The organism is Serratia sp. CoH_122_TC_1 (assembly GCF_058191755.1).
In genome coordinates this window covers 114,506-167,665 of the sequence record NZ_JBXWLA010000014.1, presented here as the reverse complement: position 1 = coordinate 167,665, position 53,160 = coordinate 114,506, and the positions used below count along the sequence as shown (strand labels likewise).

The 53,160-nt window shown below is 53.9% G+C and carries 45 protein-coding genes and 1 tRNA gene (1 of these 46 running past the window's edge); 16 read left to right on the top strand and 30 right to left on the bottom strand.

Annotated features, from left to right (window positions below):
• On the top strand, nt 1-442 hold a 442-nt coding region (locus AC2FC2_RS18520), incomplete at its 5' end, for a hypothetical protein (protein ID WP_490659699.1).
• Between the two features lie 24 nt (nt 443-466).
• On the opposite strand, the gene AC2FC2_RS18515 is transcribed toward AC2FC2_RS18520, so the two are convergent.
• The 5 genes from AC2FC2_RS18515 to AC2FC2_RS18495 form a co-directional block, all read right to left on the bottom strand.
• Nucleotides 467-706, bottom strand: a complete 240-nt coding sequence (locus AC2FC2_RS18515; protein WP_490659698.1) for a hypothetical protein — start codon at nt 704-706, stop codon at nt 467-469.
• Nucleotides 706-948: a DinI family protein gene (locus AC2FC2_RS18510; RefSeq protein ID WP_414074151.1), complete on the bottom strand. Its 243-nt coding sequence runs from the start codon at nt 946-948 to the stop codon at nt 706-708. Before AC2FC2_RS18510 ends, AC2FC2_RS18515 begins: the two co-directional genes overlap by 1 nt.
• A gap of 344 nt (nt 949-1,292) precedes the next feature.
• Nucleotides 1,293-1,369, bottom strand: a tRNA-Pro gene (locus AC2FC2_RS18505).
• 78 nt (nt 1,370-1,447) lie between these two features.
• Entirely contained in the window at nt 1,448-3,229 is a 1,782-nt protein-coding gene (yejM, locus tag AC2FC2_RS18500) for an LPS biosynthesis-modulating metalloenzyme YejM (protein WP_490659697.1), read from the bottom strand.
• A gap of 9 nt (nt 3,230-3,238) precedes the next feature.
• Entirely contained in the window at nt 3,239-3,466 is a 228-nt protein-coding gene (locus tag AC2FC2_RS18495; protein WP_006317912.1) for a YejL family protein, read from the bottom strand.
• 357 nt (nt 3,467-3,823) lie between these two features.
• Here AC2FC2_RS18495 and yejK point away from each other — a divergent pair, with 357 nt between their 5' ends.
• Nucleotides 3,824-4,834, top strand: a complete 1,011-nt coding sequence (gene yejK, locus AC2FC2_RS18490; protein ID WP_209636102.1) for a nucleoid-associated protein YejK — start codon at nt 3,824-3,826, stop codon at nt 4,832-4,834.
• An 84-nt stretch (nt 4,835-4,918) separates the two neighbouring features.
• On the opposite strand, the gene rplY is transcribed toward yejK, so the two are convergent.
• Both rplY and radD read right to left on the bottom strand, forming a co-directional pair.
• Nucleotides 4,919-5,203 carry a 50S ribosomal protein L25 gene (rplY, locus tag AC2FC2_RS18485; protein WP_020827785.1) on the bottom strand — a complete coding sequence of 95 codons (285 nt, stop codon included), beginning with the start codon at nt 5,201-5,203 and terminating at the stop codon, nt 4,919-4,921.
• Between the two features lie 206 nt (nt 5,204-5,409).
• Nucleotides 5,410-7,167, bottom strand: a complete 1,758-nt coding sequence (gene radD, locus AC2FC2_RS18480; protein ID WP_209636100.1) for a DNA repair helicase RadD — start codon at nt 7,165-7,167, stop codon at nt 5,410-5,412.
• A 308-nt stretch (nt 7,168-7,475) separates the two neighbouring features.
• Here radD and rsuA point away from each other — a divergent pair, with 308 nt between their 5' ends.
• The 3 genes from rsuA (at nt 7,476) to AC2FC2_RS18465 (ending at nt 10,387) form a co-directional block, all read left to right on the top strand.
• Complete coding sequence (rsuA, locus tag AC2FC2_RS18475; protein WP_209636098.1) at nt 7,476-8,189, top strand: 16S rRNA pseudouridine(516) synthase RsuA; 714 nt, start codon at nt 7,476-7,478, stop codon at nt 8,187-8,189.
• A gap of 39 nt (nt 8,190-8,228) precedes the next feature.
• A complete protein-coding gene (locus AC2FC2_RS18470) occupies nt 8,229-9,437 on the top strand; it encodes a Bcr/CflA family multidrug efflux MFS transporter (protein ID WP_037420858.1) in 1,209 nt (402 codons plus the stop codon).
• A 605-nt stretch (nt 9,438-10,042) separates the two neighbouring features.
• On the top strand, nt 10,043-10,387 hold the full coding sequence (locus tag AC2FC2_RS18465) for a YejG family protein (RefSeq protein ID WP_209636096.1): 345 nt from the start codon (nt 10,043-10,045) through the stop codon (nt 10,385-10,387).
• A gap of 8 nt (nt 10,388-10,395) precedes the next feature.
• Here AC2FC2_RS18465 and yejF read toward each other — a convergent pair whose 3' ends face one another.
• The 8 genes from yejF to AC2FC2_RS18425 form a co-directional block, all read right to left on the bottom strand.
• The gene (yejF, locus tag AC2FC2_RS18460; protein WP_265556574.1) at nt 10,396-11,988 is read right to left on the bottom strand and encodes a microcin C ABC transporter ATP-binding protein YejF; all 1,593 of its coding nucleotides are present in this window, start codon (nt 11,986-11,988) and stop codon (nt 10,396-10,398) included.
• Between the two features lies 1 nt (nt 11,989).
• Nucleotides 11,990-13,015, bottom strand: coding sequence for an ABC transporter permease (locus AC2FC2_RS18455; RefSeq protein ID WP_490659696.1), 1,026 nt, complete (start codon nt 13,013-13,015; stop codon nt 11,990-11,992).
• Entirely contained in the window at nt 13,012-14,106 is a 1,095-nt protein-coding gene (locus tag AC2FC2_RS18450; protein ID WP_209636090.1) for a microcin C ABC transporter permease YejB, read from the bottom strand. The genes AC2FC2_RS18455 and AC2FC2_RS18450 overlap by 4 nt, the downstream gene beginning before the upstream one ends.
• 10 nt (nt 14,107-14,116) lie before the next feature.
• Complete coding sequence (locus AC2FC2_RS18445) at nt 14,117-15,925, bottom strand: extracellular solute-binding protein (protein WP_490659695.1); 1,809 nt, start codon at nt 15,923-15,925, stop codon at nt 14,117-14,119.
• Between the two features lie 90 nt (nt 15,926-16,015).
• On the bottom strand, nt 16,016-17,602 hold the full coding sequence (locus AC2FC2_RS18440) for a cyclic di-GMP phosphodiesterase (protein ID WP_265556571.1): 1,587 nt from the start codon (nt 17,600-17,602) through the stop codon (nt 16,016-16,018).
• Nucleotides 17,603-17,968: 366 nt separating this feature from the next.
• The gene (gene mepS, locus AC2FC2_RS18435) at nt 17,969-18,544 is read right to left on the bottom strand and encodes a bifunctional murein DD-endopeptidase/murein LD-carboxypeptidase (RefSeq protein WP_037426774.1); all 576 of its coding nucleotides are present in this window, start codon (nt 18,542-18,544) and stop codon (nt 17,969-17,971) included.
• A gap of 409 nt (nt 18,545-18,953) precedes the next feature.
• Nucleotides 18,954-19,664 carry a phosphatase PAP2 family protein gene (locus tag AC2FC2_RS18430; RefSeq protein WP_209636087.1) on the bottom strand — a complete coding sequence of 237 codons (711 nt, stop codon included), beginning with the start codon at nt 19,662-19,664 and terminating at the stop codon, nt 18,954-18,956.
• 52 nt (nt 19,665-19,716) lie between these two features.
• Nucleotides 19,717-20,691 carry a CobW family GTP-binding protein gene (locus AC2FC2_RS18425; RefSeq protein ID WP_490659694.1) on the bottom strand — a complete coding sequence of 325 codons (975 nt, stop codon included), beginning with the start codon at nt 20,689-20,691 and terminating at the stop codon, nt 19,717-19,719.
• 318 nt (nt 20,692-21,009) lie between these two features.
• Between AC2FC2_RS18425 and AC2FC2_RS18420 the strand changes: the two genes are divergently transcribed.
• Nucleotides 21,010-21,318 carry a type 1 fimbrial protein gene (locus AC2FC2_RS18420; RefSeq protein WP_209636085.1) on the top strand — a complete coding sequence of 103 codons (309 nt, stop codon included), beginning with the start codon at nt 21,010-21,012 and terminating at the stop codon, nt 21,316-21,318.
• Nucleotides 21,319-21,425: 107 nt separating this feature from the next.
• On the opposite strand, the gene AC2FC2_RS18415 is transcribed toward AC2FC2_RS18420, so the two are convergent.
• Entirely contained in the window at nt 21,426-22,907 is a 1,482-nt protein-coding gene (locus AC2FC2_RS18415) for a mannitol dehydrogenase family protein (protein WP_490659693.1), read from the bottom strand.
• A gap of 338 nt (nt 22,908-23,245) precedes the next feature.
• On the opposite strand from AC2FC2_RS18415, the gene uxuA reads away from it, so the two are divergent.
• On the top strand, nt 23,246-24,436 hold the full coding sequence (gene uxuA / locus AC2FC2_RS18410; RefSeq protein WP_265556567.1) for a mannonate dehydratase: 1,191 nt from the start codon (nt 23,246-23,248) through the stop codon (nt 24,434-24,436).
• Nucleotides 24,437-24,530: 94 nt separating this feature from the next.
• On the opposite strand, the gene yeiP is transcribed toward uxuA, so the two are convergent.
• Both yeiP and mtr read right to left on the bottom strand, forming a co-directional pair.
• The gene (gene yeiP, locus AC2FC2_RS18405) at nt 24,531-25,103 is read right to left on the bottom strand and encodes an elongation factor P-like protein YeiP (RefSeq protein ID WP_209636080.1); all 573 of its coding nucleotides are present in this window, start codon (nt 25,101-25,103) and stop codon (nt 24,531-24,533) included.
• Between the two features lie 128 nt (nt 25,104-25,231).
• Complete coding sequence (mtr, locus tag AC2FC2_RS18400; protein ID WP_265556566.1) at nt 25,232-26,476, bottom strand: tryptophan permease; 1,245 nt, start codon at nt 26,474-26,476, stop codon at nt 25,232-25,234.
• A 288-nt stretch (nt 26,477-26,764) separates the two neighbouring features.
• Between mtr and AC2FC2_RS18395 the strand changes: the two genes are divergently transcribed.
• The gene (locus AC2FC2_RS18395) at nt 26,765-27,019 is read left to right on the top strand and encodes a YkgJ family cysteine cluster protein (protein ID WP_012145951.1); all 255 of its coding nucleotides are present in this window, start codon (nt 26,765-26,767) and stop codon (nt 27,017-27,019) included.
• A 7-nt stretch (nt 27,020-27,026) separates the two neighbouring features.
• Here the strand turns inward: AC2FC2_RS18395 and AC2FC2_RS18390 are convergent, their stop codons facing one another.
• The 4 genes from AC2FC2_RS18390 to AC2FC2_RS18375 all read right to left on the bottom strand — a co-directional run bounded on the left by AC2FC2_RS18390 (nt 27,027) and on the right by AC2FC2_RS18375 (nt 32,702).
• Nucleotides 27,027-28,205 carry a sugar efflux transporter gene (locus tag AC2FC2_RS18390; protein ID WP_490659692.1) on the bottom strand — a complete coding sequence of 393 codons (1,179 nt, stop codon included), beginning with the start codon at nt 28,203-28,205 and terminating at the stop codon, nt 27,027-27,029.
• A gap of 163 nt (nt 28,206-28,368) precedes the next feature.
• Nucleotides 28,369-30,849, bottom strand: a complete 2,481-nt coding sequence (gene torA, locus AC2FC2_RS18385) for a trimethylamine-N-oxide reductase TorA (protein WP_490659691.1) — start codon at nt 30,847-30,849, stop codon at nt 28,369-28,371.
• A gap of 12 nt (nt 30,850-30,861) precedes the next feature.
• On the bottom strand, nt 30,862-32,022 hold the full coding sequence (locus tag AC2FC2_RS18380) for a NapC/NirT family cytochrome c (RefSeq protein ID WP_209636071.1): 1,161 nt from the start codon (nt 32,020-32,022) through the stop codon (nt 30,862-30,864).
• Nucleotides 32,023-32,279: 257 nt separating this feature from the next.
• A complete protein-coding gene (locus AC2FC2_RS18375) occupies nt 32,280-32,702 on the bottom strand; it encodes a nucleotide triphosphate diphosphatase NUDT15 (RefSeq protein ID WP_490659690.1) in 423 nt (140 codons plus the stop codon).
• A 247-nt stretch (nt 32,703-32,949) separates the two neighbouring features.
• On the opposite strand from AC2FC2_RS18375, the gene fruB reads away from it, so the two are divergent.
• From fruB to fruA, 3 genes are read left to right on the top strand one after another with little or no spacing between them, the layout of a single operon-like run.
• A complete protein-coding gene (gene fruB, locus AC2FC2_RS18370) occupies nt 32,950-34,083 on the top strand; it encodes a fused PTS fructose transporter subunit IIA/HPr protein (protein ID WP_490308424.1) in 1,134 nt (377 codons plus the stop codon).
• Entirely contained in the window at nt 34,080-35,021 is a 942-nt protein-coding gene (gene fruK, locus AC2FC2_RS18365; RefSeq protein WP_099063729.1) for a 1-phosphofructokinase, read from the top strand. Before fruB ends, fruK begins: the two co-directional genes overlap by 4 nt.
• A gap of 11 nt (nt 35,022-35,032) precedes the next feature.
• The gene (gene fruA / locus AC2FC2_RS18360) at nt 35,033-36,724 is read left to right on the top strand and encodes a PTS fructose transporter subunit IIBC (RefSeq protein ID WP_490659689.1); all 1,692 of its coding nucleotides are present in this window, start codon (nt 35,033-35,035) and stop codon (nt 36,722-36,724) included.
• Nucleotides 36,725-36,780: 56 nt separating this feature from the next.
• Here fruA and nfo read toward each other — a convergent pair whose 3' ends face one another.
• Both nfo and AC2FC2_RS18350 read right to left on the bottom strand, forming a co-directional pair.
• Nucleotides 36,781-37,620 (bottom strand): deoxyribonuclease IV, encoded by an 840-nt coding sequence (gene nfo / locus AC2FC2_RS18355; RefSeq protein WP_209636062.1) that lies wholly within the window; start codon nt 37,618-37,620, stop codon nt 36,781-36,783.
• A gap of 102 nt (nt 37,621-37,722) precedes the next feature.
• Nucleotides 37,723-38,811 (bottom strand): YeiH family putative sulfate export transporter, encoded by a 1,089-nt coding sequence (locus AC2FC2_RS18350; protein ID WP_490659688.1) that lies wholly within the window; start codon nt 38,809-38,811, stop codon nt 37,723-37,725.
• Between the two features lie 249 nt (nt 38,812-39,060).
• Here AC2FC2_RS18350 and yieE point away from each other — a divergent pair, with 249 nt between their 5' ends.
• Nucleotides 39,061-39,933, top strand: a complete 873-nt coding sequence (gene yieE / locus AC2FC2_RS18345; protein WP_209636058.1) for a DNA-binding transcriptional regulator YeiE — start codon at nt 39,061-39,063, stop codon at nt 39,931-39,933.
• A gap of 200 nt (nt 39,934-40,133) precedes the next feature.
• Nucleotides 40,134-41,612, top strand: a complete 1,479-nt coding sequence (locus AC2FC2_RS18340) for an amino acid permease (RefSeq protein WP_037425538.1) — start codon at nt 40,134-40,136, stop codon at nt 41,610-41,612.
• 95 nt (nt 41,613-41,707) lie between these two features.
• Here AC2FC2_RS18340 and AC2FC2_RS18335 read toward each other — a convergent pair whose 3' ends face one another.
• A complete protein-coding gene (locus tag AC2FC2_RS18335; protein WP_490659687.1) occupies nt 41,708-42,805 on the bottom strand; it encodes a GGDEF domain-containing protein in 1,098 nt (365 codons plus the stop codon).
• A gap of 356 nt (nt 42,806-43,161) precedes the next feature.
• Between AC2FC2_RS18335 and AC2FC2_RS18330 the strand changes: the two genes are divergently transcribed.
• A complete protein-coding gene (locus tag AC2FC2_RS18330) occupies nt 43,162-44,244 on the top strand; it encodes a FecCD family ABC transporter permease (RefSeq protein ID WP_209636052.1) in 1,083 nt (360 codons plus the stop codon).
• Nucleotides 44,241-45,029 (top strand): ABC transporter ATP-binding protein, encoded by a 789-nt coding sequence (locus AC2FC2_RS18325; protein ID WP_209636050.1) that lies wholly within the window; start codon nt 44,241-44,243, stop codon nt 45,027-45,029. The genes AC2FC2_RS18330 and AC2FC2_RS18325 overlap by 4 nt, the downstream gene beginning before the upstream one ends.
• Before the next feature lie 803 nt (nt 45,030-45,832).
• Here AC2FC2_RS18325 and AC2FC2_RS18320 read toward each other — a convergent pair.
• The 5 genes from AC2FC2_RS18320 to puuR all read right to left on the bottom strand — a co-directional run bounded on the left by AC2FC2_RS18320 (nt 45,833) and on the right by puuR (nt 52,355).
• Complete coding sequence (locus AC2FC2_RS18320) at nt 45,833-46,780, bottom strand: siderophore ABC transporter substrate-binding protein (RefSeq protein ID WP_209636048.1); 948 nt, start codon at nt 46,778-46,780, stop codon at nt 45,833-45,835.
• A gap of 64 nt (nt 46,781-46,844) precedes the next feature.
• Nucleotides 46,845-48,833, bottom strand: a complete 1,989-nt coding sequence (locus AC2FC2_RS18315; RefSeq protein WP_490659686.1) for a ligand-gated channel protein — start codon at nt 48,831-48,833, stop codon at nt 46,845-46,847.
• A gap of 254 nt (nt 48,834-49,087) precedes the next feature.
• Nucleotides 49,088-50,083 carry an ABC transporter permease gene (locus AC2FC2_RS18310; protein ID WP_209636044.1) on the bottom strand — a complete coding sequence of 332 codons (996 nt, stop codon included), beginning with the start codon at nt 50,081-50,083 and terminating at the stop codon, nt 49,088-49,090.
• Entirely contained in the window at nt 50,080-51,591 is a 1,512-nt protein-coding gene (locus tag AC2FC2_RS18305; RefSeq protein ID WP_490659685.1) for a sugar ABC transporter ATP-binding protein, read from the bottom strand. The genes AC2FC2_RS18310 and AC2FC2_RS18305 overlap by 4 nt, the downstream gene beginning before the upstream one ends.
• A 206-nt stretch (nt 51,592-51,797) precedes the next feature.
• Nucleotides 51,798-52,355 carry an HTH-type transcriptional regulator PuuR gene (gene puuR, locus AC2FC2_RS18300; protein ID WP_265556560.1) on the bottom strand — a complete coding sequence of 186 codons (558 nt, stop codon included), beginning with the start codon at nt 52,353-52,355 and terminating at the stop codon, nt 51,798-51,800.
• Nucleotides 52,356-52,748: 393 nt separating this feature from the next.
• Between puuR and AC2FC2_RS18295 the strand changes: the two genes are divergently transcribed.
• A protein-coding gene (locus tag AC2FC2_RS18295) for a glutamine synthetase family protein (RefSeq protein WP_490659684.1) crosses the window boundary here: on the top strand, nt 52,749-53,160 show its 5' portion. The gene runs 1,007 nt beyond the window's last position; 412 of the gene's 1,419 nt are visible here — the first part of the coding sequence; the start codon lies at nt 52,749-52,751; its stop codon lies off the right edge, out of view.

Sequence of the window (53,160 nt, the reverse complement as noted above, 5' to 3'; positions counted from 1 at the left end):
TGCGACTGATTTGTGGCTACCGTACCAGTCATGGATTGGTTATTTCCTGGCATTCGCTTACAAGCTGGTCGGTCGCAGTGACCATCCGATTGATAACGTGAATCTGTTGCTAAGGGCGACATCCGGCTCAGGTGCGCTGCGTGAGTTGGACTATTGCTGGTCTGAGTCCCGACGCGGCCAGCCGCCTACCATAGCATGGGTAATGGCGATACTGCTGATAGATAACCGACAATCAACGGTGAATGCTGCCGTTTCACTGTCAGAGACGTTCAAGGCTGAGTTTGGGCCGCGCCCTGGCTATCCTGGGCGGTTCTATGGTTACAGCAATAACACCTCTGAAGATTCAGAAGGCAAGGGTCGTCCAGGCACAAACATTCCATATCTGGCATCTAACCTGAGTGATCTGTGGCTGTATTACTATTTCTACCAAGGCTCGCTATAACTTTACTGCCGGGATGGACCCCGGCTATTTAAACAGCTTGTAATAGTCGTAATACATCGCAGCCTCAACAGCACTACCTTGGGTTTCGAATGGAGTTTCTGATATGAGTGGCCAGCGCCCTTTATGCAGAAAGTAGACCCAGAACTTACCTTCTTCATCTTCACGCAAAGCGAACATGGGAGGGCTGTTGATCGTTGGTGATGGGTAGCGATCGTTTTCAGTCAGAAGGAAAATCTGCCTACCATTTATTTTAAGACTGCCCATCAGACATCAGTGACCAGCCACTGATCGGCTTCTTCAAACATTTCTTCCAGCATGCGGTTCAGCTTTTCTTTGTCGCTTTTACTTGCGTCGGTGTTCAGGCTGTTGGCCTGCATCGGCTTCACACGAACGTCAGCGGCAGGAAAAATACCGTGAACCCGTTTGGTCAGTTCTGCCTTGATCATTTCAGCAGCACCAGGAAGCTCTGCCACATTGCGTTTATCAAATACGAGCTCTACGAACATTTATGCGCCCCTAAATTTAACTGTGATTTTATACAGTATATTCGGATGAGTGTTTTTTTCAATACTCAGCGATCCAATGGGGCATAAATGGGGCATGGATAGTGCAATAATGGGTGTTTCTGAGCGGGAGTGGGTTTTTCATGAAAGATAAAAAACTCATTAAAAACATAGCATAAGCAGTATTGGGCAGGTGTGACAAAAAGAGGCTCATTACGGTATAGACGTATTGAGATCGATCCCTAGTTTCGTCGGTAGTTTTACCATCGTTTTACCATTGTTTTACCATCGGCAAACTTCAGAAATAAAAAAACCAACCGCAACGGGTTGGTTTCTCTAAGGATTTTTGGTCGGCATGAGAGGATTCGAACCTCCGACCCCCGACACCCCATGACGGTGCGCTACCAAGCTGCGCTACATGCCGATACTATGGAAAATTATACTACCTGTTCCAAACGCCAAAGCAAGAGTACATACGCCTGACTGCTTGTATTTTAAGCAGTTAGTTGGCGATGAAACGTTTCACGTCGGTCAGCACCTGTAGCAGCAGGGCAAGTTGCGGCTTCTCGTCTTTTATCTCGTTGTCATTCTTGTCGTATGCGCGGTAGGTGCCATTGTTGTCCAACACCAGGGTTTGCGTTGGCGTGGTGATAACTAACAGATTGTTATCACCCGTGGCAATCCAGTTGTTCCTGCGCTGCGCGGTAAACAGGTCTTCCCCTTGAGAATAGTCATTAGGGGCGGTTTTCACGTGCAGCAGGCGTTGCATCAGGGTGCGCATGACGTCGTTATGACCGGTCAGTTTATTAATGGTCTGCGCCGGGGTGCCTGGCCAGTGGATGATCAACGGCACTTGTAACTGTTGCCGGTTGAAACTGCTGCCAGCCCCCCAATTGCCTTTGCCGGTATCATTAAACTCAACGCCGTGTTCTGCCGTAATCACCACAACGGTTTTATCCAGCATGCCGCGTTCTTTCAGCGTGCTGATGACCTGTGCAATTTGTGCGTCCACATCTTGCGCGCCTGCGCGGTAACGCTGAATAAAATCGGCGGGGGCAGGGGTTTTCTCATCGGCCGCAGGTTCAGCGCCGCGGAAATTGATATAAGAGAACCACGGACCATTGCCGCTCTGGTCAGTCAGCCAGTTTTGCCACTGCTGCGTGGTGACCGCATCGTTTTGCTTGATCGGTGTAGGCAGTGAGAAGTCTGTCAGCAGCGCCTGTCGGTAAAGGCTGGCATTGAAGCCATCAGATGAGAACAAACCAAACTGATACCCTTGGGCGCTGAGCGCACTGACCAGCGCTGAGGGTTTGCGTGACGCAAGGATGCTGTCCAGATAGGTCGGTGAAATGCCGTAGAACAGACCAAACAGACCGGTGTCCGCATGATTACCTGAGCTGTAGTGATCGCTGAAACGGACATTTTCCTGTGCGAAACGGGTAAGGGCAGGCATATCCTGCTTCATGTCCTGCTCCCGTACGCCATCCACCACGATCATCAGCAGGTTATAACCACTGCCTTTGTCGCTATAGCTAAGGTCGCTAAGCGGGTATTCAACCGCAACGGCCTCTGGATTCCCTTGCTGTACCAGGCGGCGTTCATATTCTTGCGAATCGAGCAGCCCGTGTTTCTCAAGGAATTTTCGCGCGGTCATTGGGTATGACAGCGGCAGATTGGCACGCTGCATGGTGATCGGGCGATAAAAATTGGCGTCAGCCCAAATATAAATCAGGTGCGATGCAAAAAAGGCACTGATGAACAGCACGGCCAGTGGCTTGCCGAAACGTTGACGGTTCAGGCTGCGCAGCTTTTGCCAGCTCCAGGTACCAAACAACATTTCCACCAGGAAGATAACGGGCACGCAGATAAACATCAGCTGCCAGTCACGCGCGAGCTCACTCTGGTCGGGGTTGATCACCAGTTCCCATACGACAGGATTAAGGTGAAGGTGGAAGTGCGTAAACACTTCGCTGTCTACCAGCAGTAACGTGAGCCCGGTCGTGGCCAGCGCGGCGGAAATAAACCGCAGCAACCGCTGCGACATCACCACAAAGGTGAGCGGGAATATCACCAACAGGTAGCCAGCGAAAACGATAAAGCTGAAATGCCCCAGTAAGCTGACCAGGGCATAAACCCGACCCAGCAGGGAAGAGGGCCAGTCGGTGACAAACAGGTAGCGGCTGCCTAGCCCGAGGGCAAGCAGAATATTGAATAAGGCGAACCAGTGCCCCCAGCTAATCATCTGGGAGACTTTTTCACGATAACGCTGACGGTTTGTCACCATAATTATTTATTAATGCGCTTTATCTTCACGAATAGAAGCTTGCAGAGCTTCTGCAAACGATCTTGCCAATGTTTTCCGCTGGGCGGGAGCAACACTGGTGTTGATCAGATTAGTTACCATGTTGCCCAGCACCATCAGAGAGAGATCGGTGGGAGTATGGTGTTTTTCCAGAACATTAACCAGCTCAGAGAGCAGCTGTTCAACGTGTTCGTCACTGTAACGGGATGATTGTGGCATAAAATTGCGCTTCGTAGCCTGACAAAGTCCCATATCTTACCGTATAGGGCAGTGATTTTCCGCTCTTTTATCGATCCCCTTCATACTTGGTGCATCAGCAGTGCCGGCTATTTTGGATTCCTCGTATCGTCTGAGGGATCTCCCCCTGCACGCAGCGTTCAAATCTGCACCTATCAGGCTTAGCCCAACAACAACGAACTGGCCTTCGTTCATCAGGACTCCCACCTTTTCCGTCTTGTGGCAGCGCCAATACCCTGGGAAATTGCCCTTTCAATTTCACCTTTTTACCGGTCTTAAAAGTTGCAGGGCGGGGACTTCAGTGTTTGAATACGCGGCTAAAGAACAGGAGGAATTACCATGAGTCTGGATATCGACCAGATCGCTCTGCACCAGTTGGTCAAACGCGACGAACAAACGCTGGACGTAGTGCTGCGCGACTCTCTGCTTCCCACCAATGCGGCGGTGGAAGAGATGATGGAAGAGCTGCACCGTGTCTACAGTGCCAAGAGCAAGGCCTATGGCCTGTTCAATGAAGGCAGTGAGCTGGCGGATGCGCTGCGCACCTGCCGGAAGGAAGATAAGGACTTTCTGGCTTTCAGCCGTGCGGCGACGGGCCGTCTGCGCGATGAACTGGCCAAGTATCCGTTTGCTGAAGGTGGCGTAGTGCTGTTCGGCCAGTACCGTTACCTGGCAGTGGAGTACTTGCTGATCGCGGTGCTGAACAGCCGTAACAGTTCGCGTGTAAATGAAGAGCTGGATATCAACACCACCCATTATCTGGATATCAATCATGCCGATATCGTGGCGCGTATCGATCTGACCGAGTGGGAAACCAATCCAGAATCGACCCGCTATCTGACGTTCCTGAAAGGGCGCGTAGGCCGTAAGGTCTCCGATTTCTTCATGGACTTCCTGGCGGCGTCTGAAGGGTTGGACACCAAGGCCCAAAACCGGGGTTTACTGCAGGCCGTTGATGACTATTGCGCCGACGCGCAGTTGGATAAAAACGAGCGTCAGTCGGTGCGTCAGCAGGTTTACAGCTATTGCAATGAACAGTTGCAGGCGGGTGAAGAGATTGAACTGCAAGAACTGTCGAAAGAGATCGCACCGGTAGGCGAAAAAGACTTTATGCAGTTCTCCAGCGAGCAGGGTTATCAGTTGGAAGACAGCTTCCCTGCCGATCGCGGTACGCTGCGCCAGTTGACTAAATTTGCCGGCAGCGGCGGCGGTATCAGCATGAACTTTGACGCCATGTTGTTGGGTGAGCGCGTTTTCTGGGATGCGGCCACTGACACATTGACGATCAAAGGCACACCGCCGAACCTGCGCGATCAGTTACAACGTCGGTTGAACAGCGGCAACAAATGATGTTGCCGGATCGCAGACAATAAAAAACGCCGCAATTGCGGCGTTTTTTACTTCGGCGTCCCGAAAAGCTCGAATACGTTGCGATTACGCGCGAACGAAGTCGATGTGGGTCAGCTTCGGCTTGAACGGGTGACGCTGTACAGCCTGAACTTTAACTTTGGTTTCTTTACCGTCGATAACCAGAGTTACAGCTTCGCTGTAGAATTCTGCTTTGGCTTCCATGTTCTTAACAGAATCATGGTCCAGCTCGATGGAAACTGGAGCTTCTTCGCCACCGTAAACGATAGCTGGGAATTTATTTGCTGCACGCAGGCGGCGGCTCGCACCCTTACCCTGGTCTTTACGTACTTCTACATTGATAGTGAACATTGTTTTTTCTCTTAAAAGAAAATGTACCCTGCTACAGGCGACCCAGTAGCAAGTTCGATTTACCCGTTGCCGTCCAGACGCTAGCCTGTAATGCGTAAGGTATAACCTGCTTTAGCGCCGGGCGAACCCAGGCAAAGCGGGCGGCATTTTAACGGAAAGCCGGCCACAGGGCAATGGAAACCTACCCGATGTACCTGCAACCAACATCAATACAGTTCATTGGCACGGCGGAAGCGGCCTTGATAATCGAACACTTTTTCCCGCACCTGCCAGAATTGCCCGCGCTTGCGTGCCACCACGAAATCCGGATGGCGTAGCAATGTTTGTTGAGCCAGCACGTCGGCAGCCGTTTGCCAACTGAACGGCACCCCCGGTGCGCGCTGGTGGGGGCGTAAGAACAGCATCTCGAAGGCTTTACGCTGCGCCGGTGTCTGTAACCGGAAACGTTCACCGGTGCTGGTGCCCTCTTCGTCGTAATAGGTGGCCTTCAACCATTCGCCTTTTTCATCACGACCGCTTTGCAATTCCATGCCGCCACAGCGTAGCACCAGAGCATCTTTTAATTTCAGCGCTGCCTTTAGCATATCATCGGGATCGACTAACACCTCTTGGCACTGGTGGCAGCGGCGGGCCGCAATGTCGTTTTCAGCGCCACAATGTGGGCAAATTTTGAAGCGGAAACGGTAGTCGCATTGCTCGCGATGGCCTTCATCGTCCTCCAGCCAGCCTTGGCAGCGGCGCCCGTAGTGTTCGATGATATCGCCATTCTCGGTGCATTTGCCCCAAAACAGGTTGGCGAAACCGCAGCCGGGACAGAACACCTGTACCGGTTGGCTATCACTGTGTGGCTTACTGACGCCCACTTCCGGCGTGAACAGATCGTGTGGATTACCGGCATAATCGAGGATCAGACAATCCTCTTTACCGGGTGATAACCGCAGCCCACGCCCGACAATTTGTTGATACAGGCTGACGGATTCCGTCGGGCGCAAGATGGCGATCAGATCGACGTGCGGCGCATCAAAACCGGTGGTTAACACCGCCACATTGACCAAATAGCGCAACTGTTGCTGTTTGAACGCCTCAATCAGTGCATCACGCTCGGCGGCAGGGGTTTCGGCGCTGACCAGTGCGGCTTCGCCCGCTGGCAGCAAGCCGTGAATTTCACGTGCGTGTTCAACGGTGGAGGCAAAAATCATCACTCCCTTGCGGGTTTCAGCGTATTCAACGATCTGGCTGATGATGTGTGGCGTGATGCGATTTTGTTGTTTTAGCTCACGGTTCAGGTCAACTTCACTGAACAATCCGTTGCTTCTGGCCTCCAGGCGGCTGAAATCATACTGTACGATGGGCATATCCAGCCGTTCCGGCGGGACCAAATAGCCATTCTTGATCATATAACGCAGCGGCAACTCATAAATGCAGTCGCGAAACAGGCTGCTGGCATCGCCGCGAGTAATACCATGATAGTGGTACTGATAAATCCAGCCTTTGCCCAGCCGGTAAGGGGTTGCAGTCAGGCCCAGCAGGCGTAACTGCGGATTGGTTTTTTGCAGATGCTGGATAATCTGTTGGTATTGGCTGTCGTCATCGTCGCTGATGCGGTGACATTCGTCGATAATCAGCAGGGAAAACGCGCCGTCGAACAGCGGCAAGTTACGCGCCACAGACTGGACGCTGCCGAACACCACCTTACCGGCACTGTCCTTTTGCTGTAGCCCGGCAGCAAAGATATCTGCATCCAGCCCATAGGCGCAGTATTTAGCGTGGTTTTGTGCCACGAGTTCCTTTACGTGGGCCAGCACCAAGACGCGGCCGCGAGCGCGTTTCGCCAGTTCGGCAATCACCAGGCTTTTGCCCGCGCCGGTTGGCAGCACGATCAGCGCCGGTTGCGGATGCTGGCGGAAATGTTTGATGGTGGCTTCGACGGCTTCCAACTGATAGGGGCGTAGAGTAAAGGCCATAAATTAACGCCTTGAATTGATTGGGGCTGTCAGGAACAGGTTTTGTAACATCTGAACCCAAAAAAACAGTGACATTTTACTCCCCTGACGGCCAAATAATTTCTATATTATGCCTTCTGAGCGCTCGCGGTGCGAGACATGTGGAAATTACCTCTGTCAGGGGGCCGTTTCCGCCGCTATACTCGTGTGACAGTAATCGCTGTTTCCCCCCCTTCGATCCTGCCCTGTTGCATTTGGTGCAACTGCGGGTGTCATATTTTAGCAATACGATCAATGCGATCATAACAACGACAGGCAAAGCAGATTCAATGCGACTGGACAAGTTTTTATCTCAACAGTTAGGTGTTAGCCGCGCGCTGGTAGCGCGTGAACTTCGGGCAAAACGCGTCACCGTGGACGGTGAAGTGGTGAAGAGCGGCGCACTTAAGCTGACGCCGGAGCAGGAAGTGGCGTTTGACGGTAATCCTCTGCAGCGTCAGAACGGCCCACGTTACTTTATGCTGAACAAACCACAGGGTTACGTCTGTTCTACAGACGATCCCGATCACCCGACGGTGCTGTATTTTCTCGATGAGCCGGTTGCCTATAAGCTTCATGCTGCTGGCCGCCTGGACATTGATACCACCGGTTTGGTGCTGATGACCGATGACGGTCAATGGTCACACCGTATTACCTCGCCAAAGCACCATTGTGAAAAAACCTATTTGGTGACGCTGGAACATCCACTGGCGGACGATACTGCGCAGCAATTTGCTGAAGGTGTGCAGCTGCATAACGAAAAAGATCTGACACGGCCTGCGCAACTGGAAAAAATTGAAGACAAACTGGTGCGTTTGACCATCAGCGAAGGGCGTTATCACCAGGTTAAACGTATGTTTGCGGCGGTCGGTAACCGCGTTCTCGAGCTGCATCGTGAACGTATCGGTGCCATCGTGATGGATGACGATTTGGCTGAGGGCGAATACCGTCCATTGACCGAAGAAGAAATTGCCAGCGTGGGTGCACCGCATCTGCAGGATTAATTCATTATTACACTACGGCTGATGAAGGAGTCGTCGAACGTGCTACAGAACCGGTCATCTCACCTCGGTTTGATTTTTATTCTGGGCCTGCTGTCCATGTTGATGCCGTTGGCTATCGACATGTACCTGCCCAGCATGCCGGTGATTGCTAAACAGTTCGGCGTAGAGTCGGGTAGCGTGCAGATGACGCTCAGCGCCTATATGCTCGGTTTTGCTTTGGGGCAGCTGTTCTACGGACCGATGTCGGACAGCATTGGCCGCAAACCGGTGATCCTGTGGGGAACGCTGATCTTCGCCATTGCCGGCGGAGCCTGTGCGATGGCGCAGTCGATCGATCAACTGATCAACCTGCGCTTCCTGCACGGGCTGTCGGCTGCGGCGGCCAGCGTGGTGATTAATGCCCTGATGCGCGATATGTTCACCAAGGATGAGTTCTCGCGCATGATGTCGTTTGTCATTCTGGTGATGACCATAGCTCCACTGCTTGCCCCGATGATCGGCGGTGCGTTGCTGTTGTGGTTCAGCTGGCATGCGATTTTCTGGACGATGGGCGCGGCAGCCCTGATCGGCTCGCTGTTGGTTGCGTTCTTCATCAAGGAGACGCTGCCCAAAGAGCGGCGGCAGAAATTCCATCTGCGTACCACGTTAGGCAACTTCGGTTCATTGTTCCGCCACAAGCGAGTGTTGAGCTATATGCTTGCCAGCGCCTTCTCCTTTGCCGGTATGTTCTCGTTTCTCAGCGCCGGGCCGTTTGTGTATATCGAACTGAATAACGTTTCACCACAACACTTTGGCTACTATTTTGCGTTGAACATTGTGTTTTTGTTCCTGACAACGTTGGTCAACAGCCGCAATGTCAGGCGACTGGGGGCGGTCAAGATGTTCCGCCTGGGGCTGTTTGTTCAGTTGGCGATGGGGTTATGGTTGTTGGCGGTGAGTGCCGTGGGCTTGGGTTTCTGGGCGCTGGTCATTGGCGTTGCGGTGTATCTGGGCTGTATCGCGATGATCTCATCAAACGCCATGGCGGTGATCCTGGATGATTTTCCGCATATGGCGGGCACGGCCTCTTCACTGGCCGGGACGCTGCGTTTCAGTATCGGTGCGCTAGTGGGGGCAGTGTTGGCTATGGCACCGGGCAAGAGCGCATGGCCAATGGTTTCCTCCATGGCGTTGTGCAGTATCGTTGCCGTGCTGTTCTATTTGTATGCCAGCCGACCACGGCATAAAGCCTCGCCTGCTACCCCGTAATGTGATTATACCCCCACTCAAGGTCTCAACAAATGTGGGCTTGAGTGGGGTAAACTTTCCGTCCTCTCCCTTCTCAAATATCCAATGGCAAAAAAACTGGCTGCTAAGCATCAGCGTGCTAATTAAATGTGCGCTGAGAGGGCTGTGTTTTTTTTGTTAAAAATAAGGCTCGTTCTATGCCGGAGAACCGCAGGGTGTAACGCGGTATGTTTTGTCTGGAAATTACGCTTAATTTGATTTAACGATAATGATAATCAATGAGTTATCTCATTGTGACCTTCTGATGTTCGAGGTTAAATGTTTCTGCAATGTAAAATTATAAAGAGCAAAAAGTAGCCGTATTGCAAGAAAAAAGAGTTGTGATCGGGACGGGAAAGGGTTACATATAACGCAAAAATGCGAGCTGAGTCGCAAAATGCCGTGAAACGACACCGCACGGCGCATGAAAACACCATGACATCAGCACGCGCAGGCCTAAGTTAATTAGTCGTGACAAATTTACATTTAAATAACATTTGTACGCGGCAGAGTCGGTAGTCAGCGGCTATAACTTAGTAAGCCTGTCAGGAAAAAAGTGTTTCATCTTTTCAAACTAGGGATTTCATGTGGAAAGTATCCAACTTTCGGTAGTGCATCGCTTGCCGCAAAGTTATCGTTGGCTATCAGGTTTTACCGGCATCAAGGTTGAACCCATTCCGCTCAGCGGAATAGACGAAGATAACAATCTGATTGGCCTGAAATTACTCAGCCATGAAGGGGCTGATGCGTGGCAGGTTATGCAACAGCTTAATCTGTCTTTGCAAGAGATTCAGGTGGATTGCGCCGTTGTGGAGTGGGAAGGGCAACCTTGCCTGTTCGTGCAACGCTGTGACGAAAGCGCAACCATGTGCCGCTTAAAAAATGTAGGCGCTGCGATTGCTGAACCTATGAGCGCCCAATACCCATTCTGATCCCGTCGCTAGTCCGCCAACTGTAACAGTTGCTGCGTGTAAGCGGCGGCGGGCGAAGTAAAGATCGTCTGGCAGTCACCTTGTTCGACCACCTCTCCCTGCCGCAGCACAATCACTTGATGGCACAGTGAACGCACCACCTGTAAATCATGACTGATAAACAGATAGGCCAGCCGGTGGCGTTGCTGCAGCGATTTCAACAGCGTCAGGATTTGTGCCTGTACCGATTTGTCCAACGACGAGGTCGGCTCATCCAGGATCAGTAACTGCGGCTGTAAAATAAGCGCGCGTGCGATGGCGATGCGTTGACGCTGCCCGCCGGAAAATTCGGTCGGGTAACGGTGGCGCAGGGCAGGATCCAGCCCGACCTCCTGCAATACAGCTATCACCCGTTGCTCTCGTTGCTCGGCGTTTAACGTCTGATGAACCTCTAACCCTTCGGCTATGATTTGCAGCACATTCAGCCGCGGATTGAGTGCAGAGTAAGGATCCTGAAACACAATCTGCATTTGGCTACGGTACGGCAGCATTTGTTTCATGTTGAACTGGTGTAACGGCTGACCGTTAAACCACACCGCACCGCCAGCGTTCAGCAGGCGCAGTAACGCCAGCCCGGTGGTGCTTTTCCCTGAGCCAGATTCGCCCACCAGGCCGATGCTTTCACCCGCCCTTAATTCAAAACTCAGCCCTTTCAGCGCGTAATTGTGATCAATCGTACGGCGTAACAGCCCGCGTTTGATCGGGAAACTGACTTGCAGATTTTCCACCTTCAGCAGTGGCGCGGCATCAGCCGGTAGCGGTAATGGCACACCGACATCTTCTGCCGCCAACAACTGCTGGGTATACGCGTGTTGTGGCCTGCTGAACAGATTGGAGCGGCTGTTTTGTTCGACGCAATGGCCATGGCGCATCACGGCCACATTGTCCGCCAGGCGGCGCACAATATTCAGGTTGTGGGTGATAAACAGCAGCCCCATGCCCATCTCTTGCTTTAGCTCTTTCAATAACGACAGGATCTGTGCCTGAATGGTCACATCGAGCGCGGTAGTGGGCTCATCGGCAATCAGCAGTTTGGGCTGGGTTAACACCGCCATGGCAATCATCACCCGCTGACGTTCGCCGCCGGAAAGTTGATGCGGGTAGTCTTTTAATCGGCCTTTAGCGTTGCGGATACCAACGCGATCCAGACACTGGATAACCTCACCACGCGCAACGTCGCGTCGCATACCGCGATGCAGCGCCAGCACTTCCGTCAGCTGTTTCTCAATCGTGTGCAATGGATTGAGCGACACCATCGGCTCCTGGAAAATCATCGAAATCTGGTTACCGCGGACCTTGCGGAGTTCGGCCTCTGGCGCATGCAGTAACGAATGGCCATTAAACTGGATATCACCGCCGGTATAGATCACGGGAGGCGACGGCAGCAGGCGCAGTATCGATAAAGCCGTGACGCTTTTGCCCGAGCCGGATTCACCCACCAGTGCCAGCGTTTCTGCTTTTTCTATCTGCAATGAAATGCCATTGACCACCGGATTCAGTTGGCCTCCCTGGCGGAAAGCGACGCTGAGATCCTGAATTGAAAGCAAAGGAGAGCTAGCCATATCAATGCGCCTTGCTGGGGTCAAAGGCGTCGCGAACTGCTTCGCCGATAAAAATGAGAAGAGACAGCAGTACTGCCAGCACCAGGAATGCGGTGATGCCGAGCCAGGGTGCCTGAAGATTGTTCTTTCCTTGCAGCAACAGCTCACCCAATGAAGGTGAGCCGATTGGCAGACCGAAACCAAGAAAATCGAGAGAGGTCAGGGTGGTGATTGAACCGCACAGGATAAAGGGTAAAAAGGTCAACATGGCCACCATCGCATTGGGCAGCATATGGCGATACATAATGACCCTGTCTTTTACCCCCATGCCACGCGCGGCGCGGATATAATCGTAGTTGCGGGTGCGCAGGAATTCGGCGCGTACCACACCCACCAGGCTCATCCAGCCAAATAAAATGGTAATACCGAGCAACCACCAGAAATTGGGCTGTACGATGCTCGACAGCAGGATGATCAAAAACAGCGTCGGCATGCCTGACCACACCTCAATAAAGCGTTGGCCCCACAGATCAACGCGGCCGCCGTAATAGCCTTGCATCGCGCCCACACAGACACCAATCACGCTGGAGAATAGCGTTAGCGCGAGCCCAAACAGCATTGATATACGAAAGCCATACAGTACGCGGGCCAGCACGTCACTGCCGTTACTGTCGGTGCCCAACAGGTTATGGCGTGAAGGGGCCGAGGGGAAGGGCACGTCAGTAGCGAAGTTGATGGTGTCGTAACTGAAGCGAATTGGCGGCCAAACGGCCCATCCGTGGTGGTCTATCTGTTGCTTTACGAACGGATCCTGGTAATCGGTAGTGGTATGCAGTTCTCCGCCGAAGGTGGTCTCGCTGTAGTCAAAGATGAACGGCAAATACACATGGCCTTCGTAACGGACGAGCAAGGGTCTGTCGTTGGCAAGCAGGTTGGCACCTAAGCTGAGAGTAAACAGCACCAAAAAAATCCACAGTGACCAATAGCCACGACGATTACTGCGAAAACGCGCCCAGCGGGCCTGATTTATCGGGCTTAGACGGTTCATTGGCGTGCCTCGAAATCAATGCGCGGATCGACCAGGGTATAGGTGATGTCGCTGAGGATATTCAAGAGCAGGCCAATCAGGGTGAAGATATACAACGTGCCGAACATGACGGGATAATCCCGTTGCAGGGTGGCGTCGTAACCCAGTAACCCCAGCCCATTGAGCGAGAACATCACCTCGATCAACAATGAACCGGTGAAGAACATGCTGACAAAGGTCGCCGGGAAGCCTGCGATAACCAGCAGCATCGCGTTTCGGAACACGTGTCGGTAAAGGATTTTCTTCTCGTCGAGCCCTTTGGCGCGTGCAGTCACCACGTACTGTTTGCGGATTTCATCGAGAAACGAATTCTTGGTGAGCATCGTGAGCGTGGCGAAACCGCCAATCACCGTCGCCAGCACCGGCAGTGTGATATGCCACAGGTAGTCGGTTATTTTGCCGTACCACGGCAGGGTATCGAAGTTGCTGGAAACCAGACCGCGAAGTGGGAACCAATCGAGGTAGCTGCCGCCGGCGAACAGCACGATCATCAGAATGGCGAACAGGAAAGCAGGAATAGCATAACCGATGATAATCAGGGTGCTACTCCAGGTATCAAAGGCGCTGCCGTTATTGACGGCTTTGCGGATACCCAGCGGTATCGACACCAAATAGATAATCAGCGTGCTCCACAACCCCAGCGTAATAGAGACAGGCAGGCTATGGCCAATCAGCTGCATTACTGACGCACCGCGAAACAGGCTGTCACCAAAGTCAAAGCGCATGTAGTTCCACAGCATGGTGAAATAGCGCTCGTGCAAGGGTTTGTCGAAGCCATAACGTTTGGTGATCTCGGCGATAACCTCCGGATCCAGGCCGCGCGAGCCGCGGTACTGGCTATCCGTCGCGCTGCCGACACCGATGCGTGCATGGCCCAGTTTTTCACCGGCGCCACCGCCGCCGAAACCGCTGCTTTGGCCCATTTCAATGGCAGCAATGGCCTGATCGACCGGCCCGCCAGGGGCGATTTGCACGATGAAAAAGTTAATGGTGATGATCGCCCACAGCGTGGGGATAATCAGCAACAATCTGCGAATCAGATAAGCCGCCATCGCAGACTCCTTATTGCTGTTGGGCCGGTAAACGGGCCGCCTTGTTAACGTCAAACCACCAGTTGTCGAAACCGATCACGTAGGCAGGGCGAATTGGCGGCGTAGAGAATTTGTCCCAATAAGCATAACGGTCGTGATTGGAATACCACATCGGCAACATATATCTATTCCAGGTCAGTACCCGATCCAGCGCCCGGCCAAGTGGCAGCAGGGCTTTTTCATCGCCCTGATGTGCGGCGATCTGCCTGACCAGGCTGTCGACCGCCGGATCGGTGACACCCGAAGTGTTCCAACTGGAATCAATATATTTGGAGTCCCAAAGTGTCAGGAGGCTGGTACTGGGGAACGGCATTGCCATATAGACCGTTGGCATCATATCGAAATCGCCGTCGCGCATGCGTTTGGTGAATTGAGATATGTCGATCTCACGGATCTGCATATCAATGCCCAACCGTTTCAGGTTGTGCTGAAGCGGTAATACGTACTGGAAGTTGCTACCGCTCAGCAGCATCAACTCAAAGGTGAACGGTTTGCCGGTTTTGCTGTTCACCAATTGTTGGTTTTTCACTTCCCAACCGGCCAGCTTTAACAACTGAGTGGCCTTAAGCAGGTTTTGGCGATCGTTGCCGCTGCCGTCAGAGGTCGGCGGCTGGTAAATACTGGTGAACACTTCAGCCGGTACTTTGCCCTTCAGCGGGGCCAACAGCGCCAGTTCAGCCGCGTCTGGGTAACCACTGGCCGCGTATGGTGTGTTTTGGAAATAGCTGTTAGTCCGTTGATAGGCGTTGTAATACAGCGCCTTATTCATCCAATCAAAGTCGAAAGCCAACGTGAGTGCTTCCCGCACCCGAGGATCGGCGAACAGCGGGCGTCTCATATTGAAGGCCAGCCAGCGCGTATTTTGCGCCGCCTGGTTGGTTTCATCTTGTTTGATGATGTAGTTACGGGCGAAATTGCCGCCCTGATACTGCGTGGCCCAGCTTTTTGGCGAACCTTCAATACGGAAGTCATAGGCACCGGCCTTGAAGGCTTCCAGCGCGACTTTGTCGTCGAGGTAGTAGTCGTAACGAATGCTGTCGAAATTAAAGCGGCCGCGGTTGACCGGCAGATTGGCGGCCCAGTAATCGCGCACGCGTTGGTAGGTAATGTATTGGCCAAGCCGATAGCTGGCGATCTTATAGGGGCCGCTGCTGAGTGGCGGCGTGTTCAGCGGTTCATTCAGCTTATGATCTTTCCAAAAGCTTTGCGGCAAAATGGGGAGGCTGAACAGCCCGAGCAGTTTGTCTTTATCCGGCTGAGGGAATTCTATACGCACTGTCAGACGTGAGATCGCCTTGACCGTAATGCCTTTATACAGCACGCGAAATTGCGGTACGCCTTCGGTCATAAACTTATTAAACGTGAAAGCCACGTCGGCGGCGGTAATGGGGCTGCCGTCGTGGAAACGGGCGCGGGCATTAATATCCAGCTCTACCCAGCGCATATCCGCAGGGAAGCGAGCAGATTCGGCAATCAGCGGATAGTAACTGCCGATTTCATCGTCTGAGGTGGTGAACAGCGTGTCATACAGCGCGTCGGTCCGTTCGCCGGGAACGCCGCGTGGGGCATAGCGGTTAAAATTATCGTAGGTCCCGATGGCTGCCAGCCGCACATCGCCCCCTTTCGGTGCCGCCGGGTTGACGTAGTCATAATGGCTGAAGTCAGTGGCGTATTTCGGCTCACCGAGCTGGGCGAAAGCATAGCTTTCATTGAGGGTTTCAGCCTGCAGGCCAAGGCTCAGTGCCGAGAGCACCAGGGCAGCAAAAACGCGTATGGACATCTTAACGGTAAGCTCCTGCTGTAAAGTCAGTTAAACCTGCGGCCGGCAGGCCATTTTTTGCCACGCAGCAGGGTAAATACATGAGAGAACTCACGCCTTGAGTGCCTGATAGTCAAATACGGGATGGGCATTGCAATACGCCATGAAGTTATCGATGCTCAAGGGTTTGCTGTAATAATACCCCTGCATAAAGTTGACGTCGTGCTCCTGCAGGAAGTGCACTTGTTCGGCTGTTTCAACCCCTTCCGCCACGGTTTGCATCTTCAATTTTTTGGCCAGTGAAATGACCGCGTCCAGAACGGGTGCCGTGACGGTATCCCGACCGATCGAGTTAACGAAGCCGCGGTCGATTTTCAGGTAATCCATGCTAAATCGCTCCAGATAAATCAGTGCACTGTGGCCGGTACCAAAATCATCAATAGCGATTTCAATCCCCTGCTGGTGCAGCCAATCGAACTCTGTCAACGCACTGTCTTCTTCCACCATACCGCGCTCGGTAATTTCAAAGACCAGCGTAAAATAGTTGCACGGTAATTGGGCCAGCAGTTCATACACATCGTGATGGAAAGAGGGTGCACTGAGATGTGAAGGGGAGATGTTCAACCCGAGTTTTGCCCCCTGCGGCAAAGCCGTTGCCAGTTTAGGGGCGTCTTCGGCAATCAGGCGGAACAGGTGGCGTGTCAGTGGCACTATCAGCCCTTCGCTTTCGGCATAGGGGATAAATAAATCTGGCGGTATACGCCCTTCGATGGGGTGTTGCCAGCGGATCAACGCTTCCAGGCCACCAATGGCGCCGGTTTTGGTATGAAAGACCGGTTGATACTCGATAAAGAACTCGTTGTACTTGATGCCACGCATCAGGGCGCGTTCCGGGCTTTGGCGCAACAACAGCATGTAGTAGCACAGCACACCGATCATCACCGACAGGATCAGGCTACCCAGAAGGGTTAGCCGGATATCGTTGGGCGTCAGCTTTTGGTTATAAAACAGAATGGTCATCGGCGTGCCGGCGATGGATATACGGTCGGCCTGCTCGTTGGGCAGTTGGTTAACCGGCATCAGGTTTGGGCTAAAACTGGTGAGGGCGCGATCGCCGAGAATAATGGCAATGCCTGTCGCCCGATCGGCGGTGGGGCTGAACATTTGTTGGGGCATTAGCCCAATATCCAGCGTAGCCAGTATACCGGTATCTTCCTTGCCCGGTTGGCGTAACCACACGGCGACGGCGGGTTTTCCCGGCACCAATGGCGTACCCTGCTGTAGTTTGAGGTCCAGCGGCTGTTGTTGGTTTATTTCCGGATAGATGCTTTTCAGCGCCAGCGTCATGTTGCCGGTAGCGGAAGAACAGTAGGCAATGCCGTTTTTTACCAGCATAAAAGTACGTACGCCGGAATGGAAAGCTGCTTGGTAGGTAATATCCGGTTGGCTGGTTGCACAGGATTGTTCGGTTAACGGCAACAATTGCTGCATGATTTCCGTTAACTCATTAAAGATTTTGAGAGTGAATTCTTGCGTGCGTTGTTCCACCACACGTTGATATTGCGTACGCTGGTGGCTAATCAAAGAAAGCGTAATAGCCATAAACAGGATAAAAAACACCAGAGCTACAATGCCGCTTTTAGCCAGGCTACGTCTTCTGTGCGAGACATGGCGTGCAAATGCCCTTTTCAAGCCCATAAACCTGCCCCCTGAGCACGGCGTATCAAACTGTTTTTGTTATAAAGTGACTGCGTAATATATCCCAATGCTGGTCTTGCAGTCATTATTCATCGCACATCTCGCGAATGACAATCGGCCGATATGGTCCACTAACGCATTATTGGCGTTATCTCCATTTGACGATAATAGGTGAGTTTTTCATCTGAGGTGCAGTTTCCCGAAAATAATATCGCGAAATAAATAAGGGGAGGGCAGCAGAAAGCCAATCGAATCGATCGCTGATAGCGCAATGATGTCTCGAGGTTAGGCGGGGCAAAAAAAAACGCTGCCCGAGGGCAGCGTTCTATCGCTCGTTTGGTATTCAGGACAATCAGGTTGGTACCGTCAACTGCGGGTAAGCACTCGGCGGCCTTCACGATAACGTTTATCCCAGTAGTTATCGCTCAGTTTTGAAATCATCACGCCGTTACTGGTCGAGGCATGAACAAATTGATCGTTACCTAAATAGATGCCGACATGGCGTCCGGTAGAGCCGGCGCGGAACAGCACCAGATCGCCAGGACGCAGTTTGGTACGCAAGATCTTCTTGCCAACGTCTTCCTGTTCATAGGTTGAACGCGGTAAATCCATACCAAACTGTTCACGGAAGGTGCGTTGTACAAACGCTGAGCAATCGATGCCGCGCTTGGTTTCACCACCTAAACGGTAGCGAACGCCTTTCCAGTCTGCATACTGGTCCATAATTTTTGACTTAACGTCAACGTTACGGACCATTGCTTCGAATTCATCCTGAGAGGCTTGCAGTAAAAGACCATCTTTGTCATTAACTGCACGCATCTCAGTTTGTGCGTTATTCAAGTTCGAAGTGTGAGTCGTGCTACACGCGGAGAGCATTACCGCTGCGGCAATTGCAGGTACTACCCGCAAAAAATATCTCAGAAACGGTTGAGATTTGACCATTGTTGTTGTTTTCCCTTGAAGTCCTTAACGACGAAAGTCGCTACCTGAAAAATGCCAAACGGAACGAGACTAGTCTGCTGCTGTTTACTCGACAATCGCTTACCGTTCAAAACGTGCTGGAACGCACATTTTTAATCGATTTGACGCTGAGTTGAGTTAAACCAGGCACAAACGCATCCGAGATTACCGTAACGAATTGGGGATTGCGAGCCTTTTTCCGCCCTTTTTTATATGAATTTGTGATGTAACATAATGTAAATCTTCATATAAAAAACGCTAATCGTTCGTTGTGCTGGTTTTGCGTCAATTCAGGCGGCGAAAGCGTTAACGCGATGATGTGCAAATAAGCAGAAAACGGTGAGGGAATCATCAGGAGGCCGGTCGGCCTCCTGCGGGGTATCACGATTTGTTATGGCTGCGATGGGCGGTGCTTGCCAGGCAGCATATCGTTCAGGCGCTGAATCAATACATCACTGAACGGAGTCATCAGACACCAGCTGGCACCAACCAACACGACAGACAGTGAACCAACGGCGATATCCGTAAACCAGTGGGCGCCAATCATCACGCGTGGTAATGAAAATACCAGGGTGATCAACAGCGCGACGATAAATGCCCGGCAATTAAAGTAGCGCAGCATGAAGCATGAAAAAATCATCAGCATCATACCGTGATCGCCAGGGAAACTGTCACTGGAAGCGTCTTTGGTAGGAATGCCGGTCAGTTCACTGACGCGGTTGATATTCTCAAAGCTCAGCGACGGGCTAGGGTGCTTGACCGGCAGCAAATGCCCAAGCTGGTTCAACACCACGGCAGTCAACAGCATAACAACGCCGGTGATCAATAAACGGCGACGGCCTGCGGCATTTTGCTGCAGGTAAAAAAACAGATACAGCAACCCCATTGCGAGCAGTGACATTACGTCAAATGCACGGTTATTGGTAATGGCCACCAAATGCAAAAAGTTGGAGTCAGTGGCTAAATGACGATTGAAAAAGAAGAAAATGGAAGAGTCCACAGTAAACCAAACACCGTGGTTAGCCGGCAGGAACCAGGACAGAAACAGCGCAATGCCCAGTAAATTGAAAAAGATGATGAAGGGTAAATTGCGGCGAGTCATGGCATAACCTGTTGTAAGTCTATAAATAAAAAGGGTGCTAACGGTAAAGATCTCAACTTAAACGAATAGTAAACAGCTTGGCTTGTAATGTGTTCCAGTCGGCGTTCTCGTTGTGAATGAGTTCAATTCGGCTGTCCAGTGGTGCCACTGGGCGTGTTTCGATACTGAGATCTTGTCCCTGACGGTTGATCAATAATGTGCCTTCAGCAATGCGTACCACACCTTTGGCGCGTTCAACGGGGGCCAGGCGTATCCACTCCATAATGCCAACGGTATCGAATACGGTGTCGGCATCAAAGATCCAGCCGCAGCTGGTAAATCCCTGCCCCTGATTGAGTGCTCTGCGCCAGCGTGACGTTTCCGGCAACCGCAGTGCGGCCAGGCCTTGCGTTTTGGCATGGCTATGATGATGTTGTGCATCCGGTAATTCTGTGCGATTTGTGCGAGGCTGTTCGAGCCAGGCAACATCTGCTTGTCCCTGTGCGATCGGATAAAGCGGGCGTTGCCGGGGATCCTGCGCCGCCCATTGTTGCAAGGCCAGCAGATCCTCGGGGTGATAAGTATCGCTTTTGCTCGCCAGAATAATGTCTGCGGCTGCCAGTTGATCGCGGAAGTTTTCATTTTCGCGGTAGCGCGGTTCACTGAGCTGACGTGCGTCCAGCAGACAGAGGGTGGCTTGCAGTTCAATCCAGCCGGCATAACTGTCTTGTGTCAGCAATGACAGAATCTGTTTTGGATGACCGAGGCCGGTCGGTTCGATCAGTAACCGGTCAGGTTTGCTTTGTTGCAGGAGCATGTTGAGTCCAACCTGCATTGGCAGCCCGTTAACGCAACACATGCACCCCCCCGGGATCTCCTTCAACACTGCGCCGCTGTCTGCCAGCAATGCGCCGTCGATACCGATTTCACCGAATTCATTTACCAGCACGGCCCAGCGTTCGTGTTCCGGTTTGTTTGCCAATAAATGACGTATGGTGGTGGTTTTACCACTGCCGAGGAAACCGGTGATCAGGTTAGTTTTGGTCATGTATTATTCCTGATGTTAATAATTTCGACTGATCAATAAATAAGCCACCTGTTTGGCTTGAGTACAAGAGGCTGCCCAGCTTGCTTCAGGTCACAAATTTAGCAGGTTAGAATGCGATATTTAACTGGCCAAATCGACGATAATTTGTCGGAAAATTCTTAGCAAAAACCATGTATTAGCCATGGATACTGATTGTTAGTAGCTTGTTTTTTCTTTGTTAATTGCCCGATTACCCGCCAAATAATTACCCTGACCTTGCGATTATTCTTAAGAAGATCCTCTATGTTTAAATTGGCTTAACAAAAAAATGAGGTTGCCATGAATGTCTTTCGGTTATTTTTGATCGTAGGAATATTGTTTTCATGGACGGCAGCAAGTCATGCAGGAACCACTGGCGGGGTTATTCGTTTTGTCGGTTCTATTGTGGAAAGCCCCTGCGCGGTGAATGTCACCGATTCAACGGCCAATACGCAATGTTACCGCAATGGGCAGTACTATCAAGGTCAACAGGCCCTGTCAAAATTTGATGATACACGCAAAGAGCTTCCACTGAATTTAGGCACAACCGAAATGCGGTGGGTGGATCAACAGAAAAAACTTGCAGTAATGACGGTAGTTTATCGTTAAGTCGTTCGGCCATGCCGGATGAACCGTCCGGCATGGCCATTTTCTCTGTACGTTAAAAAAACGATTCCCAACCTTTATTGCAATTGCACCATTGCCGGCCAGCGATATTACGCCAGCTGCGTCGACACCCAGTTTTTTACCGTTTCCCGTGCGCCACGATCGCGCAGTGACAGATAAGCGCGAGTCACCGCCGCGACAAAATCCTCATTACCTGGCAATTGTTCACCAAAAATACTTTTTAGCCCCAACAAGGCGATCACGCGTTGTTCATCGTCCGGCGTTGCGGCGACGACCTGCTGGAGCGTTGCCGACAGCGGATCGCGGATATCTATCGGTTGGCCGGCATCATCGACACCACCGACATAGCGCATCCAGGCTGCCACGCCTAACGCCAGACCTGCGTAGCTGCTGCCATGCTGCAGATGCCAGCGCACAGAGTCCAACATACGTTGCGGCAGTTTTTGCGTACCGTCCATGGCGATTTGCCAGGTACGATGCTGCAAGGCGGGTTTGCTGTAACGTTCAATTAACTGTGTCGCGTAGGCTGCCAGATCGATACCGCTGACGCTGAGGGTTGGCGCCTGTTCTGCCAGCATCAGGTGATGTGCGGCATGGCGATAAGCCTCATCGCCCATGCAGTCGTTTATATATTGATAGCCTCCCAGATAACCGAGATAGGCCAAAAAGGAGTGGCTGCCATTGAGCATGCGCAGCTTCATTTGTTCGAACGGCAATACGTCGTTCACCAACTGTGCGCCAGCCAGTTCCCACGCGGGGCGTCCCGCGACAAAATTGTCTTCCACCACCCATTGAATAAAAGGTTCACAGGCGATGGCACATTCATCGCGTACTCCGCCGAGTGCATCAGCCACTTCATTCAGCGTCTCTGGCGTAGCGGCTGGAACAATGCGGTCGACCATGGTGCTGGGGAAGCTGGCGTGTTGGGTAATCCAGTCGGCCAGAGCGCCGTCGCGCACTTGTGCTAATCCGACTATTGCATTGCGTAGTACATGGCCGTTTTCTGGAATATTGTCGCAAGAAAGCAGGGTAAAGGCGGGCAGACCACGTTCACGACGCAGGCGTAGCGCCTCTACCAAAATGCCAGGAACCGTTGTGGGCTGCTCGGGATGGGCGAGATCGGCGAGGATCGCTTGATGCTGAAGATCCAACTGCCCAGTGCCTGGTTCAATGCAGTAGCCTTTCTCGGTAATCGTCATCGAGACAATCGCCACCTGAGGCTCCGCCAGTTTTTCCAGGACGGCGCCTATGCCTTCCAGCTTGCGGTGAACGCTTTCATGCACAGCGCCGATGACGATAGCCTGATCGCCAGCCGCACCTTTCTCCAGCACGCTATACAGATGATCTTGCTGACGCAGCGTCTGGAATAACGCATCGCCGCCAAACAGACTGATCTCGCAGATCCCCCAATCGCCCCCCTGACGATTCAATACCCGATCGGTCAGCAGTGCCTGATGGGCGCGGTGAAAGGCACCAAACCCAATATGCACCATGCGGCTTTGTAATGCGCTGCGTGCGTAGTGCGGTTGCTGGACGGCATCGGGAAGCGGTGAGTTGGCGATCGTCTTCATGCAAAACTCCAAAGCTGAGTAAAAGATGCTGGCAGGTAACTTCTTAAAAGTTATCAGACCAGTTTTTTTGCGCTAAGGGGCGTTTTTTTCACCCTTCCGCACGCGGGTTATCTGACGCAGTGTAAGGCTGCCAGCGTATCAATAACATGTCTCAGTCGAGAATAAGCCAGATTCGTGAAGTGGATCAACCAATCGTCGTTTCGCTTTTGACAGACAGATGTGAAAGAGTAAGGTGAAAGATAACCGATATCTATTTGAATTTGGTATAACAAGATTGTCGACACTGTGCGATCTTTATCCCTTCTGCAAGATTGGGCGATTTTTTATAAGGATAAATAATGGAACAAACATGGCGTTGGTATGGGCCGAACGATCCTGTCTCTCTTGATGATGTCCGTCAGGCTGGCGCTACTGGCGTCGTCACTGCATTGCACCATATTCCGAATGGCGAGGTGTGGCCGATCGAGGAGATCAAGGCACGTCAGGCACTGCTGGCGGAAAAGGGGTTGGTGTGGTCTGTGGTGGAAAGCATTCCGGTGCATGAAGAGATCAAAACCCACAGCGGCAATTACCCGCAACATATCGCCCATTATCAGCAATCGCTGCGTAACCTGGCGGCCTGCGGCATCGATACCGTTTGCTACAACTTTATGCCGATCCTCGACTGGACACGCACAGATCTGGAATATGTGTTGCCTGACGGCTCGAAAGCGCTGCGTTTCGATCAAATCGCCTTCGCGGCTTTTGAACTGCACATCCTGCAACGCTCAGGCGCAGAGCAGGATTATACGGCGGAAGAGCAGGCGCAGGCCGCCGAGCGCTTTGCCGCCATGAGCGCTGCGGAGATTGCCACATTGACCGGCAATATCATCGCCGGGCTGCCGGGGGCAGAAGAGGGCTATACGCTCGATCAGTTCCGCGCTCGTCTGGCGGAGTACGATGGGATCGACAAAGCGCAACTGCGCGAAAATATGGCGGTGTTTCTGCGTGCAATCGTTCCGGTGGCGGAAGAGGTCGGGGTCCGGCTGGCGGTGCATCCAGACGATCCGCCGCGGCCAATCCTTGGTCTACCGCGCATTGTCTCGACCATTGACGATATGCAGTGGTTCAAGCAGACCGTCGACAGCCTTTATAACGGCTTTACTATGTGTACTGGTTCCTATGGTGTGCGTGCGGACAATGATTTGGTGCGGATGATTAAGACCTTCGGCGATCGTATCCACTTCACTCACCTGCGCGCCACTTGTCGTGAGGAAAACCCGAAAAGCTTCCATGAAGGTGCGCATCTGCAAGGCGATGTCGACATGGTGGCGGTGATTGAGGCGATTCTGAGCGAAGAACAGCGGCGTCATAAGGCAGGCGATCGGCGACCAATCCCGATGCGTCCCGATCATGGGCATCAGATGCTGGATGATTTAAAGAAAAAAACCAATCCGGGTTACTCGGCGATTGGCCGTTTGAAGGGGCTTGCGGAACTGCGCGGTGTCGAACTGGCGCTCAAACGCCGCTTCTTCCCTGAGTTGCCGTAACGGGGAAAAGCTGCGCCGAAACCCGGAATAAGCGTTATCGGCGCGGCCAATTTTCGCCCGAGCACTGCCCGGACGGAAAGTGGCAAGCAATAGCTTATTCAGCCCGGCTCATGTAGCGACGTTCAGCAATATGAATGCGGATTTTGTCACCGGCGCTGAGGTACTCTGGCACCTGAATGGTCAGACCGGTCGCCATGGTGGCCGGTTTGTTTCGGGCACTGGCGGATGCGCCTTTGATGCCTGGAGCTGTCTCCACAATTTCCATATCCACGGTTTGTGGCAGTTCCAACGCTAACACTTGACCGTCCAACGTCAGTACCTGCATGCCTGGCAGACCGGCTTCAGGAATAAACAGCAGCTCGTCTTCGATCTGGTCTTTCTTGAAGATATACGGGGTGTAATCCTCGTCATCCATGAAGACGTACTCTTCGCCATCGATATAAGAGAAGTTCACCTTACGGCGGGACAGGCTAATGGTATCCAGGATATCGTCGCCCTTGAAACGTTCTTCAACCTTCAACCCGGTACGGACATCCGAGAAGCGCATTTTGTATAAAGTGCTGGCACCTCGTGCACTTGGGCTTTGGACATCAATGTCTCTCACCAGCAGCAGTTTGCCGTTGTAATTGATCGCCATGCCGCGCTTAATTTCGTTAGCCTTTGCCATATAAAATAACCTGCAATGAAGAGTATTTGGGAAGTTGCGACACGTTACTCGCGCTGTTGATTTCAGGCAAGTAGATCGAGCAAAAACAGTGAGAGAAAGGGGGATGGCGGGCGCCATCCCCTGTGGAGTTACTTGAATACCGGCAGCAGACCCAGCAATGCCAATATGTGCGCGACAGCGTTGATCAGCCCGAACAAAATGATGAACAGGATCATGCCATGACCGCCGGGTGCGCGATATTGCGCATCAGCAAAGCGGCGGCGGCTGGCGCGCGCCATCATTGCTGGCACGATGACCGCCCAAACGGTGGCAGCCAGCCCGGCGAAACCGATGGCGTACAGGAAGCCATTCGGGAACAACAGCGCGGCAATGGTCGGCGGCGCAAAGGTGACGAGCGCGGTTTTAGTGCGTCCTGCAGTATCGTCGCTGAATTTGAAAAAGTCCGCCAGATAGTCAAACAGGCCCAGTGACACCCCGAGGAACGAACTGGCCAGCGCCATATAAGAGAAGGCACTCAGTAGCTGGCCGACGGTCTGGCTGCTGGACACGTTGCCCATTTGTTTGAGCAGGCTGCCGATGTTGCCGCCTTCGGCAATCACCTGTCGGAAGGCGTCACGAGCGATATTGCCCTGAATCACATACTGCCACAGGATATAGATCGCCAGTGCCAACAGCGTGCCGTACACCAAGCTGCGCACCACGGCACCGCTGTCTTTATGATAATACTTCACCAATCCCGGCACATTGCCGTGATAGCCGAACGAGGTCAGCAGATAAGGCAGCGCCGCCAGGGCATATGGCAAATAGCTGGCCTGGTCATCTCCACGGTTGAACAGCACCGCCGGTTGTACATGAGTGAACATATCGCCGACCGACATCACAAAGGTGATCACCATACCGCCGATCAAAATGGTGCTCAGGCGATCTACCGCACGCGTGGAAAGCCAAACAATAAAGGCCACTATGATGGCAAACACCAGTCCTGCCGTGGTTTGCCCGACGCCAATGATACCTTCCAGCGTGTGAGCGATGATTGAACCGCCGGCAGAAATATAGGCGTAGGTCAGGATATACAGGACAAAGGCAATGGAAAGGCCGTTAATGGCGTTCCAGCTTTTGCCCAGCAGGTCTTTAACAATGGTATTGAAGCTGGCGCCGCTTGGGTAATGCAGGGCGGCCTCAAGGATCATCAGGCCGGAAATCAGCATACAGGCCCAGGTATAAATCAGCAGCGCGACAGAGCCGCTAAACCACACGCCAGAAGTCACAATAGGGATGGAGAACATGCCGGCGCCGACGGCGGTGCCTGCAATGATCATCGCGCCGCCAAGGACTGAAGGGCGGGAAAGCTTCTGGATGGTGTCCGCGGACATTATTGATTGCTCCTGAATGGCTGAGTTGGCCGTGAGTTCTTTTGTACTAGCTTAATGGTACATGTGTGGCTGACGCATGTAAAGCCGTGAATGTGCTTGTTTCATGCATTAATTTGCCTTAATGGGGCTGTTTAGGGCGTATTTGGGGCCTGGATGAGGGCGGTCAATTAACGGCTAAAAGAGGGGGGATGTAAAGATTGATGGGCAAACCCGGATTATGCTGGCGGGCAATGCGCGCTACTGATATTGTCGCGCTTCAATTCCGCCAGCCCACCGGGAGACTCGCTGATGGACTGCCGTGCCGACTGTGGCGCCTGTTGTATTGCGCCTTCAATATCCAGCCCGATCCCCGGCATGCCCAACGGCAAGCCCGCGAATACCCGCTGCATTCATCTGAGTGAGCAGCTACGTTGTGGTTTGTTTCACTCGCCATTGCGGCCAAAAGTCTGTGGCAGCCTGCAGGCAAGCCGTGAAATGTGTCATGACCACCGCGATCAGGCGCTCATCTATTTGGCTAAGCTGGAAGCGGATACGGCACCTTGAATCCGCGTTATGCGTCTTTGAGCTTCCACAAACACAGTACTGCACCGATCACCATCGCCAGCGCGGAGTAAAATACCGCGTGGTAACTCCAGATTTCTGCCACTACACCGGCAATTGAACCGGCAAAGATCCAGCCCACTCGGGTCGTGTTGGTAAATAAGGTGGTGGCCGCACCGGCCTGTCCGGGCATCAGATCCTGAAAATAGAGCATGCCAATCCCTGCCAGCACGCCGATAAAGGCAGCATTAAGCAGTTGCAGGGCGATCAGCTGCCAGGTGCCGGTGATAAACAACAGGCCAAGGTAAAACAGCAGGCCTGCCACCACAGCACAACGCATCAGGAAGCGCTTGCCGAAGCGTTTCGCCACCATACCGGCGACCAGCATGGTGGGTATCTCCAGCCCGGCTGCGGTGCCCATTAATATCCCCGCCAATCTTTCCGGCAGTTGCAGTTCATGCACCATATACAGCGGCATATTGATCAGATACATGCTGTTGGCGGTCCACATAAAGGTGCAGGCCATAAACAACAGCAGCGTATCACGACGGTTCTGGCGCGGAGCTTCCAGCGTGGTGCTGGCGGGCACCGGCGTTTTGCGCATCGATGGCAGCATTGTCCACACCAGCGCGCCACACAGAATAAATGCAGCCGCGGCAGCCAGATACATCAGCTTAAAACCGAATCCCAATGCCAATGCAAAGGCGATAGGGGGACCGATGACCCAGGCCAGGGAAACCTGTGCACGCAGGATCGAGCTGAACATCACGGCTTCGCGACCGGTACGGTCGGCATGCTCGCGTGCCAGGGCAAACATCTGGGGGTTTGCGGTGGAACCGAAGCTGGTCAGCATCACGCCGACGGCCAGCAAAAGAGAGTAATTACGACTCCAGGCGAACAGCACACAGCCCAGTGCACCCAACATGCAGCACAGAAAAATCAGTGTTTTGCGATCGCCTTTTTGATCCGAGCGTCGGGCAAGAAATTGACTGACCAGAATGCCGATGACGGCGCTGCCGGTAAAGAATAACCCGACCATGGAAGGGCGCACTTTCACTTCTGTCGCCAGAAATAGGCTCAGCGTCGGGGTCTGCAGCGCACCGGCAATCCCAGTGAGGAAGGCCACCACTAAAAATGCCAGTGAAGTGAGGTCGGGGGAGCGTCGTGTTACCGCAGTTGAACCAGGCATAGAGGTCAGCAAATAGCCATAATTGAGGGAGTCGCGCGCATAATACGCCCGTTTAAATTAATCAGAAACCGGTTTCATTCTGCTTAATGGTAAAAAATTCTTACCCGCATAAGTCGAGAAAAAGGGCGATGTCACCATCGCCCGGGTATTCGGATATACCGCGTTATGCGCCGATTGGCACGTCGTGCGCGGTGTTTTTCAGCACCTCACCCTGGTACTTCTCTATCTGCAACTGAGCCATCTGCCCGCAGTTACCCTGGGCCAGGCTGGAGGAGCCAATGTCAAAGGTCAGGCAGTTGACGTTGCCGTTCTTACACAGCGACCCCGGTTGTGACGGATCCGCCGGATCGAACCAGGCCCCTTCGCTGATACGCACCACGCCAGGGCGTACGTCCTCACTGACCACGGCACCAACCAGGATCTGGCCACGATCGTTAAAGGCACGTACCAAGTCACCGTTAGCGATACCGCGTGATTGGGCATCCTGTGGATGGATCACAATCGCTTCACGATCTGCGACCGCATACTTTTTACGCAGCGGCGTATTGTCGAGCTGTGAGTGCAGGCGGTTGATCGGGTGTGCGGTGTTCAGTGACAGCGGATATTTAACCGCTTCCGGTCCGCGATACCACTCATGCGGTGGCATCCAGGTTGGGATGCCGGGGCAATCCTGGTATTTCATTTTGGCAATGGCGTCGGAGTAAATCTCGATTTTACCGGACGGCGTACCCAATGGATTGAGCAACGGGTTTTCGCGATAGTCGGCGAAACGCACCCATTGCGTGTTGGCTTCAGGCACCGGGAAGCGCACATAGTTATTGGATGCCCAGAACATGTCGAACGGTGGCAGGGCCACCCGGGCGGCGCGCGCCTGCGTTTTCATGTCATCGTACATGCCTTTCAACCACTGGGTTTCATCTTTGCCTTCGGTAAAGGCATCTTGCACTCCCAGTTTGGCCGCCATGGCTGCGAAGATATCAAAGTCGCTGCGCGACTCATGCTGTGCTTGTACACACTGATGCATTGGGAATACATACAGCTGCGAGTAATCCCCCCCCATTTCCAGATCGTTGCGTTCATAGCTGGTGGTGGCTGGCAGTACGATATCGGCGTGTTTGGCCGTGGCGGTCCAATAGGGTTCGTTCACCACGATGGTGTCCGGCCGTTGCCACGCCTTGACCAGATTATTGGTGTCCTGATGCTGGTGGAAGGTATTCCCCCCGGCCACATACACCATTTTCACCTCAGGGTAGGTGACCTGCGCGCCGTTGAAGTTAATGGTCTTGCCTGGATTGCTCAGGCATTCGGCGATGCGTGCCACCGGGATCGGGGCCGGCGAGTTCTTCGGCGCGTTACCGGCAGAAATACCGGAAATGATGCCGCCTTTCGCCGTCGGGCTCCCGCCGGAAGAGTAATGATAACTGAAGCCAAAACCGCCGCCCGGCAAGCCGATTTGGCCGAGCATCGCCGCGACGGTGACCAAGAGCCAGTGCTGTTGTTCGCCATGATGCTGGCGTTGAATACCCCAACCGCCCATGATCATGGTGCGATTTTTTGCCATGTCGCGGGCCAGTTGGCGTAACACGTCGGCATCGACACCGCACACATCGGCAGCCCATTCGGCGGTTTTTGGCGTGCCATCGGTTTCGCCCAGCAGATAGGCCTGGAACTTGTCGAAGCCGGCAGTATAGGTTTTCAGGAAGTCAGGGTTATGCAGGTTTTCGGTCAACAGCGTGTGAGCGATGCCGATCAGCATAGCGCCGTCCGTATAAGGGCGCGGGGCGATCCACTGCGCATCGACGAATTTGGCGCTGTCGTTGTGCACCGGATCGATACTGATCACCCGGGTGCCTTTCTTCTTCAGTGCCTCAAAGCCCGTCTGCCCGTAGTGGTCCGGCACGTTCCAACTGTTTTTCAACGTGATCATTGGGTTACAGCCCCATAGAACCACCAGTTGGCTGTTTTCGATCACGTTAGGCCAGGCGGTCTGCTGTTCGTAAACCTCCATAGAGCCCACCACGTGTGACATGATCACCTGGGCTGCACCGGTGGAGTAGTCGCCGGCATAACCGAGGAAACCGCCGGTCAGGTTCATCAGGCGTTGCAGCAGTGTGCGGCTGTTATGCAGCATGCCGACGCTCTTCCAGCCATAAGACCCGGCATAGATTGATTGTGGGCCGTGGTCTTTCTGTAGACGGGTAATCTCACCGCACACCAGTTCAATGGCTTTGTCCCAACTGACGCGCACCCATTCGTCGCGACCGCGTAACTCGGTATGGCTACCGGGGCCCCCTTCCAGCCAGCTTTTACGCACCATCGGGTATTTGATGCGGTTTTCAGCATGGACTTGATAAGGTGCCATGGTGATCAGTTCGTTCGGATAAGGATCGTCTTTAACCGGCTGCACGCCGACCATTTTGCCGTCCTGTACTATGGCTTCAAAAGCGCCCCAGTGTGCGCCCGTCAGAATGCCTTTTTGTGCCTGGCGCAGTACCACAAACTGTGGCAGCGCCTGGCTAATAGCCTGCGCCAATGCGGATTTGGGCCACAAGCCTGCCAGCAAAGGTGCTGCGGCCAGCGCAGTGGCACCGGTCAGGAAGCGGCGGCGGCTCATTTTTAACGCTTGTTGTTGATATTTGCTCATTTCGCTTCTCCCTTAAAGCTTGGCTGGTGCGGCGGGTTGCATGTCACTGGCATGTTTCTGCACGTATTGTGTCAGAACGCGCAGTTGTTCCTGCGTCAGCGAGGTGCGTGGAGCCATACCTTTAATTACGCCGATCCACTGGTTGGCGTTGAAGCGATCGAGTGCGGTCAGGCCGTGGCAACCGGTACAGTTGGCAGACATCATATCCGCCGTGTAGCGCCAGATTTTTTGCTGATCGTCGATCAGTTGTTTACGCGGCAACCATACCTGGAGAGAAACTTGATGCCACACTAGGCCCGTTTCACTGTCGGTCATGGTGCTCCCGGTTTTCAGCAGTTTGCGTGCGTCTTCACCCAGCAGCACGCTGAGAATACGCTTGCCCTGTGCCGCGTAGAACACTTCGCTGACACCGTCTTGCTGCCAGCCGGTGACGTTGGCCAGCACTTTGTCACCTTCCTGTTTCATCACCTGAACCTCGGTGGATGGCATCAAGTTACCGGCGTTGTGGCTGTCGTCAGGCTTCAGGAAGAAGGGCTCAGTGGCAATGGTGTACAGCGTGGTCGCGGTGGGTGAGGTTTCAGCGGCCGCTTTTGCCAGTTCGGCTGCACCAGCCTGAGCTGCGCCACTCATATCCGGCAGGATATGTGCCACACCTTTGTGACAATCGATACAGGTTTCGCCCTGCTTGATGGCCACTGGATGCTGAATGCGTGCTTCAGGTCGCTGAGCAGTGATGTCCATAGCATCAAAGCTGTGGCACGAGCGGCAAGTGGCGGAGTCGTTTTCTTTCAGCGTTTTCCATACCGACTGAGCCATGGCCAGCTTATGTGCCTCATATTTTTCTGGTGTATTAATGGTACCCACCATCTCGCCATAAATATCTTTTACCGCGCGGATTTTGGTCCACAGGTAATCGAGCGGCTCATGCGGAACGTGGCAGTCGGCACATTCGGCACGGATGCCTTTGGTATTCTGGAAGTGGACGCTGCCCTGATATTCAGCCAGCGGCTGTTGCATGGTGTGACAGGAAACGCAGAAGGCCGTGTCGCTGGTTTTGTGGAATACCGTCGCGGTGCCCGCTAATAATGCTGCCCCGAGGATAATTCCAAGGAGCAAAATCCACAGCCATCCCCAGCGGTGCTTTTTTATCAAGCCAGTGAGTTTATTGGTCATATTGAACCCGCTTATAATTATGAAATACCAAGGAAAACCTTGCCAAAAAAGTGTCGACCGAACGCCGACATGCTTGGGGAAGTATAGGTATTATTAGCAAAGACATCTAATACTATAGGGTTATTTTTAGAGGAAAAACGGCCATTCGAGGGATTTTACAGCGTTATATTCTGAGTTATATAACGCATTTTTTATGTGGTTTTATCATGCCATGAGAAAGATCACGGACAGAGAGGAAAAACTCTGAATGAAAACGGCTATTCTGTTGGCAGATAAGCCTGGCCGGCCAGCCACAGGTGAATGGCATTGCGGCTGGCTTCAAAATGCGGCTCCGGCAAGGCATTCGGAGAACACCAGCGCCATTCGGCACATTTATCCGGTTCTTTGCGTTCGGGTGTGCCGCCGGGATGCTGTGTCTGCAAGCACACGGATACCGTATGTTTTCCTTCGGCGCGCCAGGTTTGCAGATTATTGCTGATACCGATAAAACGAGGTGGGGCGATCATCAACCCGGTTTCTTCGGCGATTTCACGCTGTGCGCACTGTTCAAAGGTTTCACCCTCATCCAGGTGCCCACCGGGAATAGACCAGAAAGGTGCGTGCTGACCGCAGCGTTTTCCCAGTAGTACTTCCCCTTGCGCGTTTACGATGATCACACCGACTCCTGCAACTACAGACATGTATAGCTCCGTCAGCAAAATTTCAGCACAGTATGTCATTTTAGCGCCGCGACAGGTAACCCTTCGGGAAAAGTGTGCGTAAGGTCAAAAATCTATGACATCAAAATGGAGAAAACTTGCTTTCATCCAAGGCTGATTACACACTCCTTGAAACGTTTCAGCGTTATTGTCACGATGATTCGGTGCCGATAACGCTCCTTTTTCCCAATGAAGCTGAAACGATTCAATTCAGCAGGAGAGGAGCATCATGTTCCAGTTGTCACAGCAAGATATTCACCTGGGCGCAACCGCCGGTAGCAAGCAGGAAGCCATCCAGCAAGTGGCTTCAGCACTGACTGAGGCAGGCTGCGTCAGCGCCGCCTATGTGGACGGCATGTTGCAGCGCGAGCTGCAAACCTCCACTTACCTGGGTAATGGCATTGCCATCCCGCACGGTACCACCGATACCCGCGATCTGGTGTTGAACACCGGTGTACAGGTATTCCAGTTTCCGCAGGGCATCGAATGGGGAGAGGGCCAAACCGCATTTGTGGTGATCGGCATTGCTGCCCGTTCTGATGAGCACCTGGCGCTCCTGCGCCAACTGACCCATGTCCTTAGCGATGACAGCGTAGCCGAACAACTGGCGAAAACCACGTCAACGGAAGAGCTGCGCAGTTTGTTGATGGGTGAAAAGCTGACGGCGGAGTTCAAGTTTGACGCGTCTCTGATTGCGCTCGATGTGGCCGCCGACAGCCTGATGACGCTGCAGGCGTTGAATGCAGGCCGCCTGCAGAAGATCGGCGCGGTTAACGCGCAGTTTGTTAGCGACGTCATCACCCGCAAGCCGCTGAATCTGGGGCAGGGCATTTGGTTAAGCGACAGCACCGAAGGCAATTTGGCCAGTGCAGCGACCCTCAGCCGTCCGGCGCAAGCCTTTGACGAAGACGGCGAGAAGGTGGCGCTGTTGCTGACGCTGTCCGTGGCCGATCAGCAGCCGCTGGCCGTGTTGAATTATTTGAGCGATTTGCTCTTGGCAAACAAAGCTGAACGCTTGCTGAACGCTGATGCCGTCACCGTGTTGGCCTTGTTGACCAGTGAGGTAGAAGAAGAAAGCACCACGCTGAGCGCTGAGTACGTGATCCGTAACGAACACGGTTTACATGCACGCCCGGGTACAGCGCTGGTCAACGTGATCAAGCAGTTCAGCAGTGAAATTACCGTCACTAATCTTGATGGCAGTGGCAAACCGGCCAATGGTCGCAGCCTGATGAAGGTTGTGGCGTTGGGCGTGAAGAAAGGACATCACCTGCGCTTTACCGCCAAAGGTGAAGATGCTGAAGCGGCGCTGAAGGCGATCGGAGAAGCGATTAACGAAGGACTGGGCGAGGGCGCAGCATGAGCAGAAGAGTAGCAACAATTACCCTAAATCCGGCTTACGATCTGGTGGGTTTCTGCCCAGAGATTGAGCGCGGTGAAGTTAACCTGGTCAAAACCGCAGGTCTTCACGCCGCCGGGAAGGGGATCAATGTTGCCAAGGTGCTGAAGGACCTGGGTATTGATGTCACTGTGGGCGGTTTCCTGGGGAAAGATAACCAGGACGGTTTCCAATTACTGTTCAGCGATTTGGGCATTGCCAATCGTTTCCAGGTGGTTCCGGGGCGCACTCGCATTAACGTCAAACTGACGGAAAAAGACGGTGAAGTGACGGATTTCAACTTCTCTGGTTTTGAAGTGACGGGGCAGGATTGGGAACGTTTCGTGACCGACTCCCTGAGCTGGCTGGGCCAGTTTGACATGGTGGCGGTGAGTGGCAGCTTACCGGCCGGGGTTGATCCCGATGCCTTTACCGACTGGATGGTCCGCCTGCGTGCACAGTGCCCGTGCATTATCTTCGATAGCAGCCGTGAAGCACTGGTGGCTGGATTGAAAGCGGCACCCTGGTTGGTGAAGCCAAACCGTCGTGAACTGGAAATCTGGGCCGGTCGGCCCTTGCCGCAATTGGCCGATGTGGTTGAGGCCGCACATGCATTGCGCGATCAAGGCATTGCCCACGTAGTGATTTCTCTCGGTGCCGAAGGTGCGCTGTGGGTTAACGCTTCCGGCGCCTGGATTGCCAAGCCACCCGCTTGCGAAGTCGTCAGCACCGTGGGGGCAGGTGATTCTATGGTTGGCGGCCTGATTTATGGCCTGCTGATGCGTGAGTCCAGTGAGCATACTTTGCGCTTGGCCACCGCTGTGGCTGCGCTGGCAGTCAGCCAGAGCAACGTCGGCGTGACCGATCGTCCACAGTTGGCCGCAATGATGGCGCGTGTCGATCTGAAACCTTTTAATCAATAGCTGGAGGCAGAATGAAAACACTGCTGATGATAGACAGTTCGCTGGGACAGGCACGTGGTCACCTGGCGAAACGTATGCTCGGTGCTGCGGCGGCGAAAGCCGGTCTGACACGGGTTGAATCGCTGGCCGAGGCTGAGCTGGTGGTGGTGGCAGGGCAAACTGCACCTGCTGATGCCGCACTGAACGGCAAACGGGTTTATGTGGGTGATGTTGAACACGCCGTCCGTGAGCCGGACGCCTTTCTGGCGCAGGCCATCGCCGACGCGAAAGCCTACCAGGCACCTGCCGCCGCGCCGCTTGAGCCTGTAAAAGGGGCGGGGCCAAAACGTATCGTGGCAATTACCGCGTGTCCAACGGGGGTCGCCCACACCTTTATGGCTGCTGAAGCCATTGAGAGTGAAGCTAAAAAACGCGGTTGGTGGGTAAAGGTAGAAACCCGCGGATCCGTGGGTGCCGGTAATACCATTACGCCAGAAGAAGTCGCTGCGGCCGATCTGGTCATTGTCGCGGCAGACATCGAGGTGGATCTGGACAAGTTTGCCGGTAAGCCGATGTACCGCACGTCTACCGGTCTGGCACTGAAGAAAACGGCGCAAGAGCTGGATAAGGCCGTCGCCGACGCGGAGATTTTCCAACCGCAGAAAAGCGGGGCGCCAGCCGCTGCGGGCAAGAAGAAAGAGAGTGCCGGGCCGTATCGACACCTGTTGACGGGCGTGTCCTACATGCTGCCAATGGTGGTAGCCGGTGGTCTGTGTATTGCGCTGTCGTTTGTGTTCGGTATCAAGGCGTTTGAAGTCAAAGGTACGTTGGCCGCAGCGTTGATGCAGATTGGCGGCGGTTCAGCCTTTGCGTTGATGGTGCCGGTACTGGCCGGTTTCATTGCTTTCTCTATTGCTGACCGTCCGGGTCTGACGCCGGGTCTTATTGGCGGTATGCTGGCGGTAAGCACGGGTGCCGGTTTCCTCGGCGGTATTATTGCCGGTTTCATGGCGGGCTATGTTGCCAAATTTATCAGCACCAAATTGCGTCTACCGCAGAGTATGGAGGCGCTGAAGCCGATATTGATCATTCCGTTGGTTGCCAGCCTGATCGTCGGTTTGATCATGATTTTCGTCGTCGGTACGCCGGTCGCGAAAATCATGGAAGGTCTGACTCACTGGTTACAGTCATTGGGTACCGCTAACGCGGTGCTGCTGGGCGCGATCCTCGGCGCGATGATGTGTACCGACATGGGCGGTCCGGTCAACAAAGCGGCCTACGCGTTTGGCGTGGCACTGCTGAGCTCCTCAGTGTATGCCCCAATGGCAGCCATTATGGCGGCGGGCATGGTCCCCCCGCTGGCGATGGGCCTGGCGACACTGTTGGCGCGTCGCAAGTTCGAGAAGTCTGAGCAGGAAGGCGGTAAAGCGGCGCTGGTACTGGGCCTGTGCTTTATCTCCGAAGGCGCAATTCCGTTTGCGGCCCGTGATCCAATGCGTGTGTTGCCATGCTGCATCGCCGGTGGCGCACTGACCGGGGCCTTGTCCATGGCGTTCGGCGCCAAGTTGATGGCACCGCACGGCGGGCTGTTTGTCCTGCTGATCCCAGGTGCTATCACACCGGTACTGTTGTATCTGGTGGCGATTATCGCCGGTACGCTGTTGGCGGGGGTATCGTACGCGGTGTTGAAACGGGCTGACGTTCCGGCGGCGACGGTCGCTTAACGTTGATGCAGGCAATAAAAAACCGGAGCCCAGGCTCCGGTTTTTTTATGTGGTCATCACTGCTGCGCTTTCAGCCAGGCGATCTCTTCCGCCCAGATATCCGGGTTCACCGTTTCCAGAATCAACGGGATATTGTCGAAGCGTGGGTCACGCATGATGTAGCTGAACACCGTTTTACCGATGTTGCCTTCACCCAGACTGTGGTGGCGGTCAACACGGCTGCCGAACTCGCTCTTGGCGTCGTTCAGGTGCATGCCGCGCAGATACTGGTACCCGACGATGTCGCCGAGCGCTTTAAACGTCTGTTCGCAGGTCTCTTCGGTACGCAGATCGTACCCAGCAGCAAAGGCATGGCAGGTATCAATACAGACACCGACGCGGCTTTTGTCTTCCACGCCGTCGATGATCGCCGCTAAATGTTCAAACTTGAAACCCAGATTACTGCCCTGACCGGCGGTATTTTCGATTACCGCCGTCACGCCGGTTGTTTTATCCAACACCAGGTTGATGGATTCGGCGATACGCGCCAGACATTTGTCTTCATCAATCTGTAGTAGGTGGCTACCTGGGTGGAAGTTCAACAGCGTCAGCCCCAGTTGCTCACAGCGCTGCATTTCATCAAGGAAGGCCTCGCGGGATTTTTCCAAGGCTTCGGTTACCGGGTGGCCGAGGTTAATCAGATAACTGTCGTGCGGCAGGATTTGTCCTGGACCGTAACCGTATTGCGCGCAGGCACTTTTAAACTTATCGATCACGTCTGCAGGCAGTGGAGCGGCTTTCCATTGACGTTGGTTTTTCGTGAACAGGGCGAATGCGGTCGCCTCTAATTCGTGCGCGCGGATAACCGCCTGATCCACGCCGCCTGACGCGCTGACATGTGCACCGACAAACTTCATTTTCATTCTCCTGTGTAATCGGCGTCATTATGGCATTGATAGCGGTAGGATTGAATGGCGGGAAAAGCGATGGCCCGCAATTGCGGGCCATTGAGAAGAGAATCAGAGGAAATGTTGCACCAGCAGGTTTATTGCGCCGCCGCCGACCATCAGCCAGATGAACAGCAGGGTAGCCAGCAGGATCGGTTTGACCCCAGCCTGGCGCACCGCACTGATGTGGGTGGTCAGGCCCAGTGCCGCCATCGCCATCGCCAGCATCCAGGTGTCGGCGGTAATCAGGTGTTTAACCAGCGTCGCTGGGATCAGGTTGAACGAGTTCAGCCCGGCGACGGCGATAAACAGTACCGCGAACCAAGGAATGGTGATGGCAGATTTTTCCGCTTTGTGCCCGGTGCTGCCCGTACTGCGACTACGGCTGATATACCCAGAGAGCAGGACCAGGAAGGGGGCCAGCATCATCACGCGGATCATTTTTGAGATCACTGCGGCATTTTCAGCATCCGGTCCGATAGCATGCCCAGCGGCAACGACCTGCGCCACTTCGTGGATGGTCGAACCGGTGAAGATACCGAAAGTTTCCTGGTTAAAGGAGAACCACTGGAAATGCTCATTCAGGTTGTACATCCATGGGTAGATGAAGATTGCCAGTGTGCCGAACACCACCACGGTGCTCACGGCCACCGCCACTTTGTTTGAGTCTGCCTTCAGTACCGGCTCTGTGGCCATGACGGCGGCTGCACCGCAGATACTGCTGCCGGCCCCGATCAACATGGCGGTTTGGCTGTCAATGCCGAAGACCTTTTTACCCAACCAGCAGGCGAGCAGAAATGTGGTGCTCAGGGTCAGCGCATCGATGATGATACCGGTGGTACCTACGTCGGCTATCTGCTGGAAGGTAAGACGAAAACCGTAAAGGATAATGCCGAGCCGCAGCAAACGTTGTTTGGCCAACTGAACGCCGCCATGGCAGCTCGGTTGTAACCAGGGATACACCGTATTGCCCACCACAATGCCAAGTAAAATCGCCAGTGTCAGCGCACCCAGTCCCAATCCGGCCACCCACGGAATATCACCGACCCAGACCGCCAACGCGGTGATGGCGCCCGTCAATAGGAGTCCTGGCACTAAGTGAGGTAAACCGAACAGAGGAAATTGCCGCGATGGAAAAGTATGTGTGGTATTGGTCGCCATAAGTCAGCCCTTTTAATCAAATTCTTGAGCACAGACTACGTTCTTGCCCCATAAAAGAGAAATTGATTATATGTTTATAACTTATCTGAATAAGTGGTTAATCGGTATCGGCGGCTTTCATACTGATTTCTGCAAACGTGGTAAGATTACTCGTATTCACCCTGTGCGCTATTGCCGGTCAGTAGCGCAGATTTTGCATTAATTTCAGTGACTTTATTCGACGTCACCTTTGATGAATACCGAGACGCTATGCATATTACCTTACGTCAATTAGAAGTCTTTACCGAAGTGCTTAAAAGCGGTTCGACCACGCAGGCTTCCGTAGTTCTGGCGTTATCACAGTCGGCGGTCAGTGCAGCGCTGGCCGATCTGGAAGGGCAGTTGGGCGTACAGTTGTTCGATCGTGTCGGCAAGCGTTTGGTCATTAATGAACATGGCCGACTGCTGTACCCGAAGGCGCTGGCGCTACTGGAACAGGCGGGAGAAATTGAACAGTTGTTCCGTCATGATGCCGGTGCGCTGCGTATCGGTGCCAGCAGCACCATCGGCAACTATATGCTGCCAGAGATGATCGCCCATTATCGGCATGATTTCCCTTCGACTCCGCTGGAGCTCAACGTTGGCAACAGCCAGGACGTGATCGGTGCAGTCGCTGACTTCCGGGTTGACCTGGGTCTGATCGAGGGGCCTTGTCATATGCCGGAATTGGTCACTCAGCCGTGGCTTGAAGACGAGCTGGTGGTGTTCGCTGCGCCGGATAGCCCGTTGGCGGGGCAACCACTGACCTTGACGATGCTGGCTGAAGCCCCCTGGATCCTGCGCGAGGGCGGTTCGGGTACGCGTGAAGTACTGCATCACCTGCTGCTGGCGCATTTACCCCACTTTCAGTTAGTGATGGAGCTGGGCAACTCGGAAGCGATAAAGCATGCGGTTCGCCACGGTATGGGGATCAGTTGCCTGTCGCGCCGGGTGATTTGCGAGCAGTTGGCAAGCGGTGTGCTGGTGGAGCTACAGGTGCCGTTGCCTCCGCTGATGCGCACGTTGTATTTGATTCACCATCGCCAAAAGCATATCTCCAGTGCTCTACAGCGTTTTCTGAGTTATTGCGCGTTTCAGCCTTGATAACGTCTCCATAAGGTGAAACAAAGCATAAAAAGCTGCTCCCTGTCACATTAATGACAGTAAGTAAGGCCATCCCGACAGTTGCTAATAATTAGCCCTGAATTATGAAGCTATCTTATATCAGTGCAATGTTACTAGTTCGCTGGCGGGTATTTGTTACAATCCGCCCTCATTTTTTTTGACCAGCAGATAGGGTAAGAATGGCTCAGCAGGATATAAAAACATCGGGGCAACAAGCACCCGGATTGCGCCGCGAGCTGAAGGCGCGGCACTTAACCATGATTGCTATTGGTGGTTCTATCGGCACGGGTCTGTTTGTCGCCTCTGGTGCGACGGTTTCTCAGGCTGGCCCTGGTGGTGCACTGCTGTCTTATGCGCTGATTGGGTTGATGGTCTACTTCTTGATGACCAGCCTGGGTGAACTTGCGGCCTTTATGCCGGTATCGGGTTCTTTCTCCACCTACGGCGCGAAATACGTTGAAGAAGGCTTTGGTTTCGCACTGGGCTGGAACTACTGGTACAACTGGGCCGTGACCATCGCCGTTGACCTGGTGGCCTCGCAGTTGGTGATGACCTACTGGTTCCCTGACACCCCAGGCTGGATCTGGAGCGCACTGTTCCTCGGCCTGATGTTCTTGTTGAACTACATTTCAGTCAAAGGCTTCGGTGAAGCAGAATACTGGTTCTCGCTGATCAAAGTGACCACCGTCATTATCTTCATTGGTATTGGCGTGCTGATGATTTTCGGCATCCTTAAAGGCGGCGAACACGCAGGCTGGCAGAACTGGACCATTGGTGACGCGCCGTTTGCCGGCGGTTTCTCGGCAATGATTGGCGTGGCGATGATCGTCGGCTTCTCGTTCCAGGGGACCGAGCTTATCGGTATCGCTGCCGGTGAATCGGAAAACCCAGGTAAAAACATCCCGCGCGCGGTGCGTCAGGTGTTCTGGCGTATCCTGTTGTTCTATATCTTTGCCATTCTGATTATCAGCCTGATCATTCCTTATACCGATCCGAGCCTGCTGCGTAACGATGTAAAAGACATCAGCGTCAGTCCATTTACGCTGGTCTTCCAGCACGCCGGTTTGCTGTCGGCTGCGGCGGTGATGAATGCAGTTATTCTGACTGCGGTACTGTCCGCCGGTAACTCTGGGATGTACGCATCCACCCGTATGCTGTTTACCTTGGCATCGGAAGGTAAAGCGCCGCGTATTTTTGCCAAACTGTCGAAGGGTGGGGTGCCGCGCAACGCGTTGTACGCCACTACCGTGGTCGCGGGCCTGTGTTTCTTGAGCTCAATGTTCGGTAATCAGTCAGTTTATCTGTGGCTGCTGAATACCTCGGGCATGACCGGCTTTATCGCCTGGTTGGGGATTGCCATCAGTCATTACCGTTTCCGTCGTGGCTACATGATTCAGGGGCGTGATCTGAACGACCTGCCATACCGTTCCGGTTTCTTCCCGCTGGGGCCGATTTTTGCCTTCGTCCTGTGTTTGATCATTACGCTGGGGCAGAACTACCAGGCATTCCTGCAAGACCGAATTGACTGGTACGGTGTGACAGCCACCTATATCGGTATTCCACTGTTCCTGATTATCTGGTTCGGTTATAAGCTGACGCGCGGCACCCGTGTCGTGAAGTACAGCGAAATGGAATTCCCGAAAATGGACGTGAAGTAACCTCGGGTTATGCCCCGGGATTTCAGGCTGCGGTCGAAAAGTTCGGCTGCAGCTTGAAAGACAACGCGCATATCACGTGGCGGGATACCGCCGCGTTATTCCTTCCCATTGATTGTCAGCGCGTGTTGCGCTGCGGCCATCAGATTCTCAACCTTCTGATAATCCTGCGTTAACGCCAGCACGCCGGTGTTCAGTTGCAGCGACACCTCACCAAAAGCCCCAAAATCGTAGGGCGCCTGCAGTGGCGGGACAATACGCGCCAGAAACTCTCCTTCAGAACCGTAAGGTAGGCCGTGTACCAGGATCAGGAATTGGCCTCCGGTATAGCGACAAACAAAATCGCTGGGACGAACCAGCATTTTCAAGCGCTCGCCAATGGTGCGTAATACGTCGTCGCCGATGAGAACGCCGTGGCTCTGATAGAGTGCGGCCAACGGGGTAAATTCGATAATAAACAGGTGGGAAAGCGGATGCATCGTTGCTGAAGGTCGACAAACCTCCTGCATGACGGCTTCACCGCCTGCGCGGTTGAGGAAGCCGGTTAAACGATCCTGGTGGGCCGCTTTGTGTTTTTCGGCTGTCAGGGTGACATGTTGAGTGACCTGGCGATGGTAAAACGCGATCAGCCCATGGGCTAACAGGAGCCAAAGCGGGATGATGTCTGCCAGTAAAAACAGATTCTGTACGCGCGATAGCGGCGCGACCGCGAGATAGGGCAGCGTCAGCAGCATGATTTCCAGCAAGGCAAAGCGTGGTGCGGCGGCATGGCGCTGCATTAGCCAGAAAGCCAGCCCGGTAATCAACAGGCCGGCGAACAGGATAAGCACCATGCGGCCTGACAACATGACCAACAGCGCGGTTGCGCCTACCAATGCGCACCACAACAGCACTGTCACAAGCATGGCATTGGGCCAGCGTGGCGGATTGACGCGCGTCAGCCACCAACGGCCGCCGGTCAGCAGTAAGAGTGAGGCCAAGAGCGCGGCACCGAGTGCACTATGGGTCAACCAGATGTACCCCAGCAGCAGCACCACCACACCGGCGGCATTGAGCCAGGGTGTTGCGGGAGAAGGCAGCAACGTAAGCCGCATTTGGCGTTGAAATTGGGCATCATCCGTATGCTGTGGGCTTTGTACCAGCCAGTGCAGCAGAGCGGGCCTTTTAGGCGTTAACGTGGGGAGTCGACTTCTCATTGCAGCCTCATTAATCAGGACCTCGCCAATAAGCCTTAAAGAGCGAGCTTGGCGCGATTGGCACGCCGTTTGGCGGTCAGGCTTCGGATTCTATGTGGTTTCGTTGCGATTTGTCACAGCCAGGCGGGGTGGGGCCTCACTTTCGGAATTGTTAACCCTGCGTGCTTTCACGGGGTTATCGGGGTGATTGGGTGAATAGCGTTATAAAATAAAGTGTTACATCTTTATATGACAGCTAATAGCTATTGATATGATTGATAAGTATTATCGTTTGCTTTATTGTTATCGGCTGCTTATCAGGTTCAAGCGGCCGTTTGCAGCCGCGATGGTCATTGTCGTAACAGGTATCCGAAATAATGAGCGTATCCACCGATCCTATCCCTGGGACCAAGGGGCAACCCAGCGTCAATGTGATGGGGCGTTATCACCATATTCTCCGTCACCGTTTATTGATGATGGGGGTGTTGGCACTGGCGATTTTGGGTTCGCTGCTGCTGGACTTTACCATGGGGCCTTCCGGGCTTTCACTGTCCTCCTTGTGGCAAACGCTGATTGACCCTGCGGCGGCAGATGCCGGTACGCGGGTGATCGTCTGGGATATCCGTTTGCCTTATGCATTGATGGCCGTGGTGGTCGGGTTTGCGCTTGGCTTGGCTGGCGCAGAAATGCAAACCATCTTGAACAATCCGCTTGCCAGCCCGTTTACCCTTGGCGTTTCGTCCGCTGCGGCGTTCGGTGCGGCTCTGGCTATCGTGTTGGGCATTGGCGTACCGGGCATACCGGACCAATGGTTTATCTCCGCCAACGCGTTTATTTTTGCCCTGTTTGCGGCACTGATGCTCGATGGCATTACGCGCTGGACACGTGTTGCGACGTCTGGCGTGGTGCTGTTTGGCATTGCGTTGGTGTTCACCTTTAATGCACTGGTTTCCATGATGCAATTTATTGCCAGCGAAGATACGTTGCAGGGGCTGGTGTTCTGGACCATGGGCAGCCTGGCGCGTGCTTCATGGGACAAGTTGGGTATTCTGCTTGGTGTATTTGCCGTGTTGTTGCCGTTATCGATGATGAGCTCGTGGAAGTTGACCGCACTGCGTTTGGGTGAGGATCGGGCGGTAAGTTTCGGTATCGACGTGCGCCGGCTGCGCCTGACCACGTTGTTGCGTATCAGTATTCTTTCTGCATTAGCGGTTGCCTTTGTTGGCCCGATTGGCTTTATCGGCCTGGTGGCACCGCATATCGCGCGCATGATTTTCGGTGAAGATCACCGTTTCTATCTGCCGGCCAGTGCGCTGATTGGCGCGCTGGTGCTGTCGATGGCCTCCGTGGCGTCGAAAAATCTGATCCCGGGCATTATCATTCCGGTCGGTATCGTCACCTCGCTGGTGGGCGTGCCGTTCTTCCTGAGTATTATTCTGCGTCACCGGGGTAATGTATGAATCAGGGATTGCGTATTGAGCACTTCTCCGCCGGTTACCCGAAGCGTCAGGTGATCACCGACCTGGCGGTTCCCATGCTGCCTCGTGGCCAAATTACCGTGCTGCTGGGGCCAAACGGCAGCGGAAAATCGACGCTGCTGCGTTCACTGGCCGGGTTGAACCCAGCACAGGGGCAGCTGTGGCTGGACGACATCGATCTGATGCAGATCCCTTTTGCCCGCCGGGCAGAAAAGGTCGTGTATTTGCCGCAATCACTGCCCGCTGGGGTGCATTTGCACGTGCTGGAGTCAATCATCGTGGCGCAACGTGCCTCGGGTGGCCGCAGCAACGCCGGCAGTGAGGCGGAAGTCATGGCGCTGCTTGAGCAGCTTGGCATTGCCCATTTGGCACTGAGTTATCTCGATCAGCTTTCTGGCGGTCAGAAGCAGTTGGTTGGCTTGGCACAGTCGTTGATCCGTCAGCCGTCCTTATTGCTGCTGGATGAGCCGCTGAGCGCACTCGATCTTAACTACCAGTTCCACGTGATGGATTTGGTACGTAAAGAAACCCGTAAACGCAATATCATCACGGTGGTGGTGGTGCATGACATCAACATAGCCTTGCGCCATGGTGATCATGTATTGATGTTACAAGACGGCGAATTGATTGCTGACGGTGCGCCAGAAGAGGTGATCACGCCACAGAGTTTGGCGCGTGTCTATGGTGTTCGCGGGCGCATTGAGCGTTGTTCGCAGGGGACACCCCAGGTGTTGATCGACGGATTGGTGAGCCAGCCCGCGATATAAGCCCAAAAGGCCCGGCATCGCCGGAATACCGATCGGTTAAGATGTTCTTTAGCGAGTTCACCGTTCTTTTCGGTCGATAAACGCGCGAAGCACCATGAGGCTCATGCGCCTCGACCGAGCAAGGGGCCGTAAGCGCGGCCCCTTGCAACCCGCGCTCTTGCCCACTCAGACGGTTGGCTGCGCCAACGGCTCTCACTTCATCACACCGCATCACGGCCGGCTACGACAGGCGTCCCTGCCTGTCTCGCCTGAAACCGCCGTCCATGGCGGTTTCGCCTATGCGTTGTTCTTGCGTTCGACGTCTTCAGGGCGCCCAACCCCGTGCTCATCCCATCATGTTCACTGTCTTTCATCGCGCAACGTCACACTGAGTGGCTCGGTTGCCCGGTGGTTGCCAATGCGGGTGTTGACCTTGGTGCGCATCACCGGCTGCCGAGCAAGACGGCGTTGTCAGGGGCAACCGGCCAGGGAAGGCCGGTTGAGGCGAGACTAACAGGGACGTTTGTCGTAGCCGACCCGCCCGACAACGCAGGTGCAGGAGGACAAATCTGCCGGGAGCAGATTTGAACGCTGCTTGCAGTGGCCCCGAAGGGGCGAGGCCTAGGACGGGCCGAGTAATTACCGCGCAGCGGATAGACGGTGTTAAGCCAAGGCGTGGGTGGAGGGGCCGCGCTTACGGCCCCTTGCTCGGTCGAGGCGCAGAGCCTCATGGTGCTTCGCGCGTTTATCGACCGAAAAGAACGTTGAACTCGTTAAAGGACACCTTAAGCGAACGGTAATGTGGTATCACCGGGCCAGTGTATTTACTTCTTATTCAGCGCGTCAGCGACGCGTTCGACGATATGTTGGCTAGTGATAATGCCACCTGACAGATACACCTCAGCTGCCGGTAAATACACCACCTGGCCTTTCTTGACCGCAACGGTGTTTTTCAGTGCCGTGCCGGTGAGTATCTTCTGTGGCGCAACGGCGTTCGGACGGCCGGTTGCCGCGTCACGGTCGATGATAAATAACCAGTCTGGATTCAACTTAGCGACCTGCTCGGGGGTCAGTTTGTTGCCACGCACATCGGGATTTTCGCTTTGTAATGCTGATTTGAACCCAAGGGCATCATAGGTGAAGCTGAAGCGGCTTTTAGGCGCATAAGCGCTGATCTTCCCGCCGGAGAACAGTACCACCAGACCACGCCCGGCTTTGGCTACCTGCGGCTTGATTGCTGCTATTTCGGCGTCCAGTTTGTCGACGGCGGCTTGCGCTTGCTGCTGTTTATCGAACAGCTCACCCAATTGCAGTGTGCGTTGCTTCAGGCTACCCAGTTGATCTTGTGGATCAACCGCCATATTTAACGTCGGCGCGATGCCACTGAGTTCGGCATACGCCTTGGAAGAGCGACCGGCAATCAGGATCAGGTCCGGTTTGGCCGCACGTAGCGTAGCCATGTCTGGTTCAAACAGCGTACCGGCGTTGAGGTATTTGGCATCTTGGTACTGCTTTAGGCTGTCCGGCAGCATGGTGCGGTTGCCCGGCAGTGCCAGTGGTTCGACACCCAGCAGCTGCAGTGTTTCCAGCGACGCATAGTCCAGAACGACCACGCGCTGAGGGTGCTTTTTCACGTCGGTGGTACCGTTAAGGTGTTGAAAACTGACCGTCGCCGGGGCATCGGGGGCTGCGGTGCGGGTTTTGTTGGTACAGCCTGCCAACGCCATGCAGGCCAGCAAGGCGATAACCAGAGGGGAACGACGTAAAGTCATTGTGGCTTCCTTGGGTAGAGGTGACAAAAAGGGCGCGCAGTGTGAGTGCGCGCCCTGTGTGGCATTAGAAGTTGTAGGTCATGCCGACGGTGTAACGGCGGCCATCGAGCGTGGTGCCGTAGTTATCATAATCGACAGTTTTGTCGAGGATGTTGTACACCCCACCGGTGACCATCAGGTTTTTATTCGCCTGGTAGCTGAGGCCGGCGTCAACAAAGGTGTAAGACGGTGTGCTTTTGGTCATGGAGGTGCGGCTGAGGTATTCCGACGTTTTGCTACGGAAGTTAACGCGCGACCATAGGCTGACGTCATGCGTGGCCTGCCAGTCCAGTACGCTGTTAACCATATGTTTTGGCATTTGGTTCAGCGCTTTACCTTGGAAATCTCCGCTTTTTTGTTCGGACGATGTGAAGGTGTAGTTGGTGTTCCACTTCCAGTCTTTGCTGATTTGCCAGCCAAAGGTGGTTTCCACGCCGCGCATATTGGCTTTATCAACGTTGGTGCGATCGCTGATAAAGTCGTACTGCTCGCCGCCAATGCTGCAGTCCGGCGTATCCTCACAGCGTCTGACTTCGGTGATCTTGTCTTTGAAGTCGGTGTTGAATACCGTTATACCGGCGTTCAGGCCCTGCAGGTTATCCCACATGATACCGATTTCTTCGCTCAGGCTTTTTTCTGGCTGCAGATCCGGATTGCCGACAATAATGCCTTTACGTACGCCACCACCGGTAATCTGGCCCCAACTGGCGGACGATTGACGCAGGTCCGGTGAGCGATAGCCGGCAGACACGCCGCCTTTCAAGGTAAACTGTTCAGTCAGGTGCCAGACGCCGTACATGCGTGGCGTCCAGTGATTGCCGTAGTTCTGGTCCTGATCCATCCGGATGCCGCTAGTCAGGCTGAAGTCGTTGGTCATCGCCCATTCGTCTTCGGCGAACAGTGCCCAGCTCCAGCGTGTCAGTTGGTTCAGGCCTTGAGCCGCTTTAAGCTGGTTACCGCTGTCACCCAACTTTTCATAACGGTACTGACCGCCGACGTTCAGCATGTGAGCGCCCAGTTCGAATTGGTTCTGGGTATTGAAGATGGTGTTGTACATCTTCATATTGCGGCCAGGGTTATTGGTTTCTTCACGCTGAATGTAACTGGTGGTATTGCCAAAGTCGTAATAACCGTTATGCGTCAGGGCGTAGTTGGTACGGGTGTATTGGCTTTCACTGCGGGTACTTGGAGTGCATTTCCCCTTGCTGCATCGCTGCGCGACAACTGACTCACCTGGGGTACTGTTACGATCTTGCAAAGAGCGGCCAATTTCAAAATCAAAATCGTTTTTTTCGTTTGGCGTCAGGCTGAATACCGCGGTACCGCTGCGCATGCGCTGTTCATTGAAGCCATTGACGATTTTATCCTCGGCGCGGCGTGACAGCAGACCATTGACCCGCAGCCCCAGCAAACCGTCAATCAGCGGGCCGGAGGCATAGGCATTGGTCTGGAACAAATCGCCGGAATTGCTGTTTTCCTGGAAGGTGGAATCGCCGTGCAGTGAACCTTTCCAGCCCTGAGTATTGGAGGTTTTGCGGGTGATCACGTTGATCACGCCACCCATCGCATCAGAGCCATACAGTGAAGACATAGGTCCGCGTACCACTTCAATGCGTTCAATGGCTTCCATTGGCGGTAGCCAGCCCTGTTCGATGCCAGCGTTATCGCTGTTGGGACGGGTGCCACGGGTGTCAACACGTTTGCCGTCGACCAGGATCAGGGTGTACTTGGGGGCCATGCCGCGGATACTGATATCGCTGCTGCTGGCGCCGCCGACCACCACCACGCCCGGCACGTCTTTCAACGCGTCGGTAATATCACGGTAGGCTTTGTCTTCAATTTGTTGACGTGGGATCACAGAAATAGACGCGGGGGAGTCCTGGATTTTCTGTTGGAAACCGGAAGCGGTCACCACCATGGTGTCCTGAGCGTCTTGTTGCGCAGCGAAAGCGCTGGCGCTGGTGATTGTGGCAATAATCAGTGCAGTGAGCTGGTTATAACGTGGCTTTTCCATGAGGCAAACCTTTCCTGGTCTGATGTAAAGCGACAAAGTGTCGTTTTAACGGTTTGAATAATAAGTAGAAACGCGCCCCGTCGTTGCGAGGATCGTCGTTCCGTCAGTATTTCGTCAGGCCATTGTAAGGATTTTATACAGAATGTAAACGCAAATGATAATTCGTATCATTTGTATGTTTGTAAGGGAAGGGAAACATTAACCGTATGAATTAAAGGGAAAACCGGCGCAGCAAGTATGCGCCGGTGGAGCCATCAGCGTTTCTGGATATAGGTAATCGCTAACGCCAGGGCCAATACCAGACCTTTGATAATGTCCATGGCATAGTAGGGCACGGAAAGCATCACCAGGCCGTTTTGCAACACGCCGAGGATCACTGCCCCTACCAATGTGCCGAGCGCGTTGGGTTTGCCGGAGCCTGCCAGCGAGAAACCAATATAGGCAGCGGCGACCGCATCCATCAGATAACCGCCGCCGGCGTTCACCTGTGAAGATCCGATACGTGACGCCAACAATATGCCGCCAAGCGAGGCCAGCAGGGCTGAAATGACGTAGGCAGCAACCCTGTAACGCACGGTGCGAATGCCAGAAAGACGCGCGGCCTCCGGGTTACCGCCGATGGCGTACATGCGACGGCCATGCTTGGTCAGCGACAGGAAAAGCTGTACCACGATGGTCACCGCCAGCATGATCAACACGATCACCGGTACCTGGCCCAGGGAGGAGAAAATGTCCGGGATCAGGCCTTCAGCCATATCACCGTTCGGCAGCAGCATGTTTTGGGTGATTGAACCGCCGTAGCTGTAGGTCATGGCCACGCCCTGGATCACGAACAGGCTGGCTAGCGTCGCCAGCATGTCGGGAATTTTCAATACGACGATCAGGAAGGCGTTGAACAGACCAACCAGCGTACAAATCAGTAGTGTCAGCACAATCGCGCCGGTCGTGCCGAAGCCGTACCAGACGAACAGTGAAACCACCAGGGCATTCGCGAGTGAAGCGGTGGAGCCGACGGAAAGGTCGAAGCCACCCACCGAAAGCGAGATGGACACGCCGATAGCGATCACCGTAACGATGGCGATCGAGCGCAGAATGTTGATGATGTTGTTCGGATCGAGGAAGTTGTCCGACGCCAGCCCAAACAGGGCGATCAACGCAACAACGGTGAGTAACATCCCCCATTTGTAGAGAAACTCAAACAGCTGATGGCGCCAGGGTTGCGCATTCTGCAGGGATAATTCTTTACTCACGCTGGGGTTCCTCCGGTGGAATACAGTAATAAGGTTTCTTCATCAATATCGGCGGCATTCAGTTCCGCCACGACTCGCCCATCCCATAGCACGCAGATGCGATCGCATAGGCCGACCAGCTCCGAGAATTCGCCGGAGGCATAGATAATGCCTTTCCCCTCGCGTGCCAGGCTGTCGATCAGGGTGAAAAGCTCTTGTTTGGCCTTGATATCCACGCCCTTGGTCGGCTCATCAAATATCAGCACGCTGGCATCACCGCGTAGCCATTTGCCAATGGCCACTTTTTGTTGGTTGCCGCCGGACAGCCTTGCCAGCCGTTGTTGAGGGCCAGAAGCACGAATGTTCAGGCGTTGCATAATATCCCGCGCCCAGCGCAGTTCCTGACGGCGACTGAACAGACTCCAGCGTGAGAAGCTGTCGTCGGCGCTGACGCTCAGGTTCATCGGGATAGCCTCATCGATAAAAATGCCTTCTTTACGCCGCTCTTCCGGCACCAGTGCCAGCCCTTGTTCAACGCTGAGTTGCGGAGCGCGCGGAGCCCAGGGTTTGCCCAGCAGTTCTCCGCGCTCAAGGCGGGATGGGGAGGCCCCAAACAGTGCTTTGCACAGCTCCGTTTTACCTGCGCCGGCTAACCCAGCGATACCGAGGATTTCCCCTTGATGCAGTTGCAGCGTGATGTCGCGCAGTTTATGGCGATCGTGCAGGTTTTCTACCTGCAATAACGGGCGAGATCCGTGCGGTGGGCGACGTGGCGGGAAGATATCGTCCAACCGGTGACCGAGCATTTTCTCAACAATCTGCTCGCCACTCAGGCCTTGCATGGCATCGTCACTGACATGGCGGCCATCACGCAGCACCGTTAAGCGATCGCAGATTTCACTCAGTTCGTGAATGCGGTGTGAAATAAAGACGATGCCAATGCCCTCTGACTGGAGGCGGCGCACAACGCGGAACAGGCGTTCGCTCTCGGCGCGATCGAGCGGGGCGGTGGGTTCATCCAGCACCAGGAAACGGCAACGGTGTGACAGTGCGCGTGCCAGCAGCACTTGCTGTTTTTCCGCCAGCGTACAGTCGGCCAAACGCTGGCGCAGGTTGATGTTCACATCCAACAGGGCCAGTAACTGCGCTGCCTGCCGGTACAGCTGTGGCCAATTGAGCAGATGGCCCGGTTCATTAAGCCAATCGAGCATGATGTTTTCCGCCACTGACAGCGTGGGGATCAGTGCCACATCCACTTCTTGCTGCACCACGTGGATCCCATATTGGCGTGCCTGCAGTGGCGAATGAATATCCACTTTTTGGCCGTCGATAAAGATCTCTCCACGGTAATGATCATGTGCACCGGACAGGATCGCCATCAGTGTGGATTTCCCCGCACCGTTAGCCCCGACCAACGCATGGGTAGAACCGCCCAGTAAGGTAAAGTCGACGTTTTGCAGCGCGTTGAATCCGGCAAAGGCGATCGAGATATTGCGCATCTCGAGGCGTGAGGGCGTAGTGGTTGGCATAGTGATTAAAGACGTTTAGGTGTTTAGATGGCTAAAGATAGTCTTTTGTAACACAGATTGCGCTTCTCGCAACAAACTAAATGGCATAACTGAGACGAAAATGATTTTTCGTCGAGAGGGGGGCCCGTTCAGCGCAAGAGACATCACTGAACGGGACGCGATACAAACGAGATCACGGGCAACGCAACGCCCTTACCCGGCTTTTATCAGAACGTCGTCGGCGTATGTGCGCTGACGATACGACAGACGCGTGCAGAGGTATTGCTGAAACTGTGGGGAATACCGGTGTTGATGGCATAACTCTGCCCAGCGGTCAGGCAGTGGGTCTGGCCATTAATGGTGAGCATGATTTCACCTTCCAGCAGCGTTCCGATCTCCTCACCCTGATGCTTTATCTTCTCACCAGTGGTGGTGCCCGGCTGATAGGTTTCCAGCATCATCGCCAAATTGCGCGTTGGGTTGCCGTTGTGCACCAGCTTCATTGACACGCCTTGGCTACCTATCTCGATCAAATCTTCGGCGTCGATCACCACTTTGGGTTCATTAGCGGCTTCAGGTTCGGCAAAGAACGCGGACAACGACAAACCATAGACCTTCAGCAGTTTTTGCAGTGTGCTGATAGCCGGGCTGACTTTGTCCTGTTCGATGGTGCTGATTGCGCTGTGGGTTAACCCGGACAGTTCGGCGACTCGGCGCTGCGACAAACCCAATTGCAGACGGATCTGTGACAGGCGCTTACCTGGCGCCAAGCTGACTTCGCTCATAGCGGTACTTCCTTCTGGTAGGAACGACAGGCAGAAATGAATATCGGAGTCAGGTGCCTGTCTGAGTGATATCGGCATAGCATGATATCGGTAGTTGCGACGGAATTGGAAAATATATTGCCCATGATCCCCCCTGTTTCGGCGGACGAAATTCTGCACATAAAAAGGCAGTTAACGCCTTTTCGGTCAATATTTTATCAATTTAGCAGTCGGTGGCGAATAATCAAACAGCATTGTAACATTTGCAAACCATTTGTGTTAAAGCTATGTTTCATATTATGGATGTTATTTTGAGCGCCGTTCTGGCGCAGTCTACAGAGAAATCAGACCATGTGTTGAACCTATCGGCAGGCGGGCGCCACAGCGTCCTCAGAGCATAATGGCGGGTGATGTATGCAAACCAATATCGCAGCAGTTGAAAATTTTGCACAGCACAATGAAGAGAGGCGAAGTAGCGCGTTCCAACGTGAAGTTGCTCACTATTTGGAACGCCACCCCTCAACGCAGTATATCGATATCCTACTCACTGATCTGAATGGTTCCTTCCGCGGTAAACGCATTCCCGTCTCCGGACTGAAAAAATTGGAAAAAGGCAGTTACTTCCCCGCCTCGGTATTCGCTATGGATATTTTGGGCAATGTGGTGGAAGAGGCTGGCCTGGGCCAGGAGTTGGGGGAGCCGGACCGTGTCTGCATGCCGGTGCTTGGTTCGTTGACGCCGTCAGCGGCGGACCCGGATAATATCGGTCAGGTATTGCTGACCATGCTGGATGAAGATGGTACTCCCTTTGACGTTGAACCCCGCA

Excerpts from the sequence above, each read along its gene's own strand:
- AC2FC2_RS18325 (WP_209636050.1), top strand. The coding sequence starts at position 44,241 with ATGAATCAGGGATTGCGTATTGAGCACTTCTCCGCCGGTTACCCGAAG.
- AC2FC2_RS18440 (WP_265556571.1), bottom strand. The coding sequence starts at position 17,602 with ATGGGCTTGAAAAGGGCATTTGCACGCCATGTCTCGCACAGAAGACGT.
- AC2FC2_RS18335 (WP_490659687.1), bottom strand. The coding sequence starts at position 42,805 with ATGAGAAGTCGACTCCCCACGTTAACGCCTAAAAGGCCCGCTCTGCTG.
- AC2FC2_RS18350 (WP_490659688.1), bottom strand. The coding sequence starts at position 38,811 with ATGGCGACCAATACCACACATACTTTTCCATCGCGGCAATTTCCTCTG.
- fruK (WP_099063729.1), top strand. The coding sequence starts at position 34,080 with ATGAGCAGAAGAGTAGCAACAATTACCCTAAATCCGGCTTACGATCTG.
- torA (WP_490659691.1), bottom strand. The coding sequence starts at position 30,849 with ATGAGCAAATATCAACAACAAGCGTTAAAAATGAGCCGCCGCCGCTTC.
- AC2FC2_RS18415 (WP_490659693.1), bottom strand. The coding sequence starts at position 22,907 with ATGAAGACGATCGCCAACTCACCGCTTCCCGATGCCGTCCAGCAACCG.
- AC2FC2_RS18495 (WP_006317912.1), bottom strand. The coding sequence starts at position 3,466 with ATGCCACAATCATCCCGTTACAGTGACGAACACGTTGAACAGCTGCTC.
- AC2FC2_RS18305 (WP_490659685.1), bottom strand. The coding sequence starts at position 51,591 with ATGCCAACCACTACGCCCTCACGCCTCGAGATGCGCAATATCTCGATC.
- rplY (WP_020827785.1), bottom strand. The coding sequence starts at position 5,203 with ATGTTCACTATCAATGTAGAAGTACGTAAAGACCAGGGTAAGGGTGCG.
- uxuA (WP_265556567.1), top strand. The coding sequence starts at position 23,246 with ATGGAACAAACATGGCGTTGGTATGGGCCGAACGATCCTGTCTCTCTT.
- mepS (WP_037426774.1), bottom strand. The coding sequence starts at position 18,544 with ATGGTCAAATCTCAACCGTTTCTGAGATATTTTTTGCGGGTAGTACCT.
- AC2FC2_RS18375 (WP_490659690.1), bottom strand. The coding sequence starts at position 32,702 with ATGTCTGTAGTTGCAGGAGTCGGTGTGATCATCGTAAACGCGCAAGGG.
- AC2FC2_RS18390 (WP_490659692.1), bottom strand. The coding sequence starts at position 28,205 with ATGCCTGGTTCAACTGCGGTAACACGACGCTCCCCCGACCTCACTTCA.
- yieE (WP_209636058.1), top strand. The coding sequence starts at position 39,061 with ATGCATATTACCTTACGTCAATTAGAAGTCTTTACCGAAGTGCTTAAA.
- AC2FC2_RS18510 (WP_414074151.1), bottom strand. The coding sequence starts at position 948 with ATGTTCGTAGAGCTCGTATTTGATAAACGCAATGTGGCAGAGCTTCCT.
- AC2FC2_RS18455 (WP_490659696.1), bottom strand. The coding sequence starts at position 13,015 with ATGAACCGTCTAAGCCCGATAAATCAGGCCCGCTGGGCGCGTTTTCGC.
- AC2FC2_RS18420 (WP_209636085.1), top strand. The coding sequence starts at position 21,010 with ATGAATGTCTTTCGGTTATTTTTGATCGTAGGAATATTGTTTTCATGG.
- AC2FC2_RS18340 (WP_037425538.1), top strand. The coding sequence starts at position 40,134 with ATGGCTCAGCAGGATATAAAAACATCGGGGCAACAAGCACCCGGATTG.
- AC2FC2_RS18330 (WP_209636052.1), top strand. The coding sequence starts at position 43,162 with ATGAGCGTATCCACCGATCCTATCCCTGGGACCAAGGGGCAACCCAGC.
- nfo (WP_209636062.1), bottom strand. The coding sequence starts at position 37,620 with ATGAAGTTTGTCGGTGCACATGTCAGCGCGTCAGGCGGCGTGGATCAG.
- yeiP (WP_209636080.1), bottom strand. The coding sequence starts at position 25,103 with ATGGCAAAGGCTAACGAAATTAAGCGCGGCATGGCGATCAATTACAAC.
- AC2FC2_RS18425 (WP_490659694.1), bottom strand. The coding sequence starts at position 20,691 with ATGACCAAAACTAACCTGATCACCGGTTTCCTCGGCAGTGGTAAAACC.
- AC2FC2_RS18445 (WP_490659695.1), bottom strand. The coding sequence starts at position 15,925 with ATGTCCATACGCGTTTTTGCTGCCCTGGTGCTCTCGGCACTGAGCCTT.
- AC2FC2_RS18380 (WP_209636071.1), bottom strand. The coding sequence starts at position 32,022 with ATGACCAATAAACTCACTGGCTTGATAAAAAAGCACCGCTGGGGATGG.
- AC2FC2_RS18395 (WP_012145951.1), top strand. The coding sequence starts at position 26,765 with ATGGACTGCCGTGCCGACTGTGGCGCCTGTTGTATTGCGCCTTCAATA.
- fruA (WP_490659689.1), top strand. The coding sequence starts at position 35,033 with ATGAAAACACTGCTGATGATAGACAGTTCGCTGGGACAGGCACGTGGT.
- yejK (WP_209636102.1), top strand. The coding sequence starts at position 3,824 with ATGAGTCTGGATATCGACCAGATCGCTCTGCACCAGTTGGTCAAACGC.
- rsuA (WP_209636098.1), top strand. The coding sequence starts at position 7,476 with ATGCGACTGGACAAGTTTTTATCTCAACAGTTAGGTGTTAGCCGCGCG.
- AC2FC2_RS18320 (WP_209636048.1), bottom strand. The coding sequence starts at position 46,780 with ATGACTTTACGTCGTTCCCCTCTGGTTATCGCCTTGCTGGCCTGCATG.
- radD (WP_209636100.1), bottom strand. The coding sequence starts at position 7,167 with ATGGCCTTTACTCTACGCCCCTATCAGTTGGAAGCCGTCGAAGCCACC.
- puuR (WP_265556560.1), bottom strand. The coding sequence starts at position 52,355 with ATGAGCGAAGTCAGCTTGGCGCCAGGTAAGCGCCTGTCACAGATCCGT.
- AC2FC2_RS18315 (WP_490659686.1), bottom strand. The coding sequence starts at position 48,833 with ATGGAAAAGCCACGTTATAACCAGCTCACTGCACTGATTATTGCCACA.
- fruB (WP_490308424.1), top strand. The coding sequence starts at position 32,950 with ATGTTCCAGTTGTCACAGCAAGATATTCACCTGGGCGCAACCGCCGGT.
- AC2FC2_RS18450 (WP_209636090.1), bottom strand. The coding sequence starts at position 14,106 with ATGGCGGCTTATCTGATTCGCAGATTGTTGCTGATTATCCCCACGCTG.
- yejM (WP_490659697.1), bottom strand. The coding sequence starts at position 3,229 with ATGGTGACAAACCGTCAGCGTTATCGTGAAAAAGTCTCCCAGATGATT.
- yejF (WP_265556574.1), bottom strand. The coding sequence starts at position 11,988 with ATGGCTAGCTCTCCTTTGCTTTCAATTCAGGATCTCAGCGTCGCTTTC.
- AC2FC2_RS18430 (WP_209636087.1), bottom strand. The coding sequence starts at position 19,664 with ATGACTCGCCGCAATTTACCCTTCATCATCTTTTTCAATTTACTGGGC.
- mtr (WP_265556566.1), bottom strand. The coding sequence starts at position 26,476 with ATGTCCGCGGACACCATCCAGAAGCTTTCCCGCCCTTCAGTCCTTGGC.
- AC2FC2_RS18515 (WP_490659698.1), bottom strand. The coding sequence starts at position 706 with ATGGGCAGTCTTAAAATAAATGGTAGGCAGATTTTCCTTCTGACTGAA.